Origin of the sequence: Pseudomonas tremae, assembly GCF_001401155.1 — a bacterium.
Taxonomy (GTDB): domain Bacteria; phylum Pseudomonadota; class Gammaproteobacteria; order Pseudomonadales; family Pseudomonadaceae; genus Aquipseudomonas; species Aquipseudomonas tremae.
The window spans coordinates 1-57,671 of record NZ_LJRO01000173.1; the positions used below are offsets into that span (position 1 = coordinate 1).

The following is a 57,671-nucleotide window of genomic DNA, read 5'->3' on the forward strand; positions in this document are numbered from 1 at the left end:
TTGTTCGGAGAATCCCTAGCATGGTTTTTGGCGCTGCAGGTCCTGTGACTTCTAGGTGAAAAGGCATGCAATCGAAATGGCCTCGACCTGCAATGATCGAGTTTTTCGACCGACATTAATTGCGTCTAAGGAAATCCTAAAAAAAGACTTCCTGATTTGGCAAAATCCCCGGACACCAATCGCCGAGCTTTTCAATGAAGCAAATGACCTTCGCCGATGCCGAGTACGCCGGTAAGCGCAAGCAGACCCGCAAAGAACTGTTCCTGATCGAGATGGATCGGGTCGTACCTTGGAAGGGTTTGATTGCCCTGATCGGACCCCATTACCCGAAGGGCGAAGGCGGCCGTCCTGCCTATCCGTTGATGGCGATGCTGCGGGTTCATCTCATGCAAAACTGGTTCGGTCACAGCGATCCGGCGATGGAAGAAGCGCTGTACGAAACGACGATCTTGCGCCAGTTTTCCGGCCTGAGCCTAGAGCGAATTCCGGATGAAACCACCATCCTCAACTTCCGTCGCCTGCTGGAAAAGCACAAGTTGGCCGCTGGTATTCTCGGCGTGATCAATGGTTATCTGGGCGACCTTGGCTTGTCACTGCGACAAGCTACCATCGTTGATGCCACGCTGATTCATGCGCCCAGTTCGACCAAGAACAAGGACGGAAAACGCGACCCGGAAATGCACCAGACAAAGAAAGGTAACCAGTATTACTTCGGTGCCAAAGCTCACATTGGTGTCGACGATGAATCTGGGCTGGTGCACAGCGTGGTGGTTACTACGGCCAACGTCGCAGACATAACCCCAGTCGACAAACTGCGACACGGTGCTGAGAACGTGGTCTGCGCCGATGCAGGCTATACCGGTGTCGAGAAGCGCGAAGAGCACGCGGGACGCCATGTCATCTGGCAGATTGCAGCCCGGCGCAGCACCTACAAAAAACATGGCAAACGCAGCGTATTGTACAAAGCGATACGCAAGATCGAGAAAGCCAAGGCTCAGGTTCGCGCCAAGGTTGAGCATCCATTTCAAGTGATCAAGCGACAGTTTGGTTATACCAAAGTGCGCTTCCGGGGTTTGGTGAAAAACACTGCTCAGATGGTGACGCTATTCGCCCTGTTGAACCTTTGGATGGCGCGTCGATATTTGCTCCCCAGCACAGGAGAGGTGCGTCCGTAATGAGGGAAATAGCTGCTGCGGGGCGCGTGCAGCGGCAAAAATGGATGAAATAGGCGGCAGACTTGATCGATTTTGAACGGCTACCGTTTTTTGAAAGCGGCTATGTCTCAGCAGTCTAAAAATAGCGGCCTACTTCAGACCATCCCTTGGATCGCATAGCCAGCTTTGCCTGTCAACTGAGTAGCTGTGGGTGCGCAAAACTAAGGAACCAGGACTGCCTGTCATGGAACCTGTAGCGCTACACACTGTTTTTGGAAATGCAAAGCCGCCCTGCTTTGACGTGCTTAATTACTTAGTTTTTATGACCCAGAGCCGATCAAGTCGCGTCGTGTAGCTCGGGCTCATTAGCTCACGGTGCATCCGGAGTGAGCGTTACTGATCCTGTACGCAGCGTCCCACGTCCCCACGCTTGCCATTGATCATATCCAAAGCAGAGCAGCAATCAGTCGATCTGAACTCGCCGGCTGATTGGTCGTGAACAGGTCATCGGTGAATTTCCCTGGCCGGCAGAAATCCATCAACAGCACTTCGGCTGTGCTGTACCGGAAGCCTGGACGAAAAATCCGTGAAACCGCCTCCGTTGCGTATTGAGTCATCGGCCTCACATCGTTAGTGAGGTATGCCAGCAGGACCAGTGCGCCATTTGCAAGGATTGAACATGCCGGTGCGGATGCTCACCCTGATCTTTTTATATGCCGATCCCTGGGCGCGTAATTTCTCAGAGGTCCGCATCATATAGGCGGCCACCGCCTATTTGATCGGCCCCAGTTCGGTCAGCCGCTTGCCGAACATTATGCTGCAACAGATCTCCTGTCGAGACGGTTCAACCTCGTCCAGCTCCAGGCATGCTGTACCCGCCAGCTCGCGTCCGGTTTCCCCGATCACAACGCTAAAAGTTTTACGTATCATTCAAAGATCTGCGTACCAAGGTCCTTGTCAGACAGAATATGCATACCTCTAGGCGCGCTTTCATTTTTCTACCAATGCCCAAGACCTCTGCGGCAGAGGTATCGCGCAGCACCCAATCGCGTTTTACAGGGCCACAGATGTCCACGACCCCGCCACCTTTGCCTGACACATGGGCTCAGCTGCTCATGGAGAAGCCCTTGTAGTGCAATTTTTCCGAATTCTGTAGGCTCTCCTCGATAGGCGTATTTTGCGTGATCCGCGCGACGCTGGACATGATAGTCTCTCGCCGTGCATCAAGGATGCCGGTCTATTTTAGGTGTCGACGCTTTATGCCACCAAACAGTTTTGACAAAAAGCCAACTGCGGACAGGCGTCTTTATCACCAGCAATAGAAATCCGATAGAAAGGAGGCACCAGACCGCAGGAAATTCATTCAGGTTGTCTGTGGTCAGTCTAGCCAGACCTGGCCCCAAAAAAAGATGGAAAATCGTGAACCGCCAAGAGCCGTAGGCTAGCGGAACGATGAAGGCGGCAAATAGATATGGTGCCCACACGACCTTGAAATGAAAGATGGTAATGCTGAGAATATCGTTAACAGGAATTTCCCAAGCTATATGCCAATTGCCACTGACAGAACAAAGGCGATCAGAACAAAGCGTCGTGCCCTTGGGTATATGACTTGCCCATTCGAAAGGATAAATCTTTAGGATCATCATAATGAGGCAGACGAAGCAAGCAAAATACGCATAGTTCTTCACCTTATTTCTCGCCTCTTCCGGGATGAAATAAAGAGATATTGCATTTATAAAAAATGGCTGTATTGCGATGTGAAGGAAGCCAAGTAATGTGGCCACCTGATTCATCGGATTACTGCAGGAGTTGATCACGGTGTAAGTGAAAGCCTGAAGGATCTCCATCAGTGAGAAAAATGCCAAGCATCCCCACAACGCGAATGGCTCTTTTCTGTAAGCGGAGTATGCACATCCCATAAGACCGATGGTGGCTGCGACTGTGGAAGCTTGTCCATTCCAGCACATATATTATTTTTTCACTTAGGTAATTAGAAAGTAAATTTAACTATATTCGAGCTGTTGTTACCGTCTCCCAAGCATGCGGTCGAACAATAATCGGACACTTATAAAGGGGGAGCGCAAAGGCTACGATATAGCCAAGTTCATTGATAAGATTGAACTGGAGGTCGCTATTCAGTTCGCTGTACTAGTTTGTCTGGCGACCACTGCCGTGGTGTAAGCGAAAACGCTCAGAGGAACCAGGGCGAGCATTAAGGTTTTGGCAGTACGCATGTTGGATGACTCCACTGTCTGAATGTTTAACAACTTGAACATTCCTTGACTAAGATGAAATTAACTGGGCTATTACGGCTTGGCGAGTTTAGAGTACACGGGTTTGCTAGCTTTTTTTATTTATGAAAAATTTGTAATTCTCCGTTCGTCTTACTGTTAGGAGGCGCTGGACTAGTTCTTAATGCTCAAGCGATAGCTCGGATGAGGTGCGCGAAGCCCTGACCGGGGCAGGTGTGTCCACACCTAAAATCAACGGTTAAAGAACCTGCATTAATGCAAACTTATACAAGTTTTCACTGCATAACTAGCGTCTCAGCTTTTTCCTATGCATTCCTATGAAGACATGATGCCTCCTTCATAGCCTGAGCTTAATGCGTAGGCATTTTGAAATCCCTATACATAAAACCATTCAGTCAAAGTGGACTTACCCCCAAGCATGGGGGGCACCGTGGATGCCCAGTACCTAAAACGCATCTCCTGCAGCTCTCAGTGGATCAGATGGCAGGGCGTAGTCATTAAGACTTGCACCTGCGATACGGAAAGGCCGTGCCGGAAAAACCAAGCACTGCAATGCACGCTAAGAAAGCGGACCTCAGCGAGCTGAAAGCTTTTTTCATGCGAATTACCTAACCGATGGCTGACTCAGCCAATGAGTGGTTAACCACGCTGGCTCGGTTCCACTGGAACTCATACGTAGATGAGGTCTCGGGTCTGTTCGCGTATAGATGAGTCAATCGGGCCGAGTGGCCCTACATCCAAACCTTTAATTTCCAGCCCCCGCCAGTGCTGGGTTTTCGTCGGTAACAATCATGATTTATAGCGCGGACCCCCAGAAACTGGAGCCCGGCAACCAGATTCGTCTGTACCTAGCTGGGCAAAATCCAGTTCCACCTGCCAGTGATCGAAGCGCGTAAGGAACTGGTCACCGTTTTCGTTCAAGCCTCGGAAGTCGACGAAAACGAACGCGCCAAAATCGAAACAGCCATACTGCTGTTTAAACCAAAAGCTCTACACACAGGTTGGCTGACGCCGGAAAGCTGGTGAACACCGATTTGTATCCGCTGAAGCGCATTGAATCAAAAAAAGGAACCTGATGCCGCTCAGTGACCACTTATCATCATAGCTTTAGTTGCAGTTTTCGCCCTCATTCACTCATCAAGCCATGCAGAGGAAAGCACCATGAAGCGAGTAACAGATAAATTCGCACTGAAAGCTTTCGTCCTGTCAACCGTTGCAGTGATTGGCCTGCAAGCCATTGCATTCGTTGCCACCGCCCCAGGCTGCGCCTGCAGCGAAACAGGCACTCGTGCAGGACGCCGGTAAACACGCTATCAACGACTCAAAAGCCGTGCCTGTGCAAGTTGCTTCGCGCTCGTCGCGTGGGTTCGAAATCCATACGGGCTGCGATGATACCGGGCTTCCTTGCCCTCCTAGCGGTTGATAGCGCTGGCCAAAAACAACATGCGGCTTTACCGCTAACGAGGGCGTAGACAACATAAATTAAACTTTCATTGTATGAATAGGTTTCAAACCATGCCTAAGACCATCCATTGTGATTTCCCCTAGGATCAATTCATTTTCGATTAGATTTCTTCGTCACTGACCGTCAAATTTCAGAGGCCGGTATGCAAACCTATACACCCTATCCAAAAAATCCTCCTACCGTCGGTACAGTTCTGCTGACTTCCTATGGCTCATTCGCGCATGAAAACGAGATACCTAAATCTTGTGCTGCCGACGCTTTAAGAATGAGCAAAGAGCTTGCTGATGGTTTCGATGGTGAGGCGCATCATCTAGGCGCTCTGATGCTGATGATTTCTGACTTTCCAGCAGAGCCGCTGCTGAAGGCATCTGCTGCTAAGAAAGGTTCTTTGCTAGGAATTACTTCGCTGGGCTACCTATTATCCTATGGATCTACTGGTGAAAAAGCGAAGCGAATCATCGAAGCAGGTTATGGTGTTTTTCTCGTCAGAATGAGTGGTGATATTGAAAACCCTAAAGCAAAAATTAGAGTTTTTAGCTCTTGGTCTGAGTATCAGAAGTTCCTTGAACCCATTTTGAAGGCCGCTGACTTTTATCCAGTGAAAACGTCGTCGCTTTCCGAATAACAGTTCTTTAGGACTGGGTTGGAATCCGGCACAAAAACGTCGCCGTTACAGGTTTTGAAAAGGGGATCATTGCCGCTTGATGCGCGACCGGCGCAGGCAGGGCAGCCATGAAACGGCGAGCCATCAACCTATACTCTCAGCACCAGTGCAAGCTTGTATTGGTCGCTGGCTTCGGTCTGCACGCACGCCTCAAGCGTTGTCCGTAAACCCTCGTGCTGCTTGGTCGGCTCGATAAAGCCACCGTCTGATGGACGCCAAAATCATCGATTTTTCAGTCGTATTTAATCTTAGTCGGCCGCGCTCAATTGCAGGTCGAAGTGGATGAATGCGGGTTCGTTTGCAGTCAATGCTGGTTCGCGGAGCCAGATAGACTCAATTAATGTCGGTCGAAAAACGCGATGATTGCAGGTCGACGCCATTTCGATTGCAGATCGTTACAGCTACAGACTGCTATTTGGTCACCAACGAACGCCACCGACGCTCATGAGTAATGATAGGACGAAACTTGCGATCGGTCACTTCGCTATCAATGTCTCTATAGTGGACTGCAACGACATTCCGGGCGGTTAAGCCATACCTCGAATTGTGAATCCCGGCGCGGGTGTAATTATGAATGGAGGCTGTTTATGGCTAAGTTACAGCCGCAGCCTGTCAGGCTGCAGCTGTGAGCTGACGGACGTTAGCCGCAGTCCTGCGGCCAGTATTGGCAGGCGCCGTTGATTTTTCTGCCACTTCCTAATGTGATGCGCGCTTGTAAAGGAAGTACCTTGGTACTACCGATTTGGTTTTTTTCTGCCTCCTTGACGACTGAGTAATTAATGTCTGTAACAGATACAGCGTGCTTGGCTTCGGTCGCGAACGCCGTGCCTTGAAGGCCGATAATGACGAAAGTTGTCAAGGCAAGTACTTTCAATGCCGATTTTTTTGTGACGTTGTTCATGAGGTCTCCTCTGTTGAGTGAAAGAGTAAAGCATGCAATACAAGCATGTTGCGCATGGTGAATGGCGACTTATATGCGGCCTGAATAATCTACAGTGTTTATGAGAGTAGCGGTATTGCATCACTCATGAACAAAGTTTAACTTAGGGTGCTTATTATTAGGTTCGTTACGAAAAGTGGTTGCGCTCGGTGAGGCTGCATTGAAAATAAGCTCGGAATGCTTATTTAAAGTACGTAGACTCCGCTTCCTCATGTGTTTTGTCTTACCTGACCTTCGATCACCGACTTTTCGTAAAGCGCCTAGCAAAGTCGCCGCGGTGACCCAGGAGAATTTGGATGACTGCAAAAAGTGTCGAGCGCGATGTGGCTGTCTCAGAGCTTGCCAACCATTTGGAGCGCGATCTAATGGCTTGTCCTGCAGGACGTACCGCACTGATGACGTGGATAGAAAAAAAGCTGGCTCAAATAGCGCTCAATCCTGTACCCACAGCAGCTGATGCTACGTGGTTGATCGAAAGCGCTTATATCCAATGGGCCGCTGCACAGCCAAAGTGCTAAGGGACATTCTATGAACGCGGTTGTTACCCCTGTTATGGGGGTCATAACGTTTACTGAGCCGCTTCAGGCCAATGGCTATGGGCATTGACTATTTTCTTTGTTGATAGTCCTTCTTGGCGATCTCGGCCATCATATCTATCACCATGCAGTTGATGGCCTCCAGCATGCGGTGGGTTGACTCGTCCCCTGAATGCGCCGTTATGCCTTGATGACTGGTAGGCAGATCCACCGAGACGATCCGTATGCCTCGGTTATCGATTGCTGTTTTGAGGGATTGCCATGCCTGGTCATCCATCCGCGACAGACGATCAATACTTTCCGCCAGCAGCACGTCACCTCAGCGAGGATCTTTGAGTAGTCGGATTAATTCCGGGCGGTCGGCAAGGCTGTCACTGGCATTTTCCATGTAACACGATGCGACGGCCTTGCCGTAGCTGCGGCCTCGCCTCGCGCCTTTGTCACGCACCTGTGCGCCCGATCGACCTAAGCGCATCGGCGAAAGGCACCCAGCAAAACCGGCACACAGGTGAGACGAGATGAGCAGACAAGCAAAGCAACAGCTGATGAAGCGCTTCACAAGCGGTCAGGTCGATATCTGCAAAAAGCTGCTGAAACTGAGTCGCCAGGTTATGCCGCATCTGCGGACTTCTCTATGCACCTTCATTGGGCGATAAGAAATATCACGCAGCTATCGGGGGGGGGGGGGGCGAGGAGCAATGGAACAGAAAGTTAACTTAACCCCGACGCCCGTCCGCAAATACGCATGCTGCCTACAGAAACGTTACGAATCAGGCTTGTCAACCGAGCTACTGTATGGCTGCTATTGTACATTGATCGCCTTTCCGCCATAGAACTCCGTCGCTGCAGCTTTGCATGCGTCATTGTAAAAATCTTCAGCATCCTCCACTGTGTAGCCAGCTCCAACGAAACACCCGTGCGCAATTTCCCTAAGAGTGTGGCGTTCACTACTGGCGTTGTCGTAAATCGCATTAAGGCATCCTACTATGGCGATCACGTCTTTCTTGGAAAGTCTGTCCTCACCACTCAACAAGCGTGCATGATTGATGTATGCCGATACGTTATATCCAGTAAATGAATCAGCCAGACCAGAAGAATCCTCAAAGCTGGAAGCATCTTCATTCATCTTGAAATGGGCGATAGGGATGTACTTCATTTCACCCAGCTTTTTGGCTGTCAGATCACTTATTGCTTTTTCATCTTTCTTGTAAATCGACTTTTGCAGAAATATGTTAAGCTTGTTTAGTGTAGGTCCTGCAAGGCTCGTATTGCGCCGTGCAATTCCTTTTTCCATATCGGTTTGTGTAAACGGCCTAGTTGCGCCAAGCTTTTGATTTTCATGAGGAGAAACTAAACCCTTTTTTTCAAGAAAGGGCATCAATACTTTGTGAGCATCTCCCCAATTTTCTGGACCACAGTACAACGGCCTGAGTATCAGCAGAGCTTGCCCTGCACGGAATTGGGCTTCAGGACCTAGGCCCTCACTTTTCTGTAGGAGCGGCTGCAATGCATCGACACAATTCCTTGGCGTCAATGCCCGCTCACTGTTGATTGCTCGGGCATGATGGTTCTCGCCCTTTTCAATAAAAGGATTAGATACAGATCGTGATGCATAGCCGTAAGACCCTGTCTCTTGATTTGGAACGCCGGACAAAGAATACTTATTTTTGCAATCATAAGACGTGCCCTTGGTTATATCGAAATCTGGCGGAGTTTGGATAATACCGTGTTTTTTCAACAACTCAGGCTTGACACGCTCACCCATGATGCAAGAAATATTATTGGCTATGGAATCATGCGCTTCCTTGGTGTCGATTAGGTTCTTCATATGCACTTTTGTAGCGGCGCGAAAATCCAACATCGTAACGAAAAGATTTTCCCCACACAATTTTGGCAATAACGAAGAACGCGTCGGCGCAACACCTCCAAAATGAGCACGATCATGGTAGGCATGATAATTAGCTTCTGCCTTTTTCTCTGCCTTCTGCAGGCGGGCGTCGCTGGTAAAGCCTTGCTTGCCGTCATTCAAGGAAGTGGTAGAAAGAAAAAAATTATTGACTGTTTTATCGTAGAGGTAGGCGCTGCCCGCAAGATAAGCAGCGTACCTCATACTTCGGAGATATGATTGAGAGCCATTGCTAGATTTGCCTTTCGAATCGCCCTCGTGTGTCCATTCGGTTTGAGTGGCGCTCAGCGCAGCGGATTCATTATTTTTTGCTATTGTATTAGCCGCTTCTTTCGTGGACGAGGCATTAAAGGTATTCTGCACCAGTCTTGAGGCTGAATAGAGATGACTGTTCCTTATTTGCATAATCTATATGTCCTAATGCTATGGGGCATTTGTTCATTTAACAAGACTATACGTGGTCATCAAAAAGCATAGAGTTCCGCAGGAAATTTCTGTCCGGGGAATGGACGGTTCAGCGCTTTCCAGTTTTTACGTTTGATGCACTTGATAGCGTAGGTCTTCGACTGTTCCTTCGGAGGTGTTCGGCAGCCGCTTCGCGCTCCTCCTCAACGATCTGAGCTTCGTCGCTTGAGCCTGCTCAGGTCCGTCAGTCTGGGAAAGTCACTGAGAATAAGTCGGCATCTTGCGCCGTAGGGAACTGCGTAGCGCATCTTGCAGCGCGCTTGCAGCATAGCAAGCTCTTCCACAAGCCAGTACGCGTTGTTGGCAACGATCTTCGCCATCTGATGAAAACCAAGTGAGCCATAGCTACGGACCTGCACCCATAGCAAGCGCGCTTGTAAGGCTTGTTCAAAGGCTGGGTCCATTTATAAATCCTTCGTGCTGACCAGCCAGTCGATTGCGGAAAGCAGCACGTTACCGTCAGGTGCTCCCTGCAGCTTGATCGTGCGGCCAGAGTGCTTGTCCTTGAAGACCAGCGTCGGTGTGGCGGTGATGCCGTCCAGGCCGGCTTTATGAGCCTGGTTAACAACAGCTTGTCGCACGGAAGGGTTGCTCGACGCGCAGTTATCGATGTAATGCTGCCGATCTTCAAACCCCGGGATCTGCGGATTGCCAGTAGCTCCAGCACCGTTCGACCGAGTACGCTGATAAATGAGTTCGACTGCGAGCCAGAACACGTCATTGCCTCGCTCGATCCCTGCGCACTCAGCCCAGCGAGCTTCATAGCTGGCTGCAGGCTCATGCATCGGCAGGGGCAAATGGTGCCACTGAAGATTCACGTCTGGATGCTGATCAACCCATGCTTTGAGCTGTGGGAAGTAATCCTTGCAGTACGGGCATTCCAGATCTGCATATTCGACAATGGTGAAACGGGCACCACGGCTGCCGTAAATCCATCCGCCACTTGGCCTCTGTTGACTATCTGCTGACGCCTGGGTGCCACCTGTGACTCCAAGCGTGTTCTGCCTCAGTTCTGTCAGCAGAAAAGCCAGGATTGCCAAGGCGACCGCACCGATGCCGTACAGCATCTGGCGATGTGTGGGGCGCTTCATGCGGAGGCCTCTTTATCGAGGAATTGTTTAGCCAGCAACTCCTGATCCAGCAACGTCAGAAGAGCCTTCTGCGCGCTTTCAGGCTGTGGGTGATGCTCAAGCCACTGATCCAGCGCTTTGTGCAGTTGGGACTGGATCTCTCGACGATCAACCGCTACATGTTTCACGACTTCCAAGTGCTCGATCAGGACCGGTGCGCAAATTTTCAAGGCCAGCAGAGCATCTTCCTGTGGGTTTTTGAGCAGTTGAGTCAGGCTGTCGATCAGATTTTGAGTCAGGGCATCCATGGCTCTCATGCCAGGTTCTCCAAGGGTGAAGAGGGGAATGTAATGGTTGTCGGTTCAATCCCGCGAATGCGGTCGAGGTCGTGTGCGATCGCCATTGCGGCTCCCAGCTCGTCTACCCCTAACGACTGCATTAGATCGTACCGCTGGTTTTTTTCTTCCGGCTCAGTCATGGCCAATGCCAGGAGCAGGCTTGGGGGCACCGCTCGAAACAAAACCTCCATCGATTTGGAAAGCACAACCCCTTCAGTATACTTTCCGCTCTCTTTACGGGCTGACAGCATCAGTGACTTTTGCGCGGGCGTCAGCTTACGGAACGTGGTGATTTTCTCCACTTCATCCGGTGGCATGTTCAGGCAGACCCACCACTCGATCATGTTAAGCATCGGTGCTGCTGCTGGCGGAAGGTCGTCGATGTTCTGAGTGGCAAGCCAGAACCAGGCACCGAGTTTTCGCCACATCTTGGTGATCTTGATGACGTAGGGCGAGAGAAGGGGGTTTTTCGTAATGATGTGACCCTCGTCAGTGAAGTTGACGATTGGACGCCCCTTGAATTGGTCCCGTTCTGCAATGTTGTTCACGGTGTTGATCAGCGAGATGTAGGCGACCGACAGTTGGGCGTTATACCCCTCGCGGGCGTAGGTGGCCAAGTCCAGGATTGTGATGTCTGCCTCAGGCCAAGGCGTACCCTCCCGGTTGAACATCTCACCGTCAGCCCCCATGCAGAACATGTCCATGGCTTCAGCCATCTCAAACATGCGTTCTCGGCGCTTTTCCGGAAGGGTGGTGTCCTTGCCAGCGTCACTCAGCGCATCACGCACATCCTCCGTCTTGACTGCTCGTTCAGCGTCAAAGCATGTTCTGGCTGCCGTCAGAATGCAGTGCCTAATGGCGCTGCGGTCTGCGCGAGTGAGTCGAGCCTCTTCTCTCTCTTCGCCGCCGGTGATCATGAGCCTGGCCACGATCTCCATTTCGCCCAAAACATCACGCTCCTCTTCACCTTGTTCAGGCATTGTTTGCAGATGCTCATCGGATCCTTCAATGTCATCGGCATCCAGGATCGTGACTTTGTCAGGTGTTGACACCAGGCGAATGGCATCAGTGAAGGGGGCCAGACTCACGCCCGACCCTGGCGCCAACTTGAGCCGGTTGACCGTCAGCCCAAGCTTTTGGGCAAAATCTCCCAGTAGGCCGAAACTATTACCGGCTTCAATGATGAACAGGCGCGGCCTGTAAATGGCGATTAACTGCGTCAGCAAATTGTTGGCCGTGGCTGACTTACCTGAACCTGTCGGGCCAAACAGGAGCAGATGGGCATTCATCTGCCGATCAAGCTTGTTGAATGGGTCGAACGTCAGCGGTGCCCCGCCCCTGTTGAACAGGGTTATGCCGGGGTTGCCCGTGCCTCTGGCACGACCCCATACCGGCGAAAGGTTCGCGACATGCTGGGCGAGCATCATCTGCGTGTACCAGTCCAAAGCATGTTTCTTGTTAACATCAAAACCGGCCGGCAGCCACCGTAGGTAACTGCTGAGAGGGGCGACTTCATCACGAGGATAGACAGGTTCCATACCGACGCTAAGCATGGCATTGGTAAGCTCCATGCTCCGACTTTCCAGTTGTTGCTCATCCTTGCCGGTCAAGTAAAAAACCACGTTGCCACGGTACAGCTTGTGTTTTCGACCGATCAGTTTCCGGGCTTCGTCGACCGCTTCACGGGTCTGGGCGGAGGCTTGATTGTCGCCGACTGATTTACGTGCCAGTTTTTCCAGGTGGGCCTCCAGAACATCCTGGGGAGTGATCACCAGCGTGATGTTGAGTACCGTGTCTTCGGGCAACTTGTCGAACAAGGCATGCAGCGCGTCCCCGCCTTTACGGGTTTCTCCCGTCAGGTGCCCGGTCTTAGGTGCGTCGCGCAAGCGATCGAGGACGATGACGCGGTGAGGGCACGAGTCGAAGTACCAGAGACCTTTCTTGGCATCCGATTGCGGTTCGCTGTAAAACAGGCACTGAGAGAAATCATCGCCGCTGGCCAGCGGCAGCGTGCCCTCTTCTGGTGGTTCGACCTTGCGGTTATTGACGATTTCGAAGAAACGATCGATGTCCTGGCGCTTTGATCCCAAGTGTTCGGGATGCGGGTTGAACCAGTGCAACAGCCAGTGACGAATGTCATGGCGATCCATGCGCCGGGTTTTGATGCCCGCGTTGGCCAGTCCTCCCGTCAGGCGCTCGCAAATGTTTTTCAAGTACATCGACGGCGTCTGGCCACGAACCACTCCATCTCCGGTGCAGCGCCGGTAGACGACCATGCGAACCCTGCGTTGCTGGCCGCGCCAGGGCAGTTGAGACACTTTGGTGTCTTCAAATAAACCACCCGGCTTGGAGATTGCCTCTAGGTGATGTTTGAATTGCTGCAGGTACATTTCTGTAAACGCCGTACCCTGAGCGCGAGGCTGGACGTAATCATGCAACGTCTCCAGATAATCTTCCCAACTGGTTTCATCCTTGGCGTAGAACTGCACCACCCAAGGCGATTCATCCAGTTCGTCAAAACTGTCCTGCAGCGCATTTTCAAGAGCATCGCGCGCTTTGCGTAACCACTCAGGATCCCGACCTTCGGTGCCGATGGGGGTGAGCTCATAGAATGCTGCCAGTGACTTGCCGTCCTCGAGCAGCATCGCTTGTTCCTGAGGGAGGTACTCCGTCCAGGGCAGCATGTCGACGAATGACGGGTTGACGGCATACAGGGCTGCGATATCGTCGACCGTCGCAGGTTTGCGCTTGGGATCTAGCCATGCGCCAGGCTCTGGTATTCCCTCAGCCGCCAGGCGAGCCAGATAACGCTCTCTGGCCTGCGCGAAGATGGCCTCTTCTCTTAGCTGATCGGCGATCGTCTCGACTGGAGTATCAACCACAGTGTCAGTGCCTCGATCCCGACGCTTTGTCAAACGCTTCAAAAGTCCCATCAATAATCCTCCACCCGCTCACCGGGCATCGCGTATTGCACGCGTTGATACAGCGGAAAAACAGTCGTATACCCCGGTACTGGTGCGGGATCTGAGCCCGCCAGGTGAGGGAATACGTACATGACCAGGTCCGGATTGGGCAGGCGCTTGAACTGACTGTAGATCTCGTTTTGAGCCGTGCGTGTGTACGCGGCGCTGTCCTGCAGTGGCTGAGTGGTCCGCACATCGATCGGGCGGCGCAGCTCTGCGCGAGCATCGAGCAGTTGCCGACCAGTGGCGCTGCCGCCCGAGCCCGTGGTGCCCTGGTTCCAGACATCCATCATGGTGCTGTCGCCATGCGGCAGCATTTCCTCCTTGCTGGTCTGGCATCCTGCGAGTGTGAGCAAGGCGACAATGAGTGACAGGCCGAGCCGTCCGCTACGGGGCGGCCTTGAAAGATCAATCCAGGTTGGCATTGGCATGGCTCGCTCCTGAGGCGTACTTGACCTTGCGGCCTTTGAGTTCGTAGTCAATTTCCAGCTCTTGATCGATGTGCAGTGAGACCTGCGCACCAGGTAAGACGTAGATGGCCGCAAACGCCTGGCCATACAGTTTGTTGACCCAGCTGGACACGTCCATGACGCCTTGAGTCAGGATTTTGCCCATCGCCTCGTTACCAGACAAACCGGTGCTACCAAGCGTGCCAGATGCGTTCGAGACGTAAGAGGAGGTGCTGCCCTCGGTCTTGATCAACGAGGCTGCTCCAGCACCTGCTGCGGTAATCAGGGCTTGTGAGCCGATGTACTGCTGCGCATTGCTACGCCGCTCGCCGGCGATGCACGGAATGCCGTAGGGATCACTGATCCAGCCCAGACCACCCTGGATGGGCTGTTGGTCTCCAGAGTTGTTCTGATTGTTCTGGTTATTATTCTGCTGATTACCGCCCTGGACTGGGGCGGGTAACGTACGGACAGTCCCATCGTTGAACACGAAGGTCAGACTCTTGATCTGCCCCCGCACGCATGAGAGGGTCCAGTCGCCGGACGCTGTACCGCTGGCCACGGCACCGGCCACGTCAGGGAGATCAATGCCATTGGCAGTGAGGTTGTCCGGACCGATCAACACCTTGAACGGGTAGGGGTCATTAACCGTCCCATCCACGGGAACCCGGCCAATCAACGCTGACATGGCCACTGATCCCATCAGCGTCGAGTTCTGAGGCAGGGTGTAAGCACGACGTACCTTCTTACGCTCCTGTTGCTGGCCACCCATGTCATCGCGGACAGACTGAGCGCCTGTCGTCAGGGCTTTCTGGCCTCGGTCTACGGACTCGCCGAAGGCCGTAGGAAAACTGTAGCCGCTCGGAGAGATGCTCGTGCCAGCAGTGATCGGTTTACCGTTGCTGTCCAGGGCCGTCGCGTCCTGCGGATCGATCCAGACGATGTCTGAACCGCTTGAGTCGGACTTGAACTGTTGGCCATCTCCCTGCTGAACGCCCAGGCCAATCGGTAGATCCGGGTTCGTAGCGCCGTTTTGTCCCATCCGGGTCAGTTCATCCATCTGTTTGCGCAGGCCATCCAGCACGCTCTGCTGTTGTTGCTGACTGTCGAGCTTGAACTGCTCCTGGGCATTCTTCAGACGCTGCTCTACCGTCTGATCGATGTTCGCCAATCGTTGTTTGAGCGCCTCGTTGTCCTGCTTGACGGCTGAGTTCTGCGCCATCACATCGGTGATCTGCTGCTTGAGTTCGCGCCCTTCAGCCACGACCGTGCGTAGCGTGTCGCTCGGCGTGTCGCCTTCCACACCCAGAGCCTTGGCCTGTTCCGCTGTGAGTGCTGGGGCCGGTGCGTTGTCAGCCTGCTGTTCGGGTCCACCTCTCATCATCTTGATGCCGATGAATACCGTGAGCAGGAGAAGCGGAACCACCAGGTACTTGAGCAGCGGGTTACTCTTCATGCTTGGCTCCCCGGGTTGCACGCGGATCTGCTGGGGCGGCGGAGAACACGGTCGCTTGTGTCAGCCCGTGTCCCCGCGTGACCAGGTACAAGGTCGTAGTGTCACTGGCATCACCAAGAGGTCCGAGATACGGGTGCTGAAATGCTGCGGTCGCGAACTCACCCATCAGTTCCCGAGGGTCGAGCGTGACGCGCTGCGCCGTCTGGTTTTGCAGTTTGACAGCAGTTACCCAGAAGTCGTCCAGACGCCATGCTCCCAGAGGGGAGGCGGTGACCGGTAAGGTGGGAAGCAGGGTGGTCAGATCCAGGCGGCGATCAATCTTCACCTGGGCAATGCCGCCCACAGGCTCGACGGTGCGAAGCGGCGCATACAGCACTTGCGCCGCATAGCGTGTCAGAACCACTGGGACAGGCGTTTCCCGCTTGACCACGTCCTCTGGTTCATCATCCTCAACCTTCGAGCGACTGGTTTCCTCTGGGCATGCGGTAGAGGGCTTGCCTGAGCGTGCTGTAGCAGCCCCGGCGTAGCGTGCGGATGATGTTTCACCTTCCACAATCTTCACCGGCTCCAGCGCCGGTTGATCCGTAGGTGCTTCTGTAGCAGCGATGTCCACCAGAATGATCTCACCGGTCTTGGCGTTCTGCAGCTGAAGTCGAGTGGGCTCTATCGCTTCCTTGGCAAACAGGTAGATCGCGCCGCCCGTACTCTGCACCCGCAGCTTGTCTGTCAAAGACCTCGGAAGCCCGACTCGGACATTCTGATCGACGAAGACGATGCGTTCCTGATTGATGCGCAGTGGAATGGCCAGTGGCAAACGCTCCCAGCGGAGAATCTCCATCGCCGAGGCGACTTGGGCGTTGCCAGCCAAGACCATCAGTAATGTCGAGCATGTGAGTACACGCAAAACACTCATTTGAAGACTCCTCTCGACGGGGTTGCTGGAGCTTCAACATTGCCCTCGATGCGTTGTGGTGCGCCGCTGTAGCAATCCCAGGCCAAACCGAAGGGATTGGTTTCAGGGTCGACGTCCATGCGTACAACGTGAAGCGGGTATCGTGCGAGGGCACGCTTGACCAGCTGACCGCCGTAATACTCGTCGGCTGAGATGTCGAGCGTCACCGTCCAGTCGTCGATGGAGTTGGTCACCGTCCGCAGTTCAGGCGAGTCGCCAAAGCCTCGGCCGGGAATCTCGTAGACACCGCGGACACGCTTGCGCAGCTCACCACTGGACTTGCGCAGATCAAAATCGCTCTGCAGGTATTGCTTGCAGGCCGGTGTGATGTAGGCGTCCAGGCGCGTGATGTTCGTCTGATAATCCTGTTCACCGTCGACCGGCCAGCGGTTCATTTGCTGAAAGATGTACAGGCCAAAGGCGTACACCGACTGAGGAGGGATGTCCCACCAAAGGCGTGTGCTGCCGGAACGCAGGTCGGGCGGAACGTGAATGGTCATGTTCTGCGGTGCTCGATACCAGCCGATACCCAGCCCCAAGGCCAGGAGCGCCAGCAGGACGATGGCCATCCTCAAACTGGTGATGTGTGCTCGCTGCGAGTCGGCCAGCTTTAAATAACGGCTCATTGTTGCGCCCTCCGACGGCACGTCCAGTTGCCCGATCGGATGACCAGATTGGCGTTGTTCAATGACACGGGGCCGAATGTGGCGAGCCGCAGCTGCAACGTGCGGTAGAACCAGGTTTCGGGTCGGCCGCGTTTGAGGCGTCGCAAGACCCGAGCTGCGATGAGCAGCCCCAATGTTCCTCCGATGAGTGCGCAGACCACGGGCATGGATGGAGTGATCACGAAGGCCAACGGCAGCCCCATCACAAAGCCTGCCCCGCTACACCCAAATACGGTGACCCACATCTCGTCCGCCGTAAGACCGCCAATCACCACGGGCTGGTTGTTCAAGCGACTGGGCAGAAAACGCAGGGTGCCGTCTTCATGCTGATCGTGCTGAAGCTCAGTCATGGAAGCCTCTATGACTTAAAGGATGTTAGACGCGGTGGTGACCAGGTAGATCGTGACGCCAATCAAGCAGACGCCGACGACAGCGGTGCTGCCTAGATCGGCCCATTTGGCCTTGCCCATGTGGATTTCGTGATAGACGCCCAGGGCATGTCGGCCCACCAGAATGATGCCGAACGCGCACAGGCATAAGCCGAGCAGCGTGAAACCATCGAAGGCATAGTTTTGGAACGTCTGCAGGAAGCTGGTTCCTGTGCCGCGCGTGGGGGCTTGGGCACCCGGTAGCGCTGCAGAACTACTACCGGGGGTGGCAGCCATCAGCAGGACCGGATAAGGCCGATGTTTCAAAAAGGTACGTGCCTGGGTGAACAATGAAAGCAGCGTCATCTTTATCTCCTGTGAAAAATCAACTCAACAACATGAAAGTCATGATCATGAACAGCACCGCCCAGCGAGCAGCAGCAACGGCCGCCGCCGGGGCTGCCAGGTTTCGGGTAGCCCAGCCACGATAAATGCTTGAAAACACCCAGACGCCCCACAGCAGGAGGATCCCCACTGCAATTCCGGTCCACAGCGTGTTGCTGCTGGCAGGCGTAAAGCCCGCCGCCGCCTGGAAGGCGCTGATCTGGGTGGAGGACATCGTCATGGCGTGTGATCACCGCTGACGTTGTAGTGGCCGGAAATTTCTACGGGGTCACGAGGCTGTGCGCGGGAGGGCGACAGGTAGTCCTGCAAACCTTGGCGGATGCGCGCGATGTCGCTGACCAATCTGGGATAGTCCAGGTGATAGCGTTGAGCCGGGTCTTGTGGAAGATCGACACTGCGCTGCGCGACGGCCTCGAGCGCGTTGAGCTGGCGAATCATCACTTCCACATTGGCTTGTTCAGAAGCCGTGCCGGCTGCTCCAGCATGCGCGGAAAACAGCAGGGGTGTGCACAGCATGACTGCGGTCAAGCAGATCTGCACACGTGAAGACGTTGATCTGAGCGCGGGGGGATTGAAGTTCACGTCGCGGGCCTTGGAAGCTGTAGGAATCTATGTCCACAGCATGACCAAGGGCTCGGTTTGAATCAGTACGAAACCCTTTTTAGGTCTGAGAGGGTTTATCCAAACGGGTCGGAGTGACAATGCTGCGTTTAAAGAAGAACAGGAACCCGGTACTGATTGCATACCCAACCGCCCACGCCTGGGCGTTTTGATTACCAAATCGCTCGTGGCCACGATTGATCGGCTGAACGCTGACCAGCTCCCACCCCTCTCGACCGTAGCGGTTCAATACGGCCAGAGTTTCAGGGTTGCTCAAGTAGCCTTGAATATCCGGTTCGGTCGTCTCATCTGTCGACTTGAACATCAGCACGCCGCTGGTCACGGTTTTATAGGGCAGGAGGACGAAGGTCTGGGTGTATTCAAATGTAGTCATAAGTACCAAATGCCAGGCAGGGAATGATGAATCAGGTGTGTCTTCACGCTGCAACAGCCAGTTGCAACGATAAACCTCAAGGTTGGAAAATGTAACCTGCAGTGAGATGTTCGTTAGAAGATGGGGAAAAGCTGCGTTACGTAAATTTTGTTCTAGGCTCTGTACGAAAGTATTGTCGCAACCACCGCCTGGCACAGGCCAATGAGACCATCGTCGCAAAACTTGTTGCGATTTTGTCGAAGCGCGTCACGATGCTTCTGTCCTCCTTCAGCCAGCCAAACATGCGTTCGATGATGTTGCGCTGCCGATATTTGGGGCGATCAATATGACCGTTTGTAGTACCGCAGTCCTTCACTTCGTACGTCGATCCGGCACATGCAGCGGAGTAAAACAGAAGCTATTGGGCTTGTGCCCAATGGGGAAGCCCTTGTAGTACGATTTTTTCCGCATTCTGTAGGCTCCCTGGGAACAACAGAGACAGATTGAAACGGGAAAAAGACAGTGGCAGGCTTCTCCTCAACTTCTTTCAAATCCTCTGGACAACTCCCAATCAGTAATGCGCCGATCATGTTCTGCTTGTTCCCACTGTGCGGCGTGAACATAGTGGTCAACAACCTCGTTTCCCAGAACTCTACGCAGCCATGCCGACTTCGAAGCAACTTCGGTAGCCGCTCGCAGCGTTTTGGGAATTTCTGGTAGCTCGGTATCCCGATAGCCATCCCCGACGAACGGCGATGGCAGATCCAGGTTCTCTTCAATACCCGCTAGACCTGCGGCAATAAGGCCTGCGAACGCAAGGTAAGGGTTCAGATCCGCACCGCCTATACGGCACTCTGCTCGGACTGCGCTTGAATCTTCGCCACAAACACGGAAGCCAACTGTACGGTTGTCCTGGCTCCAGGCGACCTTGGTCGGTGCAAAGGTGTCCATCTGAAATCTCTTGTAGGAGTTGATATAGGGGGCCAACAAGAGGGTTATGTCTTTCGAATATTTCAGCAGACCTCCCAAGTAGCTTTTCATTAACGCAGACATACCGCTGGGGGCTGACGCATCGTAAAAAAGCGGCCGTCCGTCTAGAGACCAAAGTGATGAATGGACATGGCACGAGGAGCCAGCGAGCTCATAATTCCACTTGGCCATGTAGGTGATCGCCTTGCCATGCTGCGCCGCGATCTCTTTGCTACCGTGCTTGATGAGGACATGGTCATCTGCCATTAGCAAGGGATCAGCATAACGCACATTGATTTCTCCTTGACCCGCCCCGCCTTCTCCTTTGGTGCATTCAACTGAAACGCCTGCCCCGTAAAGTCCATTTCTAATCGGACGCATAACAGACTCTTGACGTGTCGTCGACAGGATATGGTAGTCCTGATTATAGGTCCCGAATGTCTCCAGGTTGTTGTAATTCTTTTTTGTTATTGCATCGTAAGGTTCATCAAACACATAAAATTCCAGCTCCGATGCGAAACCGGCGCACATGCCCAAATCAGCTAATCGGCGCAACTGTTTCTGCAGAATTTGTCTAGGCGAATGAGCCGTGGGCTGACCTGCGGCATCAAATATATCGCAGATCACCAGTGCGGTTGCATCTAGCCACGGCAATGGCCGCAGGGTTGACAGATCTGGCTTGAGAAGGAGATCTCCGTACCCTCTTTTCCAACTGGCACTGCTGTAACCTGGCACAGGCAGCATCTCCAAGTCATCGGCTAACAAGTAATTGCATGCGTGAGTTTCCTGATAACCGTGCTGGATAAAAAACTCTGCGTGACAGCGCTTTCCCATAAGTCTGCCCTGCATGTCAACCATGCACACAAGTACCGTATCGATTGAACCGGCGGTTACTGCGAGTTGTAATTCTTCGAATGTCATATTTGTACTCCCACTCAGTGACCAAGAAGAGCTTTTATTTAAACCGGTTTTGCCAAGTGGCGATTGCAGGCACAGCAGTGATGCCCCTTCAACCAGGCCTTACGTTCCGGATCGTGAAACTTTCCCGACTGAAGGCGTACGAGAGCGATCTTGGCCAATGTGGTTCAAGTCGGCCGGAGTCGTTTGAGAAATCTGATTGATCCAATTTCCGAACAAGAGATGGGCGTGGCTGCGCCACTGATTTTTCGGGAGTAACGCTTCACAGTCCTCGGGGAAATAGTTCCTCGGACGAGGAACGCATCTGCCTGCCTCTCTGTCGCGAAAATATTCATCCGCCAGTGAGTGCGAGTCGTATTCGATATGATTGAAGAAATGAAGCGCGTGATGATTGGGGTCATCAAGCAAACATAAGCCAGTGTCTGGCGAGTCAATCAGAACGGATATACCGCTGTTGGTCGGGATATCGGTGTACCGCATCTCCGTCCAGCGTGACACCGGGATGTTGAAGTCGTCAGATAACCCCTTCAGGTAAGGGGACTTATTTCCGACGCCGTGATGCTTGAATACGCCAAAGGCTTTCTCATTTAGTGTGTACTTAGGCATGCCATGAAAATAATGCATAGCTGCCTGAGCCCCCCAGCAAATATTAAAGCACCGGTGAACGTTGGTTTGCGTCCACCGAAAAATGTGGGTTAGTTCATGCCAGTAATGAACTTGCTCGAAAGGAATCGTTTCGACCGGTGCTCCGGTCACAATGAACCCGTCAAACTTCTGTGCCTGGATATCGTGCCAATCTTGATAAAACGATGCTAGATGCTCGTGCGGCGTGTTTTTGGGTGAATGGCTCGTTATTTTGACCAGTGTCAGTTCGACTTGCAGCGGGGTAGCCCCCAGCAAACGTGCGATCTGTATTTCTGTATCTATCTTGTTTGGCATAAGATTCAGCAAGCCTACGCGCAACGGCCGATGAAGCGGACAGACCGTGCTGTCATTATTCATCACCATGACGCCTTCTGTCGCGAGTGTGTAACCTGCGGGTAAACCTTTGGGAACTATGATCGACATGGGCTTCCAGCCTCCTTTAGGTTTTGTGCCTTACACCGATAACTCATCGGCATTTCCATTACCTCCATCAGGAAAGCATCACCAGACAAAGCGCGACCGAGGCGTAAATAACTCCAGTTATCCGATTGATTATGGATTCGTTATTGAAGGCCGCGCGTGCCTTTTGCGCGAGGAACATGTAGCCGCCGTAGATCATCAGTGAAATAATCATGCCGACCAGGCTCAACGTTATCGCTTGATGGATGTACGACACATGTGGGCTGATGAAGGTAGGGTAAGTAAGCAAGGTCGCTAACCAGCCTTTCGGGTTGGTTAAAGCAACGAGCAGCGAATCGATAAACATCTGCCTTGGACTCGAAACGATAACATTTGTCTCGCTCGGAGACGGCTTTGCAAAGAAAGTGCTGATCGCAAGGTATGCAAGATAGATTGCCCCAAGCCATCGCAGGTAATTCAGAACCCAAGGGTGATCGCGAATGACCAATCCGACACCCGAAAGCGCGACTACCGCGTGGATTGCGGTTGCCAACCCGAAACCAAATGAACAGGGGACTACCGTTTTTGTTCCATATTTGAGAGCTTGGGCGACGGCAAACGCGACGTTTGGGCCGGGCACAGCAACGGCCGACGTGAAAGCAACAATAAACAGGACCAGCAACTGTAAATCCATAAGTCCGCCAGACTCACACTGAATACGTAATTAAAATAGATAAAGTACGCAACTCATTGAGTTGATTCACCCGGGCCCCTTGGCGGTGGCCTTGTTGACTGGTAAGCCTGGCATGCACTTCCAAATGCTTTGAAAACCTTCTGACTTGTGACGTCGGTGGTCGCATGCCATTCAGGGTGCCATTGCACTGCGAGCTGGAATGTTGATGACGTCTTGTATGAAAGCGCTTCGATCACGCCGTCCGAGGCGACCGCCTCTATCTGCACACCGGCGCCTACTGTGGTGATGCCTTGGTTGTGCAATGAGTTAACGTATAGTTCAGAGCTTTCTACAATTGGCGACAGTCGTCCGACTGGCATGACGCTGATTGTATGTGTGGGAAGGTACTGTTGATCACGGGGCACGTTAGGCAGCTCACTGTGTGAAACGCTTTGAGTTAACGCCGATAAGTCGGGATGCAGCTTGCCGCCACGATGAACACTCATCTCTTGCAAGCCACGGCAGATGCCGAGAATCGGCATATCGAATTCGATCGCAACAGACAATGCAACACTCGAAAGACGATCCCTCGGCCGGTCCCGCTCGCCTGGAACAACATCGTCTGCGGTGCAATGCCAGGCCAGTTGTTTGTCGAAGATGTTCGGGTCAAGATTCGATTCGTCGCCGGTCAACACGAGACCGTCAAGACGCCACATCACGTCACGGAATTTGCGCAGGGTTTCTTCCCTGGACAGGTTGCCGTCGATGGTAGGGATGATCACGCACTCAACGGAGGCGTAGCGTTCTAGTGCATCAATATAACGCCGCCGCAACCAGTCACGGTGAACACCGTCATGGAGGTGCCGATTTGCCGCCACGCCGACTACAGCACGGGTCGCATCAAAATATTTGTTAGTCATTATGCCTGCTCCGGTGTGTCAGGCGACGCATATTGCGCTTCGTAGAGACGCTTATTGCGGTCGAGCAATTGACTGATCACGCTGGGCTGCCCATTAGGCCCTGATACAAATAAACCGCCCCATGACTTTGCGATCTCTGCATATTCCGGATCGCGCATACGGATCTCTTGTGCTCGTTTTAGCAGCCAAAATGGTACGCCTGGCGAAAGATGGTGCTCCAGATGGTATTCGTCGAAGTTGACACCAAAGAGCACTCGCTCCATCAAGTTACCTTTTCTGTTTCGAGTGAGATAAATATTTTGGTTCTCTGTTTCGCACATTGGAGAGTGTTCGGCGATTTCAGTAAACCAACCCAGTATTTGAAACGTGGTCAAATAAGGAATCAACCAGAACAGAAGCAGTAGGTGCACGTTATCAGTCATGACGAAGCCAGCGATAACGGTTACCCAGAAGGCCACGAAGCCATAGGTGTCAATAATGGCACCGTGTTTATTAACGCTCTTGTCTTGCTTGTTCGAAATCAGAAAGCGGTTGTGCCACAGGTATTTCAAATAGCGCAGTGTGGCCCCACCTAAAATAGCCTTCCAGACAATAGAAAGCTTGTACTCCCGAGGCTTTCGAACCTCATAGACACCGGAAGCGATGAAGAATTGCAAATCCGGATCTTTTTCGGGATCGCCCAGATGCGGATGGTGAAGATGCACATGAGAAACGCGATAAGCCCAATGCCGCTGAAAAATCGGGTAGGCCGCAAATATTGTGCCTAGAAAGTGGTTCCACCACGTGTTTTTCGCGAGTATTCGATGTGCAGCATCATGCGAGATCGTCGTAAGTCCTCGCTGATGCGCGCCAATCATTAGCACAGCAATCGGGTAAAACCACTCACTGATGTTCAGCGTGATAAACACACAAGTCAGTACGACTAAGTAGTCTTTTAGTATATACAGCGCGCCGGTAATATTATCAGGCCTTAGTTTAGCCAACTCGCGCATGATGTCGCGAGAAAACTGAAATGTATTAAACCGTTTGTTGCGTAGCTTCCAGAAATCAGACGTTTCCATGAAGTGATCCTCCCTGCCGGATTGGCTGTCAAACGGCGTCGAGACCGCGCTTGATATCCTCAATCACGTCATTCACATTTTCGATACCGATGCAAAGACGGATTGAACCGTCAAATATACCTGCGGCTTCGCGCTGTGTTTTCGGAACGGTGGTGTGGGTTGTAGAGACGGGGTGCGTCACCAGTGTTCGCGCATCGCCGACGTTCGATACGTGGTACATGAGCTTGATATTCTGAATGAACGTCCGACCTGCCGCCTCGCTGTCCAATTCAAACATGATCATTGCCCCATAACCGACATGAACGTCTACTAATTCATCTGTCATTTCGCGATCTTGTCCGGTGAAGAGTCCTGGATACGAAACACTCCTGACTTTGGGGTGCCGTTGCAGAAAATCTGCCACTATTGTGGCGTTTTCGCAGTGGCGCTGCATGCGTAAATGAAGTGTTTCCAAACCTTGAATTAATTGGAAACTCGAAAGCGGGCTAATCGCGGCACCGGTATCGCGAAGCCATGTCATGCGTGCTTTCAACAGGCAGGGGCTCCCACTCAAGTCGTCCAGTTGTTTAACAGCCTCACGCCAGAGTATTCCCCCGTGCGCCTCATCCGGCCCATTGAATAACGGGAAACGGTCAGAATCGTCGAAGTCGAACGTGCCGTTATCGGTCACTAACCCACCGAGAGTAGTGCCATGGCCGCATATATACTTTGTCGCAGAGTAGGTTGTAATTGCGGCGCCAAGCTTAGCGGGACCGCACACCAGAGGCGTGGTCGTGTTATCCACGACTATGGGAATACCTAGGCGCTTGCCGATGTCGGAAAGTTCTCTGAGCGGTAAAGGTACAAGACACGGATTGGAAAAAATCTCGCCAAAGAAGGCAATGGTTCTATTATCGGCTTGCTGCTCAAACGACGAAGGCTCACGTGGGTCTGCTGATCGCGCTTCAATTCCAAGTCTTTTGAAGGTGTTAAATAATAAATTCCATGAGTTTCCATATAGATACTTCGAAACGACTATGTTATCGCCTGGACGCCCACTGCACAAATTTACCAGCGCAAGAAAAGTCGCAGCCTGCCCTGAGGCCACGGCCAAGGCATCAACTGCACCGTCGACCACTGCATACCGCTGTTCAAGAATGCGCGTAGTAGGGTTAATGATGCGTGTGTAAGTAAAACCGTCACTTTTTACATTGTAAATGTCTGCAATTCGGGCCAAGTCACCGTCAAGTTCGTAAGCTGTCGTTTGGTAAATAGGCACCGCGACGGCCTTGGTAGTGGGGTCGTGACGATACCCCGCATGCAAAAGCGCCGTTTCCACAGACATACTGTTATCGTGAATAATGCGTGACATATTACAAGCTCCTTCTGACGAGTGCTGATCCAACACGCTCCGGTGCCATGGGTTTACTATTCGTTTTATCAAAAAACTCCCGAAATGCATCGCCTAGCAAACGTATCCACAGGGGTTTGATTGCTCCGATACATCCGACCCTAAAGCTGCGCGTCTGAGCATGCATTTTTGAATAGATGTAGAGGTTGTAATCTACGAGGTGCAGGTAAAGTTTATTGAAGTCTTTAGGGGTATCAATAATACCATCCGCAGTCAGCGCCAGACAAACGGGGGAGCGCACTTCAGCGCTCAATAGTGGCGACGCATAAGGTGTGGTTACGCGAATTATTTCGTCCCGCACTGAGCAGTACCGTTGCTCCCGGTTAGCCACGCCTTCCAGACTCAACTCTTCCAGAGCTTTCGTACATGCCTGGACCACGTGCGTGGGAGGCGTCGATCTCCACTCTCCGGTCTGCTCAAGGCTTTTCCATTGGTCACGGACATCAAGAACAAACGAACTCATTGAATGCTCCTTGGCCCTGAGCAAGTCGAGATTCGCTATGACGAACGCCACACCCGGCGGACCCTCAATGCATTTATTGCTGGACGTTATGAGTACATCGAAACGGGCTCTTTTTGCGCTGATATCGACGGCGCCGAAAGAACTCATTGCATCTATAATGGTTTTTATACCTCGCTGCGTTGCCAGATTAACGATGGCTTCGAGTGGATTGAGCACACCGGTGGTTGTTTCACAATGAACGAAACAGATGTGTGTAATCGATAGATCCTGTTCTAAGTAAGCGGCGATGTCGATGACTGACAGCGCCTCATGACTCGGGGCTCTGATACAAACCGCCTGAACGCCCCGTAATTTCAGAATTTTCAGGATCCGCTCACCATAGATGCCGTTGATGCATACGAGCGGTCGATCAGACGACGAGATGAACGACGTCAATGCGGCCTCAATTCCGTAAGTACCGCTACCCTGGACTGGCACTACCGAGTGCGAGCCACAGCCATCGATCAGATCTAAAATCCGCTCACGCATCAGAGCGGTAATGTTTTTGAACGCCTGATCACGTGATCCCATATCAAACTGCATCTGCGCTTTGACGTCGTCGGTTAACGACAATGGACCCGGTGTCATTAAGTAATGATGACGCATAGACATATAAATTCCTTATTATATGAGAATATTATCTTGTTTCGGCATCAACAATCTTGCGATGTTTTGGGTACCTATTAAGTCCAATCGGCTGACTATAAAAACCTCTCCTAAAGCCACCATTCCAAGAAGCTTTCGAGATCGCCAATGTGCTGACTAGCCGATGGCAAAGTCCTGCTCGGTCTTTTTAGTATCTACAACTGGAGCTATTGGATCCAACTGTCTGGAGTAATCGGAATCTAATCCCTCAAAATATTCGGGTCAAGTTTTTTTTGAGATAGAACAGTTTTCGTAGAGGCAAATTGATATGATCACAATGCTTTCAGAAAGACTGCTCTAAAATATGTTGCTTACATATTTTTATTATTTAACTGACATCGCACAACGTACAACCCTTGCTAGGCTCTGTACGTAAAGTATTGTCTCAGGCACCGCATGGCACAGGCCAATGAGACCATCACCGCAAAACTTGTTGCGAGTTTGTCGAAGCGCGTTACGATGCGTCTGTTCTCCTTCAGCCAGCCAGCCAGCCAGCCAGCCAAGCATGCGATCGATGATGTTGTGCTGCCGATATTTTGGGCCAATCAAACAGGCGCGGAAATCCCGGCTTGGGTTTGCGCTTCATGCTGCGCAATGGAATGGCTGGCTGCAAGCGATAACGGTCGCAGTACTCGCGAAGTGCTTCAGCGTCGCCCAGGCTGCGTCGGGGAATTCATACCGCTTTGCTATCTTTGCCACCTGGCTTTAATAGCGGTGTATTTTACAGAAAATCGTATTTATTGGTTTACGTACATAGCCTAGAAGGACAAGTGCAGTGCGGACGATTGACTATCGAAGATTTGAATACGAGGGCGATTACGCATCGGGGGCTTGTTTTGTACGCGTGGGTATTACCGGTGAAGGAACGCTGTTCGGTTTGATCGCTCAGTTGCGAGACCATGACGGCCCCTTCGTCACGAATGACATCGAAGAGATCATCAGCGGTGTGATTCATCGCCTTCATACCGAGCGTGCTTTACCCAAGGCGTTTTCTTCGATGTACGAAGTTCTTGAGCAATTTACTTGGGTCGAACACTACGCGCCTGGCATTGGAATCTCTTCTGAAGGGTCGTGGGCCATCGTCACCCTCGATGCCAGCAATACACCTGATTGGGAATATATGAGCCTCGATGATGTTGTTGCTCATACCGATGTAGTACCCGACTTCTTCACACTGACCGAAGATGACTTACGTTTTAAGAGGTAGCTGGCTGGGAGGGCGCGGCGCATCAATGTTTTGAGTTCTGTCTCATGTCTTTGAAGCGCTGCATGATGTCGATCACCAGCGAGTTGACGGCCAGAATCTTCATGGCTCGTGTGACAGCTACGTATAGAAGGTTCAGCTCATCGTCGCGTTTGCCGGCGTCGATGTCAGGGGAGAGCGGATCTGCAGAAAAGTCGTCATAAAGCCCAACGAAGTCCCACTCCAGACCTTTGGCTCTGTGCGCAGTGGTAAGGGTCACGGTTGCATCGAGCTCCGACGTGACAGATACAGCACGCAGCTGCTCGATTCGTTGGGGCAGGTCTGCATAGTTTTCGATGATTTTGATCGACCGCAACATCTCTGGATCCTGCGTGGCCTTCGCGATCACGACATACTGGTCGTAATCGGCATAGTCGTTCAGCAATTTGCGCTGTTGGACCTGGTCATTCATATGCCGGCTGAAATAGAACAGGTCCTCCAGATCGCGCAAGGAATAGCTGTCGATCCCTCCGATCCACTGCATGCGGTGGTTTTGGTTGACCAGGCGCAGCGCGTTCTCGATCACACCGCTCACAGTACGGTGCAGGTAGGTGCGGTGAGGGAGATCGTCCGGTAAGGCTCGTTTCACCAACGTCGGCTGTCCCAGGCCTTGCAGGGGGATCTTTTCACCCTTGAAGGAAAGGATGACGTTGGCCACGTAGGCAACAGCCGGTCCAAATCTGAAGCTCTGAGTCAGGAAGTGCTTCTCGGCATCCTTCATCGCCGGGCTGTTTAAAGCATCCACAGCGCCTCTGAACCGATACAGCTGCTGATGCCGATCACCTACAGTGACTTGAGTTATTGTTTGGATCTGGACCAGGTTCGCGATGACCGGGTTCACGTCCTGCCCTTCGTCGAGCAAAATCGCACCGAAACGCTGGCTCAGATCTGGCTGGCTCATCTGGTACAGCTTCAGATAGCCATCGTGCGTCATGGGGACTGAGCGGTCGTTGATATCGACCATCTTCTCCCAAACTTCTCTGGTCAGGTTGAGCGCTTTACTCATGTACTGCTGCTGGACCGAGGTCAGTGTGCGGTTGCTCTGGAATCGCACAAAGTGGTCTTCCAGCAGCTCCAGATCCTTGCTGGCCATGAAGGCATTGAGGGTAGAAACGATATCTTTGGCCAGCTCCCAATCCTGGGTATTGATCGTCCTCGCGATGTCGGTCAAACGCAGATTGCCAGCCTGCTTGTGTTTGTACTGGCTGCCATAGACAGCGTAGGCGAGGCCGTGAGCTGTTTTGCAGGTCACATTGCGTGGAAAACGGTTCTTTGCCGCGATCTCAACGGCTTTGTTGTAGCAGAGGTACAGCATTTTGACCGACGAGTTATGCGTGGCGTAACCGACGAGTGTCGTTGTCTTCCCGGTACCGGCAAATGCCTGGACCAGTAGCTTCTTCGCGAAGGAGTGAATAGCTGGCAGTTGTTCTTCTGTCCATTGCATGGAGGGCACCTAAAGGTATTTTTTGAAGCTGGACGCCGTAATGCTGACCGCCAGGCCGAGCAGTGCTGCGCATGGCAGGAGCACCAACAATGGGCTCACGCTGAATGGCAGAGCCAGGTAGAGGCTCCAGGGGATGATCACCAGCGGCACCATCGTTGCTCGAGCTTTGTGATACAGGTAGCTGGACTCGCGGCCTGCACCGAACCGCCGCAAGTCTCTGCGTACCAGTCCGTCCACAAAACCAACAAACGCCGTCATCACAAATAACGGGATTGCGAGGGTCAGGATCACCAGGCGCACGCAAAACACCAGTGTCGTGTAGAGCGCCGCAAGGCCGTAATCCTGAAACTTGCTGACTCCCACGCCCAGCATGTAGCGCATATCGGAACCGCGTGATCGTTGTCCTGTCGCAGCATAATCAGAGGTGTGTTGAACCCAGTCCTGAAGCCCGGTCTTGACCACTAGCCAGTCATATGTGGTTTGTACCAGCCATGTCGCTGTTCGGCCTGGCTCTTGAACAACCACACTCTGCAGGAACCCCTTGGAGAGCCAACTGAGTTCATGATCGAGCATTGCACGAGCATGCTGCCAACCGGCCTCCGGCCAGAAGAAGTACATGCAGATCCATTCGACGATGATGGCTCCCCCCAGAGAGAGGAACATCACTGCCGCGAATCGGAAGGGCAGGGTGAAGAGAGATCCTATGAACGACTGTTCGTGGTCTTGTTGCTGTTTCGCGCGATCGGCAACGTCAGCCATATCAGATGCCCCCTTGCCGATCGCTCAACCCGCCGAGAGTCATGCCGCATCCTCAGGTGCAACAGCGATTTTTTTGAAGTCGTCGAGCAAATCTGCAGGCAGCGACTCGTTTAGCGTCTGATAACCAGGCGCTGACCACCAGCCAGTGTCGTCGACCTTGCCCACCTGATACGTCTGACGCATGCTTTCCGCCAAGGCCTGCAGATCTGCCGGCATTACTTCATCAGGATCATGGCCAGGCAAAGGCATTCTGACTTTCCACAGATTGCCGCCTTCCATGAGCGCAAAGCATTGGCCCTTGGGCAGGCCGACGACATGCGCTGGCTCAATCATTGGCACGCTGACCTGCTGCACCTGGTCATGACTGGATGATGTGAACGCGGTATTGCCCGTTGCACTGTCATTCGCCGAGCTGGCCGGGGTGGATGTGAAAACCTGAACCTTGGGCAACTGGTTTGTCAGCAGCTCGGCGGTGGACGTTTCGCGGACGCGCAGCATGAACACGTTGTTGAAGTTACCGATCACCTGACCAGCCTTGGCCTTGTTACCGATCTTCGCTTCGATATCGCTCATGGTCTGGGTGTAGGCAGTCACCTGCATGCCGGCACCGCCACCCTTGTTGATCATCGGAATGAATTCCTCACCCATCAGTTCGTTGAACTCATCGGCATGGAGGTTGATAGGCACTTTGGTGCCAGGGACGCCGCCCGGTAGTCCGTCGTCGACACCGAACTTGTAGATATGGCCAGCGACCGAGACCAGGTCGGAGAACATAGAGTTGCCCACGGCAGCGGCGACCTCTGTGTCCGACAAGGCGTCCAGGCCGATATAAACAACGGCCTTTTTGCGGACCACTTGCATCCAGTCAAAGATCGGTCGAGGATCGTTCACGTCCTGATAGTCCGGCGAGATCAGTTCCGCCATGCGGCCTGTTGTCAGCTTCTCAAGCAGTGGCAGCAGCGAGGCGACGATCTTGTCGAAATAGGTCTTGTCGTAGCGGACCGCGCTGCGCAGTCCATCCATCACTGGATCTGCCACGCGCGTCTGAGACAGGTATTGATCGATTGCCACCACACGGAACGGCCGGCCCTTCATGTTGAACGGTACGTTTTTTTCGTTGAGCTTGCCCTCTATAGCGACGATCGCCTCCCAGGCCTTTGGATCATATTCATCAAAGTATTTAGAGGCATACTCCTGGAAGATCCCTTCGATGTTGATCACGTGCTGCTGGATCTGCAGGTAGTCAGGTCGACGGCCCAGCGCGACGAGGGCTCTTGCGATGATGTTCACGAATCGCCAAGCGAATTCACGGAATGCTGCTGAGTTACCTTCCCCGGAGAGTTGCCCAGCGATCCTGGTGGCCACCTCCGAAATCCGCCCAAAACGCCCAACGGCGTTGTAGCGTGCCGAGTGATCTGGCCAGCCCAGGTGGAACACATAAAATTCGTTCAGGCGGCCGGCGCGTTTGGCTTCGAGATACATGCGCTTGAGCAAATCTGCATCTCCCTTCGGATCAAAGACGATAACGACCTCATGCTGGCCGTGCTTTTTTCGTCTGATGTCCTGAGTGATGAACAACTCAGCCAGGCGCGTTTTTCCGACACGGGTTGTGCCCAGAACAATCGAATGGCCTACTCGCTCGCCCAAAGGGAGAGAGACGTTCTCCTCGTATGGCTCGATGCCGTGCAGCCGTGGCAAGCCACCGACGGGTGGTAGAGGTCGCACAGGATTGATGGGCACGTCCCATGATGTGGCTCTGGCCAGAAGTCGGACAGGGTATGGAGCAAACTCCGCTCTTTCCTCAAAACGACGCGCTGCGCGGAACAGTGGGGTGGCTTCAACGTAGCTGGAGTACTTCGGCAGGTAAGTGTCCATCAGCCGCTGGGTATGGCGCTGCTGCCAGCGAAAGCCAAGACCGATGAACAGACGTTGATTGCTGACCGGCACTTCTTTACTGGTCATCGTGTAATGAGGCAGTCGACGGATGTTTCGGCGATAGCGCAGCACCTGCCATGCTTGTTTCAGACGCACTAAACCCAGAGCGAGAAAGCCCGCGGAGGTGACGATGCCGAACAGCGGAGTAAGCGCAAATGCCCAAGGCGCGAACACGCACAGGAATGCACCTGCAGCGCACACATATACGGTGTAGAGCTCAACGGCGGGCCTGAGCAGTGATTCGATGGCGTAATCGTGAGCCATAACCCGACCTCCTATTGCTCGATGGCGGTTGGGGTGATCAACACCGGATAGTGATTCAGACCGAGACGTTGAGAAAGCTCGTCACCAGATGCGGGAGACACGAGCGCGTCGGGCAACCAACTCCTGACTACGGCAAGTCGTTTTTGTGTGGCCACGTTGACCACCAGTCCTACGGCCTGCATCTGCTTCAGCACCGCACCGCGCTCTTGCAGCCATCGGCGTGATGTTTCATCGTCCCCGATCAGGAACAAAGGCTGCAGGCCTGGCGCGTTGATGATTCGGCCCTCAACTGTCCCTGGAGTCATTCGAGTGGTGCGTACCGGCAATCCCTGTGCTGCTACAGGATCCAGTTGCGAGGTCAGGTCATTTGAGACAGAAGAGGACGGCTCGGGATTGAGAGATCGATAGTAAGGCAGCGCTGAGTCACCACCTTCGTCTTCAACCACGGTGAGCTCTGCAGCTTGGCAGATCATAAATGGCAGGCAGAGCGCTGCGCCGAGGATCACTGATCGGGTCATGGATTGGTCACCAGCATTTGGATGCCGGTTACCCGGCTGAGATGTTTGGCAAAGGCCTTGCGGTAATTGGCTGCTGGAGCGCCGCCGGCAGGGCGGTGATAGCGTCCGGCTACGGTGATCCAGTCACCGCCAAGCGCGCGCAGTTCGGCGAGCATTTGTGCAGCTACATCGAGGTTCTTGTAGGGATTGAGTGCGTCGCACGGATTGCTTGATTTAAATCTCTGGCCGTTCCAGCCCATGTTGACCTGACCTAATCCGACGTCGACCCGCTTGGGACCCGCCTGCGCGAGTGCGATGATAAGTGCGGTGCAGGCATCGGCACGGGTTGCAAAACGATAACTAGCGCCGGCAACGTTCAGCGTCCAAGGCCACGGGACCCGTTGGCCCCGCAGTGGGGTCCCACTTTCCTGCAGTGCCACCGAGTAGAGCACTTCCGACGGAATGTTCGCTGCGCGGGCAGCCAACTGATAAGCCGGCGGGGGAAGCTCGGCTGCATGGCTTGTCAACACGAAGCACAGCAGGGCAAGGCCTGCCCACGTCACTGACGCAGCCATTGCCCATTCACCTCTCGCACAACGGCCGGTAACTCGCCACCCAAGCTCAGGCCAAGCCAACGTCCACCGTCATGGTTGAGGGTGATTTGTCGGGTTCTGACATTCGCAGGGTCGATCCCCGAGACAATCGCCCAGTTGCGAATTCGCTCATCGTCGTTCTGGCTACCCACCATGTACACGTCAAACGGCTGCTTCTGAGCTTGAAGGGCCTTAACCCGAACTGAGCACTCCGGGCAATCGTCCTTGACGAACACTGCCAATCGGCCATTGCCCTGGTTAGCAGGGCTTGCGGTCGCCCCTTGGGGCGCCGAACTGGCGATGGGCATCAGATTGGGATAGAGGCGTTTAAAGGCATCGTCATATGCGCGTTGATACGCCAATTCTTTTGCCGTGCGCTGCGCCTCGGCTTTGACCTGGAGCTCTGCATACCGCCGGCGCTCTTCATCATTGCGGGCTTCGATACCCAATGCAGTCAGCGGATCCAGCCCGGGGGAATACACACCTCGTGAACTCTGCATCAGCGTTTGATAGCGCTGCCATTCCTGAGGACTCAGGTTCCAGTCTCGTGCCAGCATCTCGTCGCTCGATTGCGACTGGCTGTCCAGCAAGGCGCTCTGGTGCTCTCTACTGGTGGACTGTGCGGAGGTGTTGGTTGCAGCGTTGGCCATGCCAGCTGCTGTGATCAGGATGACTCCCGTCATTGTGAACATTCGCAGGTTGTAAACGGTCATGTGAACCTCTAAGGGCGCAGGGGCAGAATGCGGGTTGAGCCATTGATGCTGAACAGGGCGCGCGAATCATCCAGGCTGTTGAGCTGCCAGTTGCTCCCCGCGACCATGTCGCCCGGGCGTATCAGGTTCAGTTGACTCAGTTGAGTGCTGCCAGGCGGGGCAACTGACAAGAAACGTTCGCCTCCGCGATACTCCACACCCACCACCGAAAACGGTGGAGGAGCCTCCGGAACTTTGCTTTGTGCTGTTGATTTGCGGGAGGGGGGTGGAGTCTTTGGCTTGGCTGCAGAGATTTGAACAGATGCTGGTTTAGCCGCACGCAGGTCTTGGAGTTTCACCTGCAGCTCTTCGATCCTAGCAGCCATTACCACAACTTCTTGCATTGAGGCACCCTGTTGGGCAGCGTCCTTCGCCGCCTCCTGCACCTGCTTCAGGAGGGCTTGAACGGCATCGATGCGGTTGGAAAGAGCCTGCTGGCCAGCCCTGAAATCATCGATGGTCACGGACTTCAGCTGGCTGGCAGCATCGAGCCGGTCATCCACGCCATTGATGCGTTGGGTGATGGCGTTGACGGTTTCCAGGTTTGCAGCTGATTCGAAACCTGTTTTCAGGTGGAGAATCTGCCACTGCTGGTAGATCAGCATGCCGATCAGGACGATCAGGGCCAGGATTTGCAGTACGGTGGCGCGGGAAAGAGAAGGGCGCAGTGGCAGCTTCATGGAGGACCTCACTCAAGATGTGAGGCACGTTCGCAAAAGTGGCCCATCTGTGCAGCAGCAAACCATTATTGTATTTGAAAAGGTTTACGTATTGAGTGTGTGGTCGAAGTCCCTCGTGTAACAATGCCCCACATTAATCGCAAACCCTGAGTCTTCACTTTGAGCACGGAAAACACCCCGGCAAAAATTTCAGAATTGAAAGGCCTTAACCGTCAATACCCCACTGGGTTAAGTCCTGATCCTTCGCAGCAGCATCTATCACATTGTTGAAAAGCTGAGATCAGCGCTAAGGGCGCACGCCTGGTCGGACCGGTCGAGAGTGGATCATCGCTTCCCGCCGACCTGGATGACGTAGCGCGCCCACAAGATGGAACTTTTTCTTGCCCAGTTGCCACCTATTTTGCAGAGTAACTTATCCTGCAAGCCAGTAAACGGAGAGAATCAGCACATGGTGGGTATCAACAGAGCGGGGACATCTGGCGCTTATTTTGGTGGGCGCACCGAGTCTGAGCCAGCGCGCGCTCGCGACTCCAGCAGCGCGAGCCCCTCGAACAGTCCGCAGGTACCGCCTACTTCGACGGTGCCAGCCGGACGTGAAAGGCTTTTACAACGGTCCACGGCGTTGTCGAGCCGAATCAGAAAGGAGCTCGAGCAGAGCTTCCCGACAGCGGAGGAAGCCAGAGCACGCAACAGGCAGCAGGCTAATAGCATCGTTCATGGGTTGGTCGAGTCGGGCGCTGATCTTAATCATTTTCACACCATGCTCAAAAGTGCAATGGATAACCACGCGGTGGCTTTTTCTCGAGTCGAACATGGTATCTTGCTTCAACATTTTCCTAACATGGTTACGGCTGGAATCCGCAGTGACTCGGTGCTCGCTAACGAACTCTGTCAGGCAGTTCGTAAAGCGGTTCGTGCAGGTCGTTACAGTTAGGTGTAGCGGCTTGCATTCGAAAACAGCCGTGCTCGCAATCAGCGCAATTTTCGGCTCAGACTAATTGCGAGCGAGCTTGCCTTCAGCCGCATCGGCTTGATGCATAGGAATTTCAAGATGCCTATGCATGGGGTCGATAGAGAAAACGGACAAAATCGTACGCTAAGCATTCGACGTGTCAGGTTGAGGCCATAGATATTGACGCCACGGCGTCAGAGAATGCAGAAAAAGACCCTAGGTTTTGTACGAAAAGTCGGTGCGGGTAGAATTTGAAATTCCTAAGCGTCAAGACTAAATCTCGAATAATCTGACGAGATACTAGCACCTACGCGATATGAAAAAGCGGGCTCCATACCTCATGAAAAAACTTTCCCCCCTGTTTGCCATTCTATTTTTCTGTAAAAGCGTATCGGCAGAAACATCACATGAAGAACAGGAGATGGCTTCCTATATCGACAACCATGGAGCTGAACAGATTGCGTTGCTCGAGAAGCTCGTCAACATCAATAGCGGTACCGACAACGTTGACGGCGTCATCAAGGTAGGTGATTTGATGAAGCCGGAGCTGGAGGCACTTGGTTTTGAGACATCCTGGCACAAGCTGCCGTCCGGAATGAATCACGCCGGGAGCCTTGTCGCGGTGCATGATGGCGACAAGTCTGCAAAACGTATTCTGCTCATAGGTCATATGGATACAGTTTTTCCCGAAACAAGCAGCTTTCAGAAGTTCACCTACCTTAATGCCGGCAAACAGGCTAAGGGGCCTGGCGTCATTGACGACAAAGGCGGTCTGGTCACGATGCTTTACGCTTTGCAAGCGCTAAAACATAGCGGTGACCTGGAAAAAATGAGTATCTCAGTGGTGCTGATCGGCGATGAAGAGCTGGCAGCCAAGCCGACCGATATATCCAGGGAATGGCTGATTGCAGAGGCAAAGAAAAGTGCCATTGCTATGGGATTTGAATTTGCTTTGTCACCTAATCAACTTATTACCGAGCGTCGAGGACTGAGCGAATGGTTTCTGACAAGCACCGGTGTAGACAAACACTCTGCAACTATTTTTCAGCCTGAAACCGGTTTTGGTGCAGTCTACGAGTCGGCGCGCGTGCTTGACGAAATTCGCTCAAAACTTTCTGGTGAGTCAGACTTGACAATCAATCCTGGCCTCGTTCTTGGCGGCTCTTCCGTACGGGAAGATGTGGCTGGTGGTGAAGGAACTGCCCTAGGCAGAAAAACCACAGTCGCCAGAATAGCCACCGTACACGGCGACCTCCGTTTCAGTAGTGAACAGCAGAGAAGCGCTGCCGAAGCCCGCCTCAAGGAGATAGCCAGCCGTTCGTTACCAAAAACCAATAGTGATTTAAAAATTAAAGCCATCATGCCGGTCATGGCTGATCGCGAAAGCAATCGCGAATTGCTGTTAGCCTACAGCCAGGTCAGCCAAGATCTCAATGGGCCAGTTCTGGAGTCGGCGCCGTCAGCAGAAAGAGGTGGGGCAGACATCTCCTATGTGAGCAACTATGTAACCGCAAGTTTGGATGGGCTAGGCGCGTGGGGCGAAGGCGCGCACAGCGAAAATGAAACCGTCGAACTGGGTTCATTTCCCGTGGTAACAAAGCGGGCTGCTATCTTCCTCAGCCGTTACAGTAAATTACAATAGTCTTGACTCGCATATGCGTACCTACAGGTCTAACACTAGTCCTGGGAGGGTCGATTAGATCCACGCTATGAGCCATTGGCCGTTTCTACAAATGGCTGCCGGCCAACACCAACAAAAAGGCCACCCAAAGGTGGCCATGTTCAAGCGTTTATGAGTTGCCTGGCGAGCGCCATTTCTACAGAATCACCGTCCTGATTCAACGAGTCCAGCCCGGACTCTGGAACATCTCCTGACGTACTCTGCGATACGGCGATCTTCTTGGCCAGCAGCTGCAGGCAGGTGATTTGAGAACTGCCGATGTATCCGAAAAAGATCACCCTGACGTCCTGCTTCTGTCCGATCCTCCATGACCGCCTTGCCGCTTGTTGCACCGTGTAGACGCTGTAACCCGTCTGCATGAACGCAATGGTCGGAAAGTCGAGCAGATCCAGGCCGGTTTTGACGAGCTCCGGATTGGTGATCAGTACGTCGACGCCTCGATCAACCTGGTCAAGGATCCAGTCCTCACGCCTGGCGGTGTCCACCGATGCACGCAGCACTGCCACCTTCAGTCCCGATTGCTCGAGCATCCGCTTCAGGCGGCTCGTGGTGTCTCTGGTACCCGTGTAAACCGAGTAGGCCAGAACCTTGCGGTTCCTGGCTTTTTCAGCAAGACATAGGTCCAGAAGGGCCTGTTCCTTCGGCATGAGCTCGTCATCATCGAAGACCGACGGCACGAAAGCCAACGTGTCTCTGGATCGAGGATGTTTCACCACCTCAGGTCGAAAGCAGCAGTCCGGCCATGCCAACAGCACGTTCAACACCACCCCTAACAGCGTCGTATCTCTACGGGCCAGCGCCTGCCGAAGCTCGACGGTCAATGTCTGGGCAAGCTTACGGTGAGCCGCCTCCTGGTCTGGAGACATCGGAACATCAATGAACTCCTCCCGGTAACCAGGTAGCACGTTGCCGCCGATATCATTGAGTTTCAGGAACACAGTGAAGGGTAGAACGAAGCGGTGAATGCCTTTCGGGCCGAACCCCGGAGCTTTGACCGTCCGCACTGAGAGTTTCTTACCTTTGGCAGTCTTGTGAGAACTGCCATCACGCTCGGTGTAGATATCCTTCAGTACCCCGTGATCCCGCATAAAAGACATCGCCGCCGGCGCCATGCTTCCTCGCGCGTTGGGCTGATAGCCGTCCTCGATCATACGTCTGGTGAGGATTCGGAACAGGAGGTAGAACAGATCGTCTGCATACCCGCCCATCAGAGTGCCGGTAAGCATCACAGTCTTTCGAGCTTTGGCTGCGAGCACGCCCATAGCCTGACCTTGTGCCGATCCACTGTTTTTGTACTCATGCCCCTCGTCCACGACCAGTAGGTCGAAGCACCCGTCAGGTAGGTAGCGCTTGATGAATTCAGTGGGCTGGTAACCACCCTCGCCGAACCCGAACTCGATGTTGGCCATTGCGCGCTCCATGCGCTTGGCCTGGCGGTCGCTGAAGATGAAATTGCCCTTGGCGTCCATCAGGTTGATGAACTCAGAGACATTGTCCAGAAGCATCGAGGCGAGAAAGTCTTCGCCGAAGTCTGATAAAAGCCGTTCTGCACGAACAGGTCCGATCGTAGGGATGCGGCACATCGACTTGAGGATCGTGCTGCGGCGGCTGCCGCCATCTGGTTTGCCCGGACGCATCAGCGTCCATAAAGCGGCATCACAGTGATCGCAGCGTCGACGTCGCTCTTCACGCTGGAATTCCTCAGCGGTGATCAGATTACCTTCCTGGTCCTGAAGCAGACGTCCACAATCTGGACACGCTGCCAGGCTCCTTCCACCGCCGGCACGTCGCTGCCAAAAGGCCAGACGCCAGTGGAACCCCATCCGCATCCGCACGCGGCCGAGAATAAAGAACTCCTGACGTCCGTCGTAGGTATCACCCAGTTGATCGCGCAGCTTCAGCAGCTTGACCAGGGTATCCGGTCCGTTGAGCACCCAGACACGAGCGTCAGGGATGGTTTCGAGGATCTCGCGCCGCCACTTGTAGACCAGGTGCGGAGGCGCGATGACCATCGTCCTGCGATAACCAGCTCCATGCATGACTGCAGCGAGCGCGATGGCCATCATTGTTTTGCCGGTACCCATCTCGGCATTGATGATGCCAGCCTGCTCATTCTGATCGAGCAAAAGCGCGGCAATTGCCTGGACCACTTGGGCCTGGGCAGGGAAGGGCTGTCGTTTGAGGCCCTCCAGCACCCACTGCCGAGCCGGATTGTCGATGCCGGCATAGACCGGTGGATTGGAGCGGTTGAGTGAATCCAGAAGTTCGTCACCAAACTCCTCGATAAACTCAGTGAGCCCAATGTTCAAAGTTGGCACACAAGGGTGGCCTGCAGGCGCAGCCCAAGGCAGGTCGTTCATGATGTTTCTCCACTAATGTGTTAAACAGGGCATGCACGACACCACCAAGGGTATTGTTCATACCCTGAGGTGCGGTTTGATGGTTAAAAGGTCTTGATAAAGTTTTGTCAGTAGTCAGATGGCAACAGGACTGTTGTTACTGAGCGATCAGACTCGGTAATGATCCAGAGTCTGGTCTCATCCTCTGCGTCGATGTCATACCCGGAAAACAATCGGCCATCAGCACTCAGTGCTTGCTGGTTGCTGTCCCAGTCGTCGTTCGAAATCTCGCCCCAATCGCCCTGCGCGTGACGCCGCAGGTACTGCCTCACGTCGAGAGAGCTATTTTGAAGCAGACTTTGAACGCTGTGCGTGAGCATCACACGGCCCAGTTCAATTGAAGCCATCTGACTACGTGCAGTAGTGTTTGAGGTGGTTTCGTGTGTAGCTGGTGTTGTCGCATCCGAGCTGATGGTCAGTGCGTACCCTAGATAGGATGAGCCTGGCGTCATATCCCATGCCCGAATCCTGGGCACAAAACGATCAGTCAAGATCCGGGTCTCAAACACGTTGCCGTCCTCGTCCTCAGTGAATTCGGTCTTGGGAACCTTATCCTTGTAAGTGTCGCCCTTGAGCACCAGGACACGCCCGGAACGAGAGGTCACTACACCAGTTATGGCTCCAGCAGCGAGTGCCAGTGCCAAGTGCCACCGTGAAAGTGCCTTCACCGGGGCCCGCGGTTGAGCGCCAGTCTGGCCAAAGTGCAGCGTGAAATCAGGCCATAGGCCTCTCAGACGAAGAACCTCTTCACTGAATTGCTCGGGTTCAAGAGTGATTCGGTAGAAGTGTTCCAGGTCATTAGCGATCGGCAGGACAGCGTATTGCTCCCATGGCCAAGTGGCCGGTAGCAGATCAGCAGCTTCTTCCCCGGATCCGATTGCCCGCAGATACTCACGCATCGCCGCCAGTTCCCGGGGTCTTGCCAGATCCTGACGCCGTACCCTGATTCCGAATATCACGACCTGTTTGAACGTCCGGTCTACCGCGGCGCAGATCCGCAGCCCGGTAAAGTGATTGGTGAGCCAGCCACACAGCTCGTCGTCCAGCACGTAGTGAGGAACGATGAATACCATCACCCCTCCGTACTGAAGCAACGGCAGTGACCGTTGATAAAATGCCTTCTCCAGCCTTTTGCGGCCGCTACCCTGGTACTGTGAAGCGCCAGAGTGATCAGCGACCAGATCCCCGTAAGGAGGGTTGAGCCAGAGCAGTCCGAAGGACTGTCGAGAGATCATGGTGTCCATCAAGTCACCCTGCAGCACTCGGTCTAGCAACGTTTTCGAGTGATCAGCGCGCTCTTTGTCGTACTCAACCGCATACGTCTCTGTTCGGTCTCGCTCCAGTCGGTGTGCGACCTCAGACAAAGCCACTCCTTCTCCCGAGCACGGATCAAGAATCCGCATCCGTCCCGAGGTCGCCGGCAACAATGCCTGCAGAGTGCGCTCCAGAGTCAGTTCGTCAGTCGGGTAATAGCCGTTGCGTGCAAAATTACGGGCAAGCCGTGAGAACATCAAAGCCATGGTTGGCTCCTTGGACTGGTGGGCGTGAACTACGCCGTAACTTCAGTGGTGAGTTTCCCTGCGCGAATGAGTTCGCCCAGAGCTTTTTCGAGCATGTCCAGCTGCAGCGACAAACGCCAGGCTGTCACCGAGCCAATAGCTCCGGGTAGCGGGTGCAACATGTTGTGCGCAGTAAGGACTTCCATCACCGGCTCACGCCAATGTGGAAGGAACGGAAGAGGGCAAGTGTCTACGATCAGCGGCCACAACCTATCGAACGGGTCTTGGGCTTGATTGATGAGCGCGTAAGCAGAATGGTTTGCTCTATCCGGCTGCGAGCAACGCTGATCGAACAGCCATAAGTGCAGCAGGCTACCGAAGAGCGTTCCGCGAAGCTGGCGAGTGGTGCGTTTTTCCAACAGATCCGTATCAGGGAACACCGGGATGCGTTGGTCATTCGTGATGATGTGGAACTGGTCCAGGCCATTCTTCTCAGCAGAGCCGAGTGTTAGCCTGGCCAGAAACTCCTGCATGGCCGTGTCGCGGCCCCAGGCTGAGAGGAATATCAGGTTTCGCTGCTCGTCACAGACGCACGCGTCGACGTACAGATCTGGGCATTCTTCTATGCGAAAGAGTTGAGTGCGGTTGGGCATTAGGTCCTCCAAAAGAGGAGGGGAACCCACCCTTAGGGCGGTGAGCCCCTCAGGATTGATGGTGTTGAATGGATAAAACCGTTTGCTCGATTGCTACCAGGAAATGATCAGCTTTGGAGCAGGATTAAGGTGTGCTGAGATTCCAAATCTGCAACTTGAAGTCAAGCTCATACCCGAGCTCGCCAAGGCGAAAACATTGTTGCCGCAGACGCTTACGATCTACAGTTGTGTCCAGCTTGACTGAACGTCCAATCGGCCAGATCGTGCCGAACAGCTCTGCATCAGCCTCAAGTGTGCTGACCTGTTTCTCAGGCTCGGATCTCATCATTCCGAACGGTGCGTCACTGTCAGCAGAAACTGATCTTCTGGGCGTTGTTTGAATAGCAGGACGAGGTCTGGTTGACGACGAGCCGCCCGAGGCTTCTTCGTCGAGTGGGTCAGTTTCGTTGTTGGACAGCCTTTCAGCTTCATCTGCGCTGAGGTTGGCCACGTCGTCCAACGACATGCTGTCCAGCCTGGCGCGGATCTCTACAACCAGTCTGCCGCCGTTGGTGTAGTAAGAAGGGCGAATTTCAGTGATAACGAAATCACCTCGATATTTGCCCTCATGGTACTGGTCCAGCAGCGCGTCCTTGATAACGAACTCGCCGATGGACGTCGAAAGTCGCCCAACGTTGAAAGCGCCGTTGCGACCGCTGATGGTGCGTATGGCCAAATAGCCGGGCAGGTTGATCATGACTACTCCGGATTATCGGGCAGGCCACTTATATGGGAGCCCGAAAAAAGCCCGAAGACTCGGGCTTGTTCGTGGTTTCAGGTTGACGACTGGGTCAGAAGAGGTTGAGAGGCTGTTCAGCTCTAAGCGAAATGCAAAGGTAGGAATTGCCGTTTATGGCATCCATCCGATGAAGTTTCAGCTCGAGCCAATGACGCTCCGAGCGTTCACCGTTGGGCAGAAAACGATAAATGCCGAAGTCGATCTGGAGCTCATCGGGCTGCAGATGAAGCTCGCGATAGGCTTCGAGTACGACTTCGCCAAGACGAGTGCCGACCTCCGCAATGTGTGATGGTTGTTCCAAATGAACCGATTCTTTCCAGGCGGAAGGAGTTAGCACAACAGGCAGTTTCAGCAAAGTGGATGGCAAGCGGTTTATGGTGATGGACATAGTAATTCTCCAGGTGCGGGCAACCACCTGGCCCGACAGGGAGGTAATTACCCGGTCAGGTTGGTTTACGTTCTTGAGAACGGTTAGTTAGAATCTTTCTATAACGTGAAAGTCATCTGGTATACGTGTCGTATCAGGACATCATTGCGGTAGCCATCAAGGAAAGGAAAGTGGCTACCAATCCTCCAGCCCCTATCTGAGTCAATATTTGCGCGGACATTTGCTGGCCACATTCCAAAAAAAAGATGCTTAACACTGCAAGCACGAGCGTAGCGATGGCGCTTTTCATGAAATCGACACCTAGGTTGTGATGAAAAGAAAAGGCGCCTGCAGGGGCGCCTTGAGGTTGTAAAATATCTATCAAGCGGCTTGTTTCTCTCCTCGTCCTGCGCGAGCTGGTTTTGCTCGTGTTGGCTTAGAGGGAGTAGCAGCTGGAGCTACATCAGTTGGTTCGCTTGCGGCAGACGCCTCGGAATGAACGACTGGTGTAGTTTCCGACTCTGAGCTTTCAGAAGAGGCAGGTGCTTCTTCTTTCTGCGGAGCCTGATAGACGTATTCACCTTCAACTTTGATCCAGGCAAGGTACAAGAGACGGCCTTTGAGGCTGACACCTGCTTGGCCCTGCTTAGCACCACTGCTGTAGGTAAAAACATCAGCCCAGATATCGCCAATCCGGAAGGAGACAAGAACCTTCTTCTCGGCAGCAACAGCTTCCTGGCAACGGCGAATCAGCTTGTCAGCTTCAGCACCAACCACGTTGCAGTCAATGTAGGCGTACTCAGGTTTCTCAGATGTGCCTTTGAGGGCTGCTACTGTCACAGCCATGAAAGGAGCGCCCTTCCGAGGCTTCACTTCACGAATGCGGTTGAGATAGCCAATGCCGACGGTGTGCAGGTCGAAGTATTTAGTTTCGTTGGTAGAGTTGCTCATGATGTATCTCCAGTTTTGAGTGTTCAAAGCGGAGATACACTTCGCCCACGGGGAAGGTATTCCCCGCGTGGGTGGTAAAGCGAAATTTTACGACAATCAATGCATGAATCTGAACGCAGTAAGCATAACGCCTACGGCAGCAGTCAGCATGACAGCCATACGAATGGTGAGTTTCAGTTCGAGTCTAGACTCGAGATTGTCGATGTCGGCTTTTGTCGCGAGTTGCGTTTGCATATCCGACTCCAGAGCATCGACGACTGCAGCGGCGCGTTTTTCCTCAACATCAATAGAGATCAATGCTTGGTACAGCGCAATACTGCTTTTCATGAACGTCTCCTGCTGTGCACGAGACCGACCCTACGGGAAAAGTCCCGATGGGGTGAGAGAATCATTGTGCATCCATCAACCAGATAAACTGATCAACCGTTCGCGCTTCCGAATGCTTTGCGAACTGGGGGTTGGATTAATGCGAAAAACGCATCGTAGTCATGAAATCCAGACTACCTCGGGCATGTTGCTGACAACGTCAGCCTTACATGGTTTTAGAATCCTTTAAGGGCGATTCGTTTGTCAACCCTTCAAATGAAAAAAGCCCCTCAATAAATGAGGGGCTAGTCAGGGAGGGGAGTATCAAGCAATGAGCTGGTCCAGAGGACCCATGACAGGGGCCTTAACTGGTGGTTCAGCATCCTGCTTTTGGGATGTTTCCAGCGCCTTCGATGCGCGAGATTTCCGGGGTTTCTTCAGGGGTTTGGTCTGAATTTCTTGCATGTGGTGATCATACCAGCCACCAAGATCGACGTGTTTGCATCGAGCCAATGCCGGCAGGCGGTATTTTTCCCACTGTTCGTTGGACATCACAGGTTCAGGCATTGTCCTGACTTGTTGTGGTGCTACTGGTACTGGCTCAGGATTCGGCTTATGAGTGAACGCACGGATGCCTTCACGCAGTGCTGTACCAACCCTAACGCCAAAACGAAAGCTTGCTGAACTCATGGTGTTTCTCCTGGGAAAAATGCGGAGAACACCGCCCGAGAGGGGAGTGATTCCCCGCTGGGTGAGTGACGTGTTTAATGTGCATCCATCGGCGTTTATTCACCGATCGTTCGCGCCTCCGGAAGCTTTGCGAACTTTAGGTTGGATCAACGCGTAGAACGCATCGTAGTCATGAGATCCAGACTACCTGGGGTGCTGCTGAGAATATCAACGCCATAGGCGCAAGATCTTGAGGACACTCCGGATACAGGCGTTCTTTGTGTTGAGGACAATGGCTTTCATGCCGGTTCTACTTGCGTCTGCAATTTCCTCTTGACGCCAGCGCTCCTCTTTCTCGGCCCACTCTTTGCGGATGAGCTCCGAATCATCCTCGGGGTAATATGCATCTGTACTGAAGTCCACATGGTCATCTGGCCCGGGGAGCTCAAAACACCCGCAAGGACAAGTGTTTTCAGTCAGACCGTGGCTGCAGATGCCGTGACTACGATTATCGTCCATGTGTGCCTCAATTTCCGGCGGTGAAAGATAATCATAGGCGCAGCGTGCATAGGCAAATACCTCCGCCACTTCAGGAGACGTTTCGTCACCGCCAAAAGTCTCGATCATCCGCGAACAGAAATGTTTGAGGACCATGGTTTCGTATGTGGGAAACTTACGACATCCGTCGCCGTACAGCATGTTGACGCGTTCAGTAATCTCAACATTTAGGAGTGGTGAGGGTGAAGCCGCGTGGTTCGGCATGGTCTATCTCCGTTCAAACAGCAGAAAACGGAGACACTTGTCCCCGAGGGAAAGTATTCCCCGAGGGTAGGTGAGTTATATGATATGACTCGGCTAAGCCGAGTGCAGCACGGTGTGCGACGTGAAGTATGCATCCATCGGTACGGAATACCGATCGTTCGCGCCTCCGGAAGCTTTGCGAACTTAGGGATGGATCAATGCGTTTAACGCACCGTAGTCATGAGATCCAGACTACCCGGGCATGTGGCTGACAATGTCAGCGGTACATGTCTTCAGAATGTGAATTCGGGGAGGGCTTGTCAAGCAGTAGTAGCGCAGGAGTCGCTTAGGATCTTGGGTGAACGGCAATGACGTGATGAATCGCACACCATTTAGGCGAGAGCGGGGATTACTTGAGCGCAGCGGCCAAGAGGATAACGATGAGAATCGTGCTGAGAGTTATCATCGTCACAGACGATCACTCTCAGCCAATGTGGGCTTGGCTATAACTTGAAAAATGTGCCACCTGTGAGCGCAAGCTCAGCGAGGATCCCTGGGCATTGATCGCACGCATTGCTTCATCGACATCACCCGGCCCGTTGTCGTGGCTTGGGCCAGTAATCAAAAGGCACGCATTCGCGCACAAAAGGAGCCCGTTTTTTCACCGGCGGGCACCGGCAGCGAAAAGTGGTTACCTCGGAAGGTAACCTGGTCATNNATGACCAGGTTACCTTCCGAAAAAGCGGGGGAATTTGAAAAAAAGTGGGCCACAACACCAGTGTGACCCTGAGACGATTATGCATCGAACCTTCCATGAACCCTATGTGCCTATGAACCCGCTTTCACGAGTTAGACGGCTGCGTGTCTGCTATTGAACAGGGAGACACAGGGAGAATTCACAACAAGATCTGTACGCCCCTCCCGATGCTTTGCGTACTTTGGGGTTGGAGAATGAAGGCAAGGCCGACTTCTCCAGGGTGTCACTGATGACCGTCAGTGACCAGCGGGGTGGAACAGTTAAGGGATCTATTGTGGCACATCATTTGTCAGGCCGCCATATCCAGTGGTTCAAGCGGTTTTGGTCGTGGCGGTGCGCGTCTTGGCTGACTTGCCCGGCGATTTTTTCTTCCCTGTACCGATGTTCACCGTACCTTTGCATTCGGGGTACCTGGTACACGCCCAGAAAACACCTGAGGCTCCTTTGCGCTGCGAGGTTTTCGCGTTGCACAACGGGCACTTGGGACCTTCGGGAACCTTGATCGACAAGGTAGTGCCCTTGTACTGATCGACGAGCCTGGTGATCCAACTCGATTGCCTGGCGATAAAGTCATCGAGCGTCAGGGTGCCTTGCTCGATCATCGTGAGTGCCTGTTCCCAGATCGCAGTGGTGCCAGGGTCGGCCACTGCTGGAGGCACCGCATCAATCAGTGAAAACGCTGCTTCAGTTGCCCGCAGCGCGCGACCTTTCTTGATGAGCGAACCTCGGTCTATCAGGCCCTGGATTGTCCCGGCGCGAGTTGCTTCCGTCCCGATCCCCGTCGTTTCTTTTAGCTTCTGAGCCAACCGTGGATCCTTGACCAGCTTGGCGATGGTCTTCATTGCCTTGACCAACGTGCCCTCGGTGTAGGGCTTGGGAGGTTCTGTCTTCAGCGCTTTCAGCTGCAGGTCCTGAATGTCACATCGAGAGCCAACCTGCAGCATTGGCAGGGTCTGTGACCGACCCCCACTTTCGTCTCCCTCTTCCTCGGATGAGCTAGAAAATAGAATTTTCCAGCCCGGCACCACTATTCGCTTGCCCACTGCCTGGAGTGAAACTGCATTGGATTCGAAGGTCGCCACGGTACGATCGTATTCATGGTTAGGCAGGAACTGCGCAAGAAAGTGAGCGCGGATCAACTCATAGACCCTGCGCTCCTTCTCAGACATTGCTGAAAGGTTCGCGGGTTCCAGGGTCGGGATGATTCCATGGTGGGGCCCCGTGATTTTTTTGTCATTCCACGCCCGTGAGCGCTGCTCCGGGTCGATCAGCAGTAGTGCCTTACCAATAGTGGGATCAGTTCGGTTGATGGCATCAAGTACCATAGGCACCTCATCCAGCATGCTCTCTGGCAGGTAACCACAATCGGTTCTGGGGTAGGTTGTTGCTTTGTGGGTTTCGTAGAGGGCCTGGGCGACGTCGAGCGTCTCTTGAACCCCTAGCCCGAATTTCGCCGAGCATACCTCCTGCAGGGTGCTCAGATCGAAAGGGAGGGGAGCGACATCCCGACCACGCTCGATCTCCACAGAGATAGCCGTAGCCGTCTGGCTATTTTTCAGTGCATTGAGTGCGGCAGCCGCTGCACTCTGATCAAGGCAGCGTCCTTCTTCGTCGGTGACTGACTCATCGGCGACCCATTTAGCCAGGAACGAGTGCCCGGCAGTGCAGAACTGAACGTCAAGACCCCAGAACGGCTTGGGGATGAAGTTTGAAATTTCGCGATCCCGATCGACCACCAGGCGAAGGGTAGGAGTTTGAACGCGGCCTACCGAGAGGACACCGGTGTAGCCGGCCTGTCGTCCGAGCAGAGTGAACAACCGAGAGAAGTTCATGCCGATCAACCAGTCCGCCCTGGAGCGTCCGAGCGCTGATAGGTATAGCGGATAGGTTTCTGCACCCTGTTTGACGCTGCTGAGTGCCTGACGGATAGATGCTTCGTTCCGCGCGGACAACCACAATCTCTGAATGGGTCCGCGATACCCACAATACTCGATCAGCTCGCGCGCGATCATCTCACCTTCGCGGTCGGCATCGGTCGCGATCACCAGTTCTGTAGCTTCTTTGAGCAACTGCTTCACGACCTTGAACTGGCTGGCGGTCTTCGGTTTGACGATGACTTTCCACTGTGCAGGTAGAATGGGAAGCGTATCCAGGCTCCAGTTTTTCAGGTGATCGCCGTAGGCATCCGGCGCAGCAGTTTCCAGCAAGTGGCCAATGCCCCACGTGACGGCCACCCCCGGCCCTCTGAGGCAGCCGTCACCCCAGGTTTTTGCTCCGAGCACGGCGGCAATGTCCTTACCCTGGCTGGGCTTCTCGCACAGATACAAACGCATAAAGGCTCCAATGAGATTTCTCCCGCCCTCAGACCCTGCTGTCTGGGGTAGGAGTGAGTAGGTAGCCGGAGGATGCAGTGCCGATGGCCAATGCCCAACGGCCACGGCCGATGAGGCGCTGCCTACCGGGGTTTTCCAGTGTTGGACGGTGGGTCAGTTTGAACCGGTGCTGTGGGCTTTGGTGTATCCGGAAGTTGGTAACCAGGGCGCAGTACGAAACAGACATAGCGCGTAACCTCATTGACTTTGACCTGCCATGCGGGACCTGCGAGCACCTGCAGGGTGTTGCGCAGACTCATGGGGCCGAGCTTGTACTGGGCCGAAGGAAGGGGGCGCGTGAACAGGATGTTTACGTGATCCGTGGTCGGTGGGCACAAGGCATAGCCCGAGCGGCTGATAACATATTGCATCGCATCCTGGACGGATGGGTGCATGTTGGGAGGAATGCTGACATCGATGATCTGGGCCATCAGGTCGCGTTGTTCGGCTTCTGGAGCGGTATTCACCAGGGCGTATCGACCGTAACGAACCGTGGGCTCCTGACCGGGCTTCGCGCCATTTGAATACAGGTCTGGCGAGAGCAGCTCAGGATTCTGGCTGCTGTCGTAAGCTGGTCCAACCGGTTTGTCCGCTACAGACGTGCATCCGGCGAACAGCGCGAGTATGGAAAGTGTGGAAAGCTGCCTGATCATGTGTGCCTTGACCCCATTTCTTGATGTTGGCCAAGGTGCCAGCGCTTCAATTACAAAGCACTGTTAAACCCTAAACGGATCAATTCAGGTTATTCGAGGAGGCATTGAGACGCGCGGGCGGGGGGACGAGTGCCGTCGTGACAACCCTCCTGATCAATGCGCCACGCCGGCTAATAGGTGATCGCTAACTGGATGATGATGAAGGCTGGCAGAGCCAGCCTCCATGGTTGTTGTAGAGAATGAGTCACGTCAGTCGTTGACTCTGACCGGCGCACCGGTGATTTGAGTCGTACCCTTGCTCACTGTGGTAATGGCGTTGCCCTTGATCTCAATGCCATCCGGCGTGAGGGTGATGCTGCTTTCCCCCACTTGCAGAATGATGTGTTGCTTAGCGTTGACCTGGATGAACTGGTTATCCACCTGAATCGTCAGTGAGCCTTCCTGAACGTTCATCACGGTGTCTTTCTTGATGATCTCGGTTTGCCTGCCATCGACAGTCATCGTGCGGTTGTTGCCAACTTTATGGGTTTCGTCGAGCTCGATCTCGGTGTCCATGTTGCGCTCGGCGTGCATGATGAGTTGCTCGGCGCCGGCCTTGTCTTCGAACCGGAAGAAATTCGCCGAACCGCCGTCGCCCTTCATCGACCGGGTCAGGAAACCACTCTGGGTCTTGTTGGCTGGCAGTGACCAAGGCGGTGTGTTCTGGCTGTTGTACAGGCTACCCATGACGAGCGGACGGTCAGGGTTGCCATCAAGGAAAACGACTACCACCTCGTCGCCGACTCGCGGAATCTGCATGCTGCCAAAACCGCCGCTGGCGCCGGATTGAGCTACGCGGACCCAGCAGGAGCTTTTATCGTCAAACTTGCCATAGCGGTCCCAATGGAACTGTACTTTTACGCGGCCCATTTCATCGGTGTAGATCTCCTCACCGGGGGGGCCAACGATAATGGCGGTTTGTGGGCCGTTAATTGAGGGCTTACGAGTTGCTAACTGAGGCCGATAAGCAATTTTTTTGCGAACACATACAAATTTGTTGAGGTAACCGGCCTGATCACCAGTCAAGTAGTTATTACTACCTACATGGTCAACCGATATAATTAAGAATTGCCGGTTTTCAGCGGTTCCAGTATCGTGCTCATAGTGCTGGGTCAGCTCGAACGTATAGCCCGGCTTCATGACACGACAGTTGCTATCGCCATAAAATGTTTTACCTAATAACTCCAAGGCCTCAATCCGGTTACGGACCATTGCCTCACCATCCTCATAGTTTCCATGAGTATACTGCCCTGGGAAATCGTATATCTCGAAGCTGTCGATGTCTCCCTGCTGATTCATACTCTGCATGGTCACTGGCAGCGCATTATTTGGCTGGCGGTAATCAAAGGTACGTACGGAAACTTTGCCAGACTGCAGTTGGCGGGTCGCATTCCACTGGGTAATCGAGTCAGCCGTCTCGGTCACTGAGGCTGTGTGAAAACGAATCTGAGGCTGCTCCGCCAAAGGCACTAATGTGCTGGAGTCATCAACCACAACCATCACGTGCGAGTCGGCAGTGTGCTCGAAATAGTAAAAAAGCCCCTCATTTTCAAGCAGTCTCTGTACAAAGTTAAAGTCACTTTCGCGGTACTGGGTGACATAACTATGATTTTTTAAGGACTTGCTCAGGCGAAATTCGTATTTTGGAAATGCTCCGTAGCTGCTAAATACCTCAGTTAATACATCTTGAACTGTTTTATCTTGGAATATTCGCGTGTCAAATCTACAGGTAAGCATCCATAACCACGGCCCAAGCACCGCACTGTAGCGAGAAAGCCCACCATCGCTACCTTGAGAGCTGAAGCGGTTCACGTAGCCGTTGATATAGCGTTTAGAACCATCGGCAAGTTCGATTTCCACGGTCGCGGGGCGGCCAATGAGTGATTTTAGCTTCACATCGGAACGCTGGCTTAGTAGCGCCAAATCTAGCTCGAAAAGCCGGGAGAGGCTTTCTGAACCAGAAAAATGCTCCAGCAGCATTTCCTCCTCACCGCCGGACGCAAATGTATTTAGCTTGAAAAGCCTTTTATTCTGCGGGCTCAGCATGGAAAGAAAATCCGTCAACATTGTGCACTCCTTGAAAATTGGCTACTGGCAAAACTCATGGGTCTAACTTGGTAGCGAAAATGCGGCCAATCCAAGACGCTGCGCGCCTTGAACGAAGCTCTTCCACATTCATGAATGTGTATTCCTGATGTTCTCGCGCCTCTTGATCCTTCAGAGTACGTAGGGATGAAATACTGGTGCGATGGTAAAACAGCATAAATAGGGAAATAACTATAAATAGAAAGACGAGCAGCGTCGCTGGCGATCTATAAACGTGGAAAACTGGATAAATCAGTATTCCCAGGCCGCCACCAACAGCGCCGAGTGCCCAACGATTCTCCTGCTTTGGCTCAACGACTTCGACGCGCTGCGAGCGCACTACCAGAGACTTTCTAGGACTCCGCCATACACATAATAGCGAATAGATAATCGTGCAGAGAGCTAGCGGCATACAACTGATCAGTAACGACATGCCAAGTCCCAACTTGAACTGCTTGTAAGTCGCGACTAACGCCATTAAAAATGCGAATCCAGGGGCAACACCCAAATTTGTAAACAGCCTAAGATTGGCATACTTACTAAATCTTTCAGTCCGGTACGCGCAGTCAACGCACCAGTATGTTACCCATATCACAAATACAGCGGAGGGAATAGTTAACACGCTCGGTGCAATAGCTGCAGAAAACACGGCCAGCAGGGTGAACAAAAACCAAGCCCCCCATATAGTAGCTAAGTATCGATGCGGTTCAATATGGAACATTATTAGTCTTTTCCCGTCAGCAAATTACCAAAAGAGGTACCCCACCCGCTTACATCGTCGCTCATAATAATCTGTATTGCGAGGCCTACACCTAATCCAATCGCAATTACTACTACCGCAGGCGCACTCACGGTCGCACCAATCGCTACTCCACTTGCAAAAACTAAAGCATTCGTGGGCTGGCTATAGGCAGTTTTCTCTAAAAAATCCCTACCACTAGTAGCGCTGTTTATATCCATAACCAATTGTGGGCCGAACGCGAGAATCGGACCGGCGGCTTTCCCGACAAGCATCTTTCCAACCCCCCGCTGACCATACAAGTCGCCGTCGACATGCGCAGTCGATTTTAACGTTTTAGCTGCATTGTATGCTGGGATATGAATCGTATTGCCCACGACCTTCCCGCCCACTCGATAGATACTGGCTTTGGCCGTTGCTGGTATTTCAAAGTATAAGTTACCGCCTACGCGAATGAGCTTGATCCTGCCACGAAAAGCCCGATGAGCAGAGACACTTCCTGGTTTCCCACGGGAGGCCGCCCATTTTTTAAGCTGCGTCTTTGTCGACTTACTAAGATCGAGTAGGTTCTCAACCTTGGTTGCTTTCGAACCTGCATGAAGGATACCTCCCCCACTCGCGAGCGTGCCTGGCAGGTTAGCCGTAGAAAATAGCAAAGGGCCCACGACCGGAATTTTTTCCGCCTTTTCCTTGAGCTCCAAAAACTGTTTTGCTGCTACTTCAGGGGCTTTTTTTAGCTTATCAAACAAGAAAATCAGCGTCGTGAAGTAGTCTTCGGTTTCTTCAGGAGAGAGCTCAGCTTCTGGAGAGCTAAGCTCGTTGATGAGAAATTCCGCAGCACTTAGATCATCAGTGGCATAAGTGCCTGCAATGTCCAAGGATGAGGGGAAGGCCCTAGCGGCAACAACACCTGGCCATGGCAATGACCCTTCGCCAAGCAATCCTTGCTGGGGACCTGTTCCCATGGGATCTGCAGCTGTACATGGATAGAGTCCATTACTCACGACCAACCTCCTTTACATGCTGGTTCGATGCCAAGTACCGTCCAAGGATGGTGGCAATACAAAGCCATCCAACGTTATCATAGCCTCTATGCCCCAAGAAGTGCTCAGACATGCTTAAAGCTCGAAAGTGCCATCAGTGTTTGAATAAAGGGAGATTCTTCATAACTGCCTAAAGTATGCACTGGCGGCCGCACTGAAAAAATTCATAGCTGCTTTGTCACGCCCCTTCATGGGAATGCTGATAACAGTCAAAGCATCCAGGCCAGCGTCTGCTTGCTCTGCTCTTCCGCTTCAGGATCGATCAGATCGCTGGCCAACGCGCGCTTGTCCATGAGCATCTGCCACAGCTGCTGGTCGATGGTGTCTTCAGCCAAGGGAATTTTGACTACCACCATGCGGAGTTGCCCATTGCGATACGCCCGGTCTTCAGCTTGGTCCTGTAGCCCCGGCGTCCAGGGCAGCCCCAGGAAAAAGACATAGTTTGCCGCAGTCAGGTTGTAACCTGTGCCGGCGGCCGACCTGGTCCCGATGAATACCCTGCAGTCCTGATCCTGCTGGAAAGCATCAATCGCTTTCTGTCGTTTCTTGGGCGAGTCACTGCCTACCAACGTCACGCACCCGACGCCCATCATGAGGCAGTGCTCACGCAACGTGGCCACGGATTCCTGATACTCGCAGAAGAGGATCACCTTGTCGTCGACGTCCAGCTCGGTCATCAGGTCCGCCACGATCCGGACTTTCACGCGCTCGAGCAGTTGGCGCAGTGCGCCCAGTCGCGCAAAACGATGCGTATCGCTGCGCATGATCTGGTTGTACTCGTCACGCTCAACCTGGCTCAGGATCACGGGCACAGTCTGCCTTTGCTTGCCTTGCAGGTTGGGCAGCACGTCCTTACGGCGGCGAAGCATCCAGTCAGATATCTCATCTCGAAGCGTCTTGCGAAACTCAGGACTGCCGGCGAATCGCTCGCAGAACTCATTGAGGGGCAGTTGTCCGATTGGATGGCCCGAAAGCCTGAGCAGTGTGTGCAGCTCCGCTTCGCGATTGAGCACAGGCGTGCCCGTCAATAGATAGCGGTTCTGGACCTGAGCCGCGATATCGAAGCCGTGGCGTGTCCATGCCGCTGTAGGTTCCTTGAGTCGGTGAGCCTCATCAATGACCATCACCGCAAACGAGCTTGCGTGCATGACGAAGTCACCCAATCGTTCGTAGTTGACGATGATCCAGCCCGCCTGCGCATCGAAGGTTTGCAGGGCGATCTGAGCCTGAGGAAACACCATCAGGATCTCGCGCTGCCAGTTGATGATCAGGCTGTTGAGCACGATCACCAGAACGGGTTTGCTCTGTGCGCGGATACCGGCGGCAATCACCGCCTGGCGAGTTTTCCCCAGCCCCATGTCATCGGCCAGCAATGCGCTGGTGCGCTGTAGCAAATGACGAATACCAGCAGGCTGGTGACCCATGAGCGAGAATTCTTCCAACGCCTTGTCGATCTCTGCATTCGTGAGTTCGGTGTTTTTGATCGAGGGCACCGACGCCAAATAGATACCTGAATCTGAAACCTCCTCCTCGGACTTCGTCGGCTCCGGGGAGTAACCCCCCAAACTGATGCTGGTGACTTCACGCACCGGAGAAACAGACCCGTCGGCAAGCAGTTCTTGCAAGGTATCCAGAATCTCGAACTGATCCTCAGCCAGGCCCAGCTCCAGGATCAGGTTGCTTCGGACCAACTCCGCGGTGCCTTGGACCCGCCAGGCTTTGCCCGCCGAGAGGTATACTCCGCGCATGCGCTTGGCGATGGCGACAGCACCCGGATGAAAATCCCCTGACAGGATCACGCCACCTTCCGCCAACGGCGCGAGCCGAAACTTCATCCCCCAAGTGAATGCGTCACGGTGCAGGTCGGACTGGGCAGAGGTGATCCTGTCCCGGAAGGCTTGCCAGCTTTCGATGTGTTTCCCATTCGCGAGCTCCGCCAGTTCCCGATACAGCACATCGAGGTCATCGAGCAGCTTGGCCTTGGGCACGCGCCAGAACTGATTTAGCGGGTGATCAGACCGGCGTATGAAAAAACCACCCCGGCGCAACAACAGCTTGTTGGCACCTTCGAGATAACTCAGGGATAGTCCGAAGTCATAGCCGTCGTAAATGGCTTTGCGCAGCAGCACTGGACGCTTGTTCATCAATCGCGGCGCTGCCATGATCAGAGTCCCCTGTCCATGAAGCGCTCAGCCCACCCGATAACCTCTTCTGCGAAACGGATGTTGTAGATTGAGGTCTTGTCGGCATAGCGATCCATTTTCGCTACCAGGTTGGGCCAGTCCAGGTTCACCGGAAGACGACCGTTCCTGACTTCTGCGATGAACCTCTCGAACGCTTTCATCACCGGCGAGCCAGTGTCCGGGGTTTCGTTGTGGTGGCCTCTGATTTGAACGACGTGCAGATGCTTGGGAGTCCATTTGCCCGATTGCCCCGTCTTGTGCTCATGACCATGGGCCCTGAGCGCGAGTTCGACCGATGCCAGCGGGATCCCGTTAGAACGGATCGACAGGAGTCGGCAGTTACCTAAAAATGCGTGATAGTCGTAGGTGTCGATGCAGTGATCCAGAGCACGGTGCTCCCGGTCCAGGTCGTCAGCGCAGCGTAATTCGACGATGTGTAGGCCTGTTTCACTGCAGGTGATGGTGTCGGTGTTGAGCATCAGCCCCGGCCAGCGAGTGAAGGCATCTGATGGCTCAGGGGGGATAGCCTTCTCCAGCCTGGCCCTGATCGCTTCGAGTTCGCTGTGGAACGCATCGGTCAGATTTGATATCTGACGAAAGCTCAAGCCGCCCACAAACGCGTTCAGACGGTTCTTGGTGTTTAACGCCGCGCGACTGCCAGCCCTGTCGAGGCTGGAGAACAGCTCTCTGAGATCGACCAGCTTGGTCGTGATGTTCGACCAGGCAGGGTCCGCCCAGTCGGTTGGGCAACCCGCCAAAAGAGCGGTCATGTCAGGCAATGCTCGAAGCAATGACCACGGGACTGCCGACCTGAACGCATAGAACGAACGCCATTGAGCTTTGGTGCTCGGGCGACGGTTACCTAAACGGGCACCTGCAATCAAATCGCCCCATCCGGCCTCGAGCCCCTCAGCATTCAAGCGGCTCAACGCACTGCCGGTGTCGTACACCCGCTGCTGACCCAGATAGCGGATCGCGGAGATGGGGGTGGAAAACAGCCACGCCAGCACCTTGTTCAAAGGCAGGCCGGTATCGGCTGCGTGCCCCACCAAGCCTGCTCCATCTCTGGTGCAATCATCATCACAGGAGCCGCAGTACTCCTGCAGGTCTTTCCATGGGCACTGTTCAAGAATACCGCTGTCTGCAAGGTGTGGCCAAGGCATTGCATGGCCAATGACCAGCACTGGAATGAGGACGGGTTGCGCTTTCAAGGCTTGGAGCCGACGCGTGCGATCCCCCTGAGCCAGCCAGTTATACAGTTGGGCTGACGGGCACTGTACCGAACGTACGGCGTGTAAAAGCTCTTGATCCAGACTCTGACAAAACCTCTTCAGCGTGGCACCGATGCAGGTGAGGTAAAACCGGTTACGTGGACCGTAAAAGCGCTTGTTTCGGCCTTCTTCGCTGGCCGCCAAGAAATCCAGTTTCATGAGCGGTTTGATACTGAGCTGCGACTCGTGCAGTGCCAGGTCCCGTGCGTGCTTGCTGAACGAC

50 protein-coding genes and 6 pseudogenes (1 of these 56 running past the window's edge) are annotated in these 57,671 nt (G+C 53.5%); 6 read left to right on the forward strand and 50 right to left on the reverse strand.

Annotated features, from left to right (window positions below; all coding sequences use genetic code 11):
- The first annotated feature begins 194 nt into the window (after nt 1–194).
- Nucleotides 195–1,175 carry an IS5 family transposase gene (locus ALO43_RS12165; protein ID WP_054997557.1) on the forward strand — a complete coding sequence of 327 codons (981 nt, stop codon included), beginning with the start codon at nt 195–197 and terminating at the stop codon, nt 1,173–1,175.
- Between the two features lie 288 nt (nt 1,176–1,463).
- On the opposite strand, the pseudogene ALO43_RS31430 reads toward ALO43_RS12165, so the two are convergent.
- A pseudogene (locus ALO43_RS31430) lies at nt 1,464–2,238 on the reverse strand (DinB/UmuC family translesion DNA polymerase); the annotation flags it as partial.
- 139 nt (nt 2,239–2,377) lie between these two features.
- Nucleotides 2,378–3,121, reverse strand: coding sequence for a DUF5765 domain-containing protein (locus ALO43_RS12175; protein WP_122329489.1), 744 nt, complete (start codon nt 3,119–3,121; stop codon nt 2,378–2,380).
- A 1,473-nt stretch (nt 3,122–4,594) separates the two neighbouring features.
- Between ALO43_RS12175 and ALO43_RS30705 the strand changes: the two are divergent.
- Nucleotides 4,595–4,829: pseudogene (locus tag ALO43_RS30705) on the forward strand (hypothetical protein).
- Nucleotides 4,830–5,013: 184 nt separating this feature from the next.
- Nucleotides 5,014–5,496, forward strand: coding sequence for a hypothetical protein (locus tag ALO43_RS12180; RefSeq protein WP_054997558.1), 483 nt, complete (start codon nt 5,014–5,016; stop codon nt 5,494–5,496).
- A gap of 679 nt (nt 5,497–6,175) precedes the next feature.
- Here ALO43_RS12180 and ALO43_RS12185 read toward each other — a convergent pair.
- Complete coding sequence (locus ALO43_RS12185) at nt 6,176–6,436, reverse strand: hypothetical protein (RefSeq protein WP_054997559.1); 261 nt, start codon at nt 6,434–6,436, stop codon at nt 6,176–6,178.
- 335 nt (nt 6,437–6,771) lie between these two features.
- On the opposite strand from ALO43_RS12185, the gene ALO43_RS12190 reads away from it, so the two are divergent.
- Complete coding sequence (locus ALO43_RS12190) at nt 6,772–6,993, forward strand: hypothetical protein (RefSeq protein ID WP_054997560.1); 222 nt, start codon at nt 6,772–6,774, stop codon at nt 6,991–6,993.
- A 91-nt stretch (nt 6,994–7,084) separates the two neighbouring features.
- Here ALO43_RS12190 and ALO43_RS12195 read toward each other — a convergent pair.
- The 24 genes and pseudogenes from ALO43_RS12195 to ALO43_RS28770 all read right to left on the reverse strand — a co-directional run.
- Nucleotides 7,085–7,486 (reverse strand): annotated as a pseudogene (locus ALO43_RS12195) (recombinase family protein); the annotation flags it as partial.
- A gap of 327 nt (nt 7,487–7,813) precedes the next feature.
- Nucleotides 7,814–9,322 carry a XopAG/AvrGf1 family type III secretion system effector gene (gene xopAG / locus ALO43_RS12200; RefSeq protein ID WP_054997561.1) on the reverse strand — a complete coding sequence of 503 codons (1,509 nt, stop codon included), beginning with the start codon at nt 9,320–9,322 and terminating at the stop codon, nt 7,814–7,816.
- Nucleotides 9,323–9,525: 203 nt separating this feature from the next.
- The gene (locus ALO43_RS12205; RefSeq protein WP_054997562.1) at nt 9,526–9,786 is read right to left on the reverse strand and encodes a hypothetical protein; all 261 of its coding nucleotides are present in this window, start codon (nt 9,784–9,786) and stop codon (nt 9,526–9,528) included.
- Nucleotides 9,787–10,473 carry a DsbA family protein gene (locus ALO43_RS12210; RefSeq protein WP_054997563.1) on the reverse strand — a complete coding sequence of 229 codons (687 nt, stop codon included), beginning with the start codon at nt 10,471–10,473 and terminating at the stop codon, nt 9,787–9,789.
- On the reverse strand, nt 10,470–10,769 hold the full coding sequence (locus tag ALO43_RS12215; protein ID WP_002552015.1) for a hypothetical protein: 300 nt from the start codon (nt 10,767–10,769) through the stop codon (nt 10,470–10,472). Before ALO43_RS12215 ends, ALO43_RS12210 begins: the two co-directional genes overlap by 4 nt.
- On the reverse strand, nt 10,766–13,723 hold the full coding sequence (locus tag ALO43_RS12220) for a conjugative transfer ATPase (protein WP_054997564.1): 2,958 nt from the start codon (nt 13,721–13,723) through the stop codon (nt 10,766–10,768). Before ALO43_RS12220 ends, ALO43_RS12215 begins: the two co-directional genes overlap by 4 nt.
- Nucleotides 13,723–14,184: a TIGR03751 family conjugal transfer lipoprotein gene (locus ALO43_RS12225; RefSeq protein WP_083492159.1), complete on the reverse strand. Its 462-nt coding sequence runs from the start codon at nt 14,182–14,184 to the stop codon at nt 13,723–13,725. Before ALO43_RS12225 ends, ALO43_RS12220 begins: the two co-directional genes overlap by 1 nt.
- Nucleotides 14,162–15,658, reverse strand: coding sequence for a TIGR03752 family integrating conjugative element protein (locus tag ALO43_RS12230; RefSeq protein WP_054997565.1), 1,497 nt, complete (start codon nt 15,656–15,658; stop codon nt 14,162–14,164). Before ALO43_RS12230 ends, ALO43_RS12225 begins: the two co-directional genes overlap by 23 nt.
- Complete coding sequence (locus tag ALO43_RS12235; protein WP_054997566.1) at nt 15,648–16,571, reverse strand: TIGR03749 family integrating conjugative element protein; 924 nt, start codon at nt 16,569–16,571, stop codon at nt 15,648–15,650. The genes ALO43_RS12230 and ALO43_RS12235 overlap by 11 nt, the downstream gene beginning before the upstream one ends.
- Nucleotides 16,568–17,236, reverse strand: coding sequence for a PFL_4703 family integrating conjugative element protein (locus ALO43_RS12240; protein WP_054997567.1), 669 nt, complete (start codon nt 17,234–17,236; stop codon nt 16,568–16,570). The genes ALO43_RS12235 and ALO43_RS12240 overlap by 4 nt, the downstream gene beginning before the upstream one ends.
- Complete coding sequence (locus ALO43_RS12245) at nt 17,233–17,625, reverse strand: TIGR03750 family conjugal transfer protein (protein ID WP_054997568.1); 393 nt, start codon at nt 17,623–17,625, stop codon at nt 17,233–17,235. The genes ALO43_RS12240 and ALO43_RS12245 overlap by 4 nt, the downstream gene beginning before the upstream one ends.
- Nucleotides 17,626–17,640: 15 nt before the next feature.
- Nucleotides 17,641–18,009 (reverse strand): TIGR03745 family integrating conjugative element membrane protein, encoded by a 369-nt coding sequence (locus ALO43_RS12250; RefSeq protein ID WP_054997569.1) that lies wholly within the window; start codon nt 18,007–18,009, stop codon nt 17,641–17,643.
- 19 nt (nt 18,010–18,028) lie between these two features.
- Nucleotides 18,029–18,268: a TIGR03758 family integrating conjugative element protein gene (locus ALO43_RS12255; RefSeq protein ID WP_044423286.1), complete on the reverse strand. Its 240-nt coding sequence runs from the start codon at nt 18,266–18,268 to the stop codon at nt 18,029–18,031.
- On the reverse strand, nt 18,265–18,630 hold the full coding sequence (locus ALO43_RS12260; protein ID WP_081035257.1) for an integrative conjugative element protein, RAQPRD family: 366 nt from the start codon (nt 18,628–18,630) through the stop codon (nt 18,265–18,267). Before ALO43_RS12260 ends, ALO43_RS12255 begins: the two co-directional genes overlap by 4 nt.
- Before the next feature lie 79 nt (nt 18,631–18,709).
- On the reverse strand, nt 18,710–19,042 hold the full coding sequence (locus tag ALO43_RS12270; RefSeq protein ID WP_054997571.1) for a DUF4177 domain-containing protein: 333 nt from the start codon (nt 19,040–19,042) through the stop codon (nt 18,710–18,712).
- A gap of 136 nt (nt 19,043–19,178) precedes the next feature.
- Nucleotides 19,179–19,364 (reverse strand): annotated as a pseudogene (locus ALO43_RS28765) (transposase); the annotation flags it as partial.
- 194 nt (nt 19,365–19,558) lie between these two features.
- Nucleotides 19,559–20,911, reverse strand: coding sequence for a glutamine synthetase family protein (locus ALO43_RS12275; protein ID WP_054997572.1), 1,353 nt, complete (start codon nt 20,909–20,911; stop codon nt 19,559–19,561).
- Between the two features lie 99 nt (nt 20,912–21,010).
- A complete protein-coding gene (locus ALO43_RS12280) occupies nt 21,011–21,976 on the reverse strand; it encodes a homoserine O-succinyltransferase (protein ID WP_024690735.1) in 966 nt (321 codons plus the stop codon).
- 67 nt (nt 21,977–22,043) lie between these two features.
- A complete protein-coding gene (locus ALO43_RS12285) occupies nt 22,044–22,646 on the reverse strand; it encodes a LysE family translocator (protein WP_017703201.1) in 603 nt (200 codons plus the stop codon).
- 53 nt (nt 22,647–22,699) lie between these two features.
- Nucleotides 22,700–23,545, reverse strand: a complete 846-nt coding sequence (locus ALO43_RS12290) for a gamma-glutamyl-gamma-aminobutyrate hydrolase family protein (RefSeq protein WP_054997573.1) — start codon at nt 23,543–23,545, stop codon at nt 22,700–22,702.
- Nucleotides 23,545–24,606 carry a fatty acid desaturase family protein gene (locus ALO43_RS12295; protein WP_054997574.1) on the reverse strand — a complete coding sequence of 354 codons (1,062 nt, stop codon included), beginning with the start codon at nt 24,604–24,606 and terminating at the stop codon, nt 23,545–23,547. Before ALO43_RS12295 ends, ALO43_RS12290 begins: the two co-directional genes overlap by 1 nt.
- A gap of 28 nt (nt 24,607–24,634) precedes the next feature.
- On the reverse strand, nt 24,635–25,957 hold the full coding sequence (locus ALO43_RS12300) for an O-acetylhomoserine aminocarboxypropyltransferase/cysteine synthase family protein (RefSeq protein WP_054997575.1): 1,323 nt from the start codon (nt 25,955–25,957) through the stop codon (nt 24,635–24,637).
- 1 nt (nt 25,958) lies between these two features.
- A complete protein-coding gene (locus ALO43_RS12305; protein ID WP_054997576.1) occupies nt 25,959–27,110 on the reverse strand; it encodes a 2-aminoethylphosphonate--pyruvate transaminase in 1,152 nt (383 codons plus the stop codon).
- A 392-nt stretch (nt 27,111–27,502) separates the two neighbouring features.
- Nucleotides 27,503–27,795, reverse strand: a pseudogene (locus tag ALO43_RS28770) (IS5/IS1182 family transposase); the annotation flags it as partial.
- 123 nt (nt 27,796–27,918) lie between these two features.
- Here ALO43_RS28770 and ALO43_RS12315 point away from each other — a divergent pair.
- Nucleotides 27,919–28,350, forward strand: coding sequence for a hypothetical protein (locus tag ALO43_RS12315; protein WP_054997578.1), 432 nt, complete (start codon nt 27,919–27,921; stop codon nt 28,348–28,350).
- A gap of 22 nt (nt 28,351–28,372) precedes the next feature.
- Here ALO43_RS12315 and ALO43_RS12320 read toward each other — a convergent pair whose 3' ends face one another.
- From ALO43_RS12320 to ALO43_RS12350, 7 genes are read right to left on the reverse strand one after another with little or no spacing between them, the layout of a single operon-like run.
- Entirely contained in the window at nt 28,373–29,830 is a 1,458-nt protein-coding gene (locus tag ALO43_RS12320) for a UvrD-helicase domain-containing protein (protein ID WP_054997579.1), read from the reverse strand.
- 9 nt (nt 29,831–29,839) lie between these two features.
- Nucleotides 29,840–30,589, reverse strand: coding sequence for a TIGR03747 family integrating conjugative element membrane protein (locus tag ALO43_RS12325; protein WP_054997580.1), 750 nt, complete (start codon nt 30,587–30,589; stop codon nt 29,840–29,842).
- 39 nt (nt 30,590–30,628) lie between these two features.
- Nucleotides 30,629–32,788: a type IV conjugative transfer system coupling protein TraD gene (gene traD, locus ALO43_RS12330; protein ID WP_054997581.1), complete on the reverse strand. Its 2,160-nt coding sequence runs from the start codon at nt 32,786–32,788 to the stop codon at nt 30,629–30,631.
- 11 nt (nt 32,789–32,799) lie between these two features.
- Nucleotides 32,800–33,306, reverse strand: coding sequence for an integrating conjugative element protein (locus tag ALO43_RS12335; RefSeq protein WP_054997582.1), 507 nt, complete (start codon nt 33,304–33,306; stop codon nt 32,800–32,802).
- Nucleotides 33,303–33,860, reverse strand: coding sequence for a transglycosylase SLT domain-containing protein (locus ALO43_RS12340; RefSeq protein ID WP_054997583.1), 558 nt, complete (start codon nt 33,858–33,860; stop codon nt 33,303–33,305). The genes ALO43_RS12335 and ALO43_RS12340 overlap by 4 nt, the downstream gene beginning before the upstream one ends.
- Entirely contained in the window at nt 33,845–34,591 is a 747-nt protein-coding gene (locus tag ALO43_RS12345) for a TIGR03759 family integrating conjugative element protein (protein ID WP_011267030.1), read from the reverse strand. Before ALO43_RS12345 ends, ALO43_RS12340 begins: the two co-directional genes overlap by 16 nt.
- 8 nt (nt 34,592–34,599) lie before the next feature.
- The gene (locus tag ALO43_RS12350; protein ID WP_054997584.1) at nt 34,600–35,310 is read right to left on the reverse strand and encodes a hypothetical protein; all 711 of its coding nucleotides are present in this window, start codon (nt 35,308–35,310) and stop codon (nt 34,600–34,602) included.
- A 1,292-nt stretch (nt 35,311–36,602) separates the two neighbouring features.
- Here ALO43_RS12350 and ALO43_RS12360 point away from each other — a divergent pair.
- A complete protein-coding gene (locus ALO43_RS12360; RefSeq protein ID WP_083492160.1) occupies nt 36,603–37,904 on the forward strand; it encodes a M20 family metallopeptidase in 1,302 nt (433 codons plus the stop codon).
- Nucleotides 37,905–38,044: 140 nt separating this feature from the next.
- Here the strand turns inward: ALO43_RS12360 and ALO43_RS12365 are convergent, their stop codons facing one another.
- From ALO43_RS12365 to ALO43_RS12445, 16 genes and pseudogenes are all read right to left on the reverse strand, one after another.
- On the reverse strand, nt 38,045–40,303 hold the full coding sequence (locus ALO43_RS12365; RefSeq protein WP_054997587.1) for an SNF2-related protein: 2,259 nt from the start codon (nt 40,301–40,303) through the stop codon (nt 38,045–38,047).
- A gap of 107 nt (nt 40,304–40,410) precedes the next feature.
- Entirely contained in the window at nt 40,411–41,862 is a 1,452-nt protein-coding gene (locus ALO43_RS12370) for a DUF6094 domain-containing protein (RefSeq protein ID WP_054997588.1), read from the reverse strand.
- A 29-nt stretch (nt 41,863–41,891) separates the two neighbouring features.
- Nucleotides 41,892–42,494, reverse strand: a complete 603-nt coding sequence (locus ALO43_RS12375; RefSeq protein WP_054997589.1) for a hypothetical protein — start codon at nt 42,492–42,494, stop codon at nt 41,892–41,894.
- Between the two features lie 124 nt (nt 42,495–42,618).
- Entirely contained in the window at nt 42,619–43,230 is a 612-nt protein-coding gene (locus tag ALO43_RS12380) for a DUF3275 family protein (protein WP_054997590.1), read from the reverse strand.
- 94 nt (nt 43,231–43,324) lie between these two features.
- Nucleotides 43,325–43,660 carry a hypothetical protein gene (locus ALO43_RS12385; RefSeq protein ID WP_054997591.1) on the reverse strand — a complete coding sequence of 112 codons (336 nt, stop codon included), beginning with the start codon at nt 43,658–43,660 and terminating at the stop codon, nt 43,325–43,327.
- Nucleotides 43,661–44,020: 360 nt separating this feature from the next.
- The gene (locus tag ALO43_RS12395; RefSeq protein WP_054997593.1) at nt 44,021–44,590 is read right to left on the reverse strand and encodes an STY4534 family ICE replication protein; all 570 of its coding nucleotides are present in this window, start codon (nt 44,588–44,590) and stop codon (nt 44,021–44,023) included.
- Between the two features lie 96 nt (nt 44,591–44,686).
- The gene (locus ALO43_RS30710; RefSeq protein WP_004662782.1) at nt 44,687–44,917 is read right to left on the reverse strand and encodes a hypothetical protein; all 231 of its coding nucleotides are present in this window, start codon (nt 44,915–44,917) and stop codon (nt 44,687–44,689) included.
- Between the two features lie 303 nt (nt 44,918–45,220).
- Nucleotides 45,221–45,586 carry a hypothetical protein gene (locus ALO43_RS12405; protein WP_083492163.1) on the reverse strand — a complete coding sequence of 122 codons (366 nt, stop codon included), beginning with the start codon at nt 45,584–45,586 and terminating at the stop codon, nt 45,221–45,223.
- 207 nt (nt 45,587–45,793) lie between these two features.
- Nucleotides 45,794–46,327: a hypothetical protein gene (locus ALO43_RS12410; protein ID WP_054997594.1), complete on the reverse strand. Its 534-nt coding sequence runs from the start codon at nt 46,325–46,327 to the stop codon at nt 45,794–45,796.
- A gap of 1,047 nt (nt 46,328–47,374) precedes the next feature.
- Entirely contained in the window at nt 47,375–49,396 is a 2,022-nt protein-coding gene (locus ALO43_RS12415) for a DNA topoisomerase III (RefSeq protein ID WP_054997595.1), read from the reverse strand.
- Nucleotides 49,397–49,465: 69 nt separating this feature from the next.
- Nucleotides 49,466–50,088, reverse strand: a pseudogene (gene pilL2 / locus ALO43_RS12420) (PFGI-1 class ICE element type IV pilus protein PilL2); the annotation flags it as partial.
- 249 nt (nt 50,089–50,337) lie between these two features.
- Entirely contained in the window at nt 50,338–52,194 is a 1,857-nt protein-coding gene (gene tssI / locus ALO43_RS12425) for a type VI secretion system tip protein TssI/VgrG (RefSeq protein ID WP_054997596.1), read from the reverse strand.
- A gap of 34 nt (nt 52,195–52,228) precedes the next feature.
- Nucleotides 52,229–52,933: a hypothetical protein gene (locus tag ALO43_RS12430; protein WP_054997597.1), complete on the reverse strand. Its 705-nt coding sequence runs from the start codon at nt 52,931–52,933 to the stop codon at nt 52,229–52,231.
- 2 nt (nt 52,934–52,935) lie between these two features.
- Nucleotides 52,936–53,955 (reverse strand): hypothetical protein, encoded by a 1,020-nt coding sequence (locus tag ALO43_RS12435; protein ID WP_235662551.1) that lies wholly within the window; start codon nt 53,953–53,955, stop codon nt 52,936–52,938.
- A gap of 248 nt (nt 53,956–54,203) precedes the next feature.
- On the reverse strand, nt 54,204–56,156 hold the full coding sequence (locus ALO43_RS12440) for a DEAD/DEAH box helicase (protein ID WP_054997599.1): 1,953 nt from the start codon (nt 56,154–56,156) through the stop codon (nt 54,204–54,206).
- 2 nt (nt 56,157–56,158) lie between these two features.
- Nucleotides 56,159–57,671: the 3' portion of a PcfJ domain-containing protein gene (locus ALO43_RS12445; RefSeq protein WP_054997600.1), read on the reverse strand. It continues 386 nt past the right edge of the window; the window shows 1,513 of its 1,899 coding nt (coding positions 387–1,899); its start codon lies off the right edge, out of view; it ends in the stop codon at nt 56,159–56,161.

Excerpts from the sequence above, each read along its gene's own strand:
- ALO43_RS12405 (WP_083492163.1), bottom strand. The coding sequence starts at position 45,586 with ATGAGTTCAGCAAGCTTTCGTTTTGGCGTTAGGGTTGGTACAGCACTG.
- ALO43_RS12185 (WP_054997559.1), bottom strand. The coding sequence starts at position 6,436 with ATGAACAACGTCACAAAAAAATCGGCATTGAAAGTACTTGCCTTGACA.
- tssI (WP_054997596.1), bottom strand. The coding sequence starts at position 52,194 with ATGTTGACGGATTTTCTTTCCATGCTGAGCCCGCAGAATAAAAGGCTT.
- ALO43_RS12335 (WP_054997582.1), bottom strand. The coding sequence starts at position 33,306 with ATGACCCGATCAGTGATCCTCGGCGCAGCGCTCTGCCTGCCATTTATG.
- ALO43_RS12235 (WP_054997566.1), bottom strand. The coding sequence starts at position 16,571 with ATGAGTGTTTTGCGTGTACTCACATGCTCGACATTACTGATGGTCTTG.
- ALO43_RS12340 (WP_054997583.1), bottom strand. The coding sequence starts at position 33,860 with ATGGCTGCGTCAGTGACGTGGGCAGGCCTTGCCCTGCTGTGCTTCGTG.
- xopAG (WP_054997561.1), bottom strand. The coding sequence starts at position 9,322 with ATGCAAATAAGGAACAGTCATCTCTATTCAGCCTCAAGACTGGTGCAG.
- ALO43_RS12245 (WP_054997568.1), bottom strand. The coding sequence starts at position 17,625 with ATGACTGAGCTTCAGCACGATCAGCATGAAGACGGCACCCTGCGTTTT.
- ALO43_RS12210 (WP_054997563.1), bottom strand. The coding sequence starts at position 10,473 with ATGAAGCGCCCCACACATCGCCAGATGCTGTACGGCATCGGTGCGGTC.
- ALO43_RS12385 (WP_054997591.1), bottom strand. The coding sequence starts at position 43,660 with ATGTCCATCACCATAAACCGCTTGCCATCCACTTTGCTGAAACTGCCT.
- ALO43_RS12415 (WP_054997595.1), bottom strand. The coding sequence starts at position 49,396 with ATGCGTTTGTATCTGTGCGAGAAGCCCAGCCAGGGTAAGGACATTGCC.
- ALO43_RS12290 (WP_054997573.1), bottom strand. The coding sequence starts at position 23,545 with ATGACTAACAAATATTTTGATGCGACCCGTGCTGTAGTCGGCGTGGCG.
- ALO43_RS12215 (WP_002552015.1), bottom strand. The coding sequence starts at position 10,769 with ATGAGAGCCATGGATGCCCTGACTCAAAATCTGATCGACAGCCTGACT.
- ALO43_RS30710 (WP_004662782.1), bottom strand. The coding sequence starts at position 44,917 with ATGAAAAGCAGTATTGCGCTGTACCAAGCATTGATCTCTATTGATGTT.
- ALO43_RS12375 (WP_054997589.1), bottom strand. The coding sequence starts at position 42,494 with ATGCCCAACCGCACTCAACTCTTTCGCATAGAAGAATGCCCAGATCTG.
- ALO43_RS12380 (WP_054997590.1), bottom strand. The coding sequence starts at position 43,230 with ATGATCAACCTGCCCGGCTATTTGGCCATACGCACCATCAGCGGTCGC.
- ALO43_RS12190 (WP_054997560.1), top strand. The coding sequence starts at position 6,772 with ATGACTGCAAAAAGTGTCGAGCGCGATGTGGCTGTCTCAGAGCTTGCC.
- ALO43_RS12360 (WP_083492160.1), top strand. The coding sequence starts at position 36,603 with ATGAAAAAACTTTCCCCCCTGTTTGCCATTCTATTTTTCTGTAAAAGC.
- ALO43_RS12395 (WP_054997593.1), bottom strand. The coding sequence starts at position 44,590 with ATGAGCAACTCTACCAACGAAACTAAATACTTCGACCTGCACACCGTC.
- ALO43_RS12295 (WP_054997574.1), bottom strand. The coding sequence starts at position 24,606 with ATGGAAACGTCTGATTTCTGGAAGCTACGCAACAAACGGTTTAATACA.
- ALO43_RS12440 (WP_054997599.1), bottom strand. The coding sequence starts at position 56,156 with ATGGCAGCGCCGCGATTGATGAACAAGCGTCCAGTGCTGCTGCGCAAA.
- ALO43_RS12230 (WP_054997565.1), bottom strand. The coding sequence starts at position 15,658 with ATGAAGAGTAACCCGCTGCTCAAGTACCTGGTGGTTCCGCTTCTCCTG.
- ALO43_RS12205 (WP_054997562.1), bottom strand. The coding sequence starts at position 9,786 with ATGGACCCAGCCTTTGAACAAGCCTTACAAGCGCGCTTGCTATGGGTG.
- ALO43_RS12180 (WP_054997558.1), top strand. The coding sequence starts at position 5,014 with ATGCAAACCTATACACCCTATCCAAAAAATCCTCCTACCGTCGGTACA.
- ALO43_RS12285 (WP_017703201.1), bottom strand. The coding sequence starts at position 22,646 with ATGGATTTACAGTTGCTGGTCCTGTTTATTGTTGCTTTCACGTCGGCC.
- ALO43_RS12410 (WP_054997594.1), bottom strand. The coding sequence starts at position 46,327 with ATGCCGAACCACGCGGCTTCACCCTCACCACTCCTAAATGTTGAGATT.
- ALO43_RS12325 (WP_054997580.1), bottom strand. The coding sequence starts at position 30,589 with ATGGCTGACGTTGCCGATCGCGCGAAACAGCAACAAGACCACGAACAG.
- ALO43_RS12255 (WP_044423286.1), bottom strand. The coding sequence starts at position 18,268 with ATGACGATGTCCTCCACCCAGATCAGCGCCTTCCAGGCGGCGGCGGGC.
- ALO43_RS12300 (WP_054997575.1), bottom strand. The coding sequence starts at position 25,957 with ATGTCACGCATTATTCACGATAACAGTATGTCTGTGGAAACGGCGCTT.
- ALO43_RS12365 (WP_054997587.1), bottom strand. The coding sequence starts at position 40,303 with ATGAACGACCTGCCTTGGGCTGCGCCTGCAGGCCACCCTTGTGTGCCA.
- ALO43_RS12175 (WP_122329489.1), bottom strand. The coding sequence starts at position 3,121 with ATGTGCTGGAATGGACAAGCTTCCACAGTCGCAGCCACCATCGGTCTT.
- ALO43_RS12240 (WP_054997567.1), bottom strand. The coding sequence starts at position 17,236 with ATGAGCCGTTATTTAAAGCTGGCCGACTCGCAGCGAGCACACATCACC.
- ALO43_RS12430 (WP_054997597.1), bottom strand. The coding sequence starts at position 52,933 with ATGTTCCATATTGAACCGCATCGATACTTAGCTACTATATGGGGGGCT.
- ALO43_RS12165 (WP_054997557.1), top strand. The coding sequence starts at position 195 with ATGAAGCAAATGACCTTCGCCGATGCCGAGTACGCCGGTAAGCGCAAG.
- ALO43_RS12370 (WP_054997588.1), bottom strand. The coding sequence starts at position 41,862 with ATGGCTTTGATGTTCTCACGGCTTGCCCGTAATTTTGCACGCAACGGC.
- ALO43_RS12280 (WP_024690735.1), bottom strand. The coding sequence starts at position 21,976 with ATGTCGATCATAGTTCCCAAAGGTTTACCCGCAGGTTACACACTCGCG.
- ALO43_RS12250 (WP_054997569.1), bottom strand. The coding sequence starts at position 18,009 with ATGACGCTGCTTTCATTGTTCACCCAGGCACGTACCTTTTTGAAACAT.
- ALO43_RS12270 (WP_054997571.1), bottom strand. The coding sequence starts at position 19,042 with ATGACTACATTTGAATACACCCAGACCTTCGTCCTCCTGCCCTATAAA.
- ALO43_RS12225 (WP_083492159.1), bottom strand. The coding sequence starts at position 14,184 with ATGCCAATGCCAACCTGGATTGATCTTTCAAGGCCGCCCCGTAGCGGA.
- traD (WP_054997581.1), bottom strand. The coding sequence starts at position 32,788 with ATGGCTCACGATTACGCCATCGAATCACTGCTCAGGCCCGCCGTTGAG.
- ALO43_RS12305 (WP_054997576.1), bottom strand. The coding sequence starts at position 27,110 with ATGTCTATGCGTCATCATTACTTAATGACACCGGGTCCATTGTCGTTA.
- ALO43_RS12220 (WP_054997564.1), bottom strand. The coding sequence starts at position 13,723 with ATGGGACTTTTGAAGCGTTTGACAAAGCGTCGGGATCGAGGCACTGAC.
- ALO43_RS12275 (WP_054997572.1), bottom strand. The coding sequence starts at position 20,911 with ATGACATTCGAAGAATTACAACTCGCAGTAACCGCCGGTTCAATCGAT.
- ALO43_RS12345 (WP_011267030.1), bottom strand. The coding sequence starts at position 34,591 with ATGACCGTTTACAACCTGCGAATGTTCACAATGACGGGAGTCATCCTG.
- ALO43_RS12350 (WP_054997584.1), bottom strand. The coding sequence starts at position 35,310 with ATGAAGCTGCCACTGCGCCCTTCTCTTTCCCGCGCCACCGTACTGCAA.
- ALO43_RS12320 (WP_054997579.1), bottom strand. The coding sequence starts at position 29,830 with ATGCAATGGACAGAAGAACAACTGCCAGCTATTCACTCCTTCGCGAAG.